The organism is Okibacterium sp. HSC-33S16, assembly GCF_024171565.1.
Lineage (GTDB): Bacteria > Actinomycetota > Actinomycetes > Actinomycetales > Microbacteriaceae > Mycetocola_A.
This window is the reverse complement of sequence record NZ_JALJZZ010000003.1, coordinates 115344-173014: the sequence shown is the minus strand read 5'-3', so window position 1 is coordinate 173014 and position 57671 is coordinate 115344. Positions and strand designations below refer to the sequence as shown.

The following is a 57671-nucleotide window of genomic DNA, read 5'->3' as shown; positions in this document are numbered from 1 at the left end:
GTCGTGTGATGGCGCTCTACGCCGCAGGTGAACCGGTCAAGAGTGTTGCTTACGAACTCGGGATCTCCGAGGAAACCGCGAAGAGCTACCTCAAGCGGATTCGCGAGAAGTACCGCGCGTCAGGCTTTGACGTCGGAACCAAGGTTGCTCTCCGCAAGCGCGCGATCCTCGACGGCATCATCCTCGACTGACCCGTTTCGCGTGGCGTGCTTCCGCTCGAGGGCGAAGCTCACTGAGGCGATGGCAATTCCTGCCGCGGTGAGTCCTACCCCAATCCAGATCGGCGCGAGGTAACCGGCACCGGTCGCGATGACCGCACCGCCGAGCGCTGCGCCGAGCGCGTTTCCGATGTTGAGCGCCGAATGGTTGAGCGCCGCCGCGATCGACTGGCTGTCTCCCGCCACGTCCATGAGCCTCGTCTGGATCGTCGGCCCGATGCCCTGAGCTGCGAAGCCGACGGCGAAAACGAAGACGAACAGGAGCGGAAGCGATCGCGCACTGACCGCGAGGCACACCAGCAGCACGAGCATTAGGACAAAGAACATCAGCAGCGTGCGCTTCACGCTGAGGTCCGCGAGGTGCCCGGCCACCAGGTTTCCGACGGTCATGCCGACACCGATGGTCACGAGTACCCACGGGACCACCTGGTCGGTTCCGCCACTCACGTCCGTCACGATCGGTGCAATGTAGCTGTAGACGGCGAAGAATCCACCAAAGCCGATCGAACCGATGGCCAGGGCGAACCAGACCTGCGGTGCGCGGAACACGCGCAACTCCCGGCGCAGGGTCTGGCTGGCGTCCCCCCGCTGCTCGGGAACAGCGAGGAGTATCGCGACCGTCGAGAGGGCGAACAGCACAGCAACGATCAGGTAGGCGGCCCGCCAGCCGAACCCCTGCCCGACCCAGGTGGCGAACGGCACCCCGACCACATTGGCGACGGTCAGCCCCGTCATCACGAGTGCCACTCCCCGCGCCCGTTTGCCTGGGCCTAAGAGCCTGGCGCCGACGAGGGCCGCGATGCCGAAGTACGCACCGTGCGGAATGGCCGCGACGAACCGGGAGAGCAACACCAGTTCAAAGCTGGGCAGGATCGCGGTGGCCAGGGTCGCCACGGTGAAGGCCGTTCCCAGCCAGGCCAGGACCGTGCGGCGGTCGAATCGAGCGACCATGCCCGCGATGGTGGGTGCGCCGACGACGACACCGAGCGCGTATGCGGTGATCAGCCACCCGGCCCGCGCGTTGGCCGCTTCGGGTGAGAACGCGAAGAGCTCGGGCAACAGGTCGCTCGCGATGTGAGGCAACAGGCCCATGGCCACGAACTCCGTCGTGCCGATACTGAAGGCGCCGATGGAAAGCGCGAGCAGGGCAAGACGAATACGGGTCGGCGACAGCGGCGTCGACCCGTCAACAGAGGAGGGCATTTTGTGAAGTTTACGTGCCGACTCTGGCCAACCGTGAATCGATGCGGCCTACGCGTCGGCGGATGACTCCGAGATCGCCTTCTCCAAACGCTCCACCTTGCCGGTCAGTTCCCCGGTGTGGCCGGGCCGGATGTCGGCCTTCAAAACGAGTGATACGCGCGGGCCGAACGCGCCGACAGCATCCGTCGCCCGCTTGATGACGTCGAAAACTTCGTCCCATTCGCCTTCGATCGTTGTGAACATCGAGTCGGTCGAGTTCGGCAGGCCGGAGTCCCGCACGATGGTCACGGCGGCCGCGACCGCGTCGTGCACGGACGCGTCGGGGTGTGCTCCCCCTGACGGCGCAACGCTGAAGGCTACAAGCATGATTTACTCCCTGGGTGAGGTCGAGCTCTCTGGCGCCATCGTAACCCTCGACGCGACCGTGCGTTGAGAGAGGGCACGCCGGCGGGGCCGTGACGCGGTGACGACGGCGTGCACCGCCCAGCCCCACAGCACGACGTAACCGATGTTGCGCACGGTGAGCACGGCGACGAGAAGGGGATCAGCGGCCAGCAGCCGAACGTACAGGTAGGGGTAGACGAACTGGGTCAGCGCCGCGAGCACGAGCGCGATGCTGGCCGGAACCGCGTAGCCCCGCCCCCGCCAGACGATGCCGAGCACGATCGGCGCGACGAGCCAGGTCAGAAATTGCGGAGAGCCCACCTTATTCACGAGTTGGAAGGTGACGACGAACGCAAGGGCGAGCGGCGGAAAAAGCCGCACCAGCGGAGCGCCGCTCCGCACGGCTCGGAGCCCGAGCAGGGCAACCGCGGCTCCCGCACACGCCAGCAGCGGGGTCATCAGCGCCGCGACGACCTCGGTGTGCGGACCGGCCACCTGGAATGTCAGGATGTCGGTGCTGTAGACGATCGCACTCGATCCGACACCGGCAACCGCCAGCCACAGGTACGGTGCCGCCACGGGGGCCTCAATCTGAAGCCCCCGCCCGGTCTGTTCGACCACAAAGCCCAGCAGGTGCGCTCCCCCGCCTGCGCCGATCACGATCCCGGCGAGGATCGCACTCGTTACAGCACCAGCCGCCAGTACCGTCCAGCGTCGGGTCGACGCGAGCAACAGGGCGCCGATGAGTGCCGCGGGCCAGACCTTGATCCAGGTTGCCAGGGCCAGGAGAGTTCCCCCGATGCGCGGATGCTGCGCCACCAGCAGCAGGGCGATCACAGCCAGCGGCACGGTCACGGCATCGATGCGGGCCAGGGCGATCGGCCCGAGGGCCGCGGTGAACGCAATCCACCACCACGCGGCCGCCCGTCGGCGCCGGGAGGTTCCTCGACCGAGCAGCAGGGCGAGCGCACCGGCGTTGAGTGCCGTGACCAGCAGAAGCCAGCTGAGGCCGTAGTTCTCGGGCCCGGCAGACAGCGCGGCAATCATCGGCAGGAGCGCGGCGATCGGGTACACCCACGGCTCGTCGATGCCAGGCACACCACTCCCGCCGAGCGCCTGCAGCACCCACGGCCGGTAGACGAGGGTCACATCACCGAGCGGCAGACCGAGAGCGTACTCGCCGATTCCGGTGCCCGGCATGCCCAGGCAAATCCAGCCGAGCAACGCGTGCACGGCAAGAAACCCGACCCACACCCGCATCGTCCTGTTCACCGCACTCATCCTAGGGGTGCGCTTGTTCGGATCCAGCGTGGAAGACGGGGAACGGATGCCGTCGCTCGCGACGACCGCGCGGCATCCGTTCTCACTCTCTCAGTATCCGGAGAAATAATCGGTGTGCACGCGACGCACGCCGAGCGCACGGAGGGCCGGCTTCAGGTCGTCGACGAACGCCGGCGGCCCGGACAGCCAGGCCAATCGCGAGCGCGCGTCCGGCACGAGCTCTGCCAGTCGGTTCCGGTCGAGCCGACCGGGGCCGGCATATCGCGCACCGGGCGGCAGCGACGGTGGCCGATCGGGGGCGAGGACGTGAAGCGCGACTCCCGCGAGGTTCACGCCGTCGAGGAGCGCCAGCTCGGCGGTGTCTGCCAGCGCGAGAACGAGGACAACATCCCGGCGGGGCCCCTCGGCGGCGAGCTGGCTGAGGAACGGCGTGACGCCGATGCCGGCAGCCACGAGGAGCAGAGGACGCGCGGGGTCTGCCGGAAGCACGAACTCGCCCCACACGCCAGTTGCCGACAGTCGTGCTCCGGGCTCGAGTGTTGTCAGCGCCGACTTGAAGCTGCTGTCGCTCGACCGGTAGGCCACGGTAACGACGTCGGAGGTGGGTGCCGAGGCGATGCTGAACAGGCGGCGCTGACCCCGTGCGTCGGGCTTAGGGTGTGGCACCTGCAGCTCGAGGTACTGCCCTGGCGTGAATCGAACGGGAGCGGCCGGCCGGAAGGAAATTTCGACAATCGACGGTGCGACCTGTCGCCGGGACAGCAGCTCAAGACGGATGCCACGGCGCTGGCTGACGAGAAACGCGAGCAGGTTGCCGACGATCAGTGCCAGTTCGGGCGTCGAGTAGACCGGGCCGATCGCGTACGGCACCGCAACCAGCACACCGACGATCGCGGCTTCGGCGAGCTGCTGCCACCGGCGCGGCGGAAGGGTCAGCGGTTCGCTGAGCATGAAGCCGGCCAGGAACAAGATCGGGTACGAGGTGAACGGGGTGGCCAGGGCGGCGCCGAGTGACATGCCGCCGCTCGCCAGGGTGACCACGACCACCCCGGGGCTCACGGCAACGAAGACTCCACCCATCGCGAGGCGACGGGTGCGGTAGAGCACGAGGAACGCGGTGACGAGCACGAACGGCAGCAGGTACTGGCTGCCAACCCACCACCAGGAGACGCCGAGTCCGGTCAGCCCGACCACGACGGCACCGAACGCGGCAGGGTTGAAGACGTGCCGACCACGAATGGCGATGAGGTACTTCGAGAGTGTGGCGACCAGTGCCGCGAGCGCGGTCGCTCCGAGTTCAGCGAGTTCGAGGCTCGGGCGGAAAATGAAAAAGAGCAGGAGCCCGGTGATCAGTGCGGACTCCCCGTGCGGCACCACCCGGAACAGCCGGGCCACCCCGACGTTGGAGGAAACGCTCACGCCCACCGCGACCACGAGGGTGGCCAGCAGCTCGAGCGGCGTGAAGAAGAGCAGCCCGAACGCACTCAGGAGCATGCTCACCGCGGCGAGGAGCACGAGCAGCACGATGACCTGCCGGTACATCGTGATGCGGCCGAGGGTGGTGTCGAATGCTCGCTTCATCGAAAGAGCTCCGCGTCGAAACCGACCGAGCGCTCCGCGGTGCCGTCGGAGAACATGCGCAGCCCGTCGATACCGAGCGTCGAGCTCAATTCGGCGGGCGAGGTAAAGAACAGGGCCGTCGCGGCACCGTCGGCGAGCGCAGCGTCGGGCGCCGTGGCCCACGTCGCCACCACGGTGGAGGTGGGCCGGCCGGTTCGACCGTCGATCACGTGGTGCAGTCCGCTCCCCCAGGCCCGGCGGTTACTCGCCGATGCACACAGCGCGCCGGACCTGAGCGTCGTCACGCCAATGGCGAGGGTCGGGTCGAACGGATGCTCGAGCGCCACCCGGATCGGGTCACCGGCGTGCAGCAGGTCACCCGAGGCGTCCACGGTAAATGACGCGTGTCCGGCGGCGCGCAGCAGCCCAGCCACCCGGTCGACGAGGTAGCCCTTGCCTGCGGCACCCACGTCGATGGTTACCTGGCGAACGGTGGTCAGTATGGTGCCATCGAGTCGACCGACCTCGTCCTCCCGCGGCGCAGGCCCCGCGGTGCCGTGCGGCCGGAAGGAGTAGTCGGCGTCGTAGCCGAGCGCGTCGAGGGCATCACCGACGAACGGCGACACCGCACCACCGGTGACGTCGCCGAGGCGACGATACAGCGAAAACAGCGCGGGAGCATCCGCCCCACAATCGAATCGACCGGCGCTGCGGGCCGCCGCCGTGACGACAGAGTCGCTGCGAAACCGGGACCAGGTACCCTCGAATACCTCGATGAGCTCATCGATCGCCGCCCTGGTGAGCGCCGCTACCGGTTCAGCGGTGTCGATCTGCCAGGCCGTGCCGATCGCCTCGAAGCTCCAGGTGGCGGTGCGGGCGTCAGCTGTCAGGGCGGCTGTACCGGTGCCGGGCTCAGTCGGCATCGGCCCGAATCTGATCGATGGCCGCGTTGAACCCGCCACTGGTGAGCGAGGACCCGGCCACCTTGGACACGCTCAGTGAGTCGAGCGGCTTGCCAACCACCACGGCCGAGATGTTCTCGATGAACTCGCCCTGAAACTTCTTCGCGTTCGGCGAGCCACCGCTGCCGGTGACGTTGAGCGCCGTCACCACATTGTCGGCGAGGGTGAGCGTCACGGTGACCGACTCGGCTCCTCCCGGGGACTGGTAGTCACCGGTCGCCGTGTACTCACCGTCGGTGTAGCTGACGGTCGAATCAGGTGCGGCCCCGCCGGTGTCAGCAGTGGCGGGCGGTGAGGGCTCATCGGCCGGCGCTGAGCAGCCGGCGAGAGCGCCGATCACGGCCAGTCCGGCCAGTGCGGCCGCGGTGTTCTGTCTCTGACGAATCTGCATGGCGGGGCTCCCGTCGATCGCGATTGGTTGAAGCTGAAACCAAACCTAGCGCGCTCGACCTCACCTCCGGCTATCGACCGGCTGGGACCTGCCTGTGAACTCGCGCGCTCAGCGGGAGGGCAGTGAGAGCAACCGACGCACCGCATCGGGCAGCGCTTCGGCGATGTCGAGCGCCACAAGAGGCCCGCCGCGTGAAGCCAGGCTGGCCGCAACGCCATGCAGCACCGAGGCCGACGCCGCGAGTCGGGCAAGCACCCCGTGCTCGAACACCTCGTCGGCGTGGGTGGCGACGAGCGCCCCGAGGACTCCGCCGAGAACGTCGCCCGACCCCGCCGTCGCGGTCCACGGTGGCGCTCCGGTCACGGCCAGTCGAACACCGAGCGGCTCGGCGATGAACGTCGTACTTCCCTTGAGCAGCACGGTCACCCGCAGCAGGTCGGCGGCCCGGCCCGCCCAGACCGAGGGTGCTGTGGCGATGGTCTCGGCCGACACCGCCTCACCGGCGTGGCCAAGCATCCGGGCCAGTTCGCGGTAGTGCGGTGTCACGAGCACTCCGGCGCGCGGGGCGTCTGCAACCATCTCGAGAGCTCCGCCGTCGGCAACTACCGGCTCGTCCGAGGCGAGCGCGTCGGAGAACAGCGTGCCGAGCAGTCCAAGATCGCTCGAGTCGGTGCCCGAGCCGATCAGCCACGCCTGCACGCGGCCCGGCAGCGTCACAACCTCCGGCCGACGTGCGAGCACCAGGTCGGTCGCATCGCCGAGGTAACGGATCATCCCGAGCCCGGTGCGCGCGGCACCCTCCACTCCGAGCACCCCGGCGCCCGGATATTCGGCGGAGCCCGTCACGATGCCGAGCACGCCACGACTGTACTTGTCATCTGTATCGGTGGGAACGGCGACGTACGCTGCTGCTTCCCGCTCGCCCCACGGCATCCATTCACGTCCCATGCACTTCACGATAAGGCCGGTGGGATATCTTGAACAGTCGTGGCATGTGCAACCCGTGCCAGTGTAAGGAGAACAATGCCTGCCCTGTTCGAACCGCTCACCGTCCGCGGCCTGACGCTGCGCAACCGCATCTGGATCGCGCCGATGTGCCAATACTCGGTCGATCAACGCGACGGCGTCCCCACCGACTGGCACCTCGTACACCTCGGCCAGTTCGCGATCGGCGGCGCCGGACTCGTCATCGCCGAGTCCACAGCGATCAGCCCTGAAGGCCGGATCAGCGATCGGGACACCGGCATCTGGACCGACAATCAAGCGGATGCCTGGGCGCGCATTGTTCGCTTCGTCAGGTCACAGGGTGCTGCAGCGGGAATCCAACTCAACCACGCCGGTCGTAAAGCCTCCACGTTCGCACCGTGGGGCAGCGCAGGGCGCCGCGGAACCATTCCGGCCGTCGAGGGCGGGTGGGAAACCGTCGGACCGACCGCTCAGCCATTCGACGGTTACGCCGCGCCACGGGCACTCGACGAGGCGGGCATCGACCGGGTCGTCGCCGACTTCGCCTCAGCCGCCCGTCGCGCCGTTGCTGCCGGCTTCTCGGTCCTCGAGATCCACGCGGCTCACGGCTACCTGCTGCACCAGTTCCTCAGCCCGCTCGTGAACACCCGCACGGACTCCTACGGCGGGTCACTGGAGAACCGGGCGCGCCTGCTGTTGCGCGTCGTCGAGGCGGTGCGCCAGAACGCCGGCGACACGGTGGTGTTCGTGCGGTTCTCGGCCACCGACTGGGCGTCGGGAGGGTGGGACGAGCAACAGACCGCGACCGTCGCCCGCTGGGCCGCCGATGCTGGCGCCGACTTCTTCGACATCTCGACGGGTGGAGCGATCCCCGGTGTCGAGATTCCGCTCGAACCGGGCTACCAGGTGCCGTTCGCCCGATCGGTGAAAACTGCAGCGGGCGTCGGCGTTGCGGCCGTGGGGCTCATCACCGACCCGCAGCACGCCGAAGAAATCGTGGCGTCCGGCTCAGCCGATGCCGTCCTCGTCGGTCGCGAAGCCCTCCGCGACCCGCACTTTGCGGTGCGCGCCGCCGCCGAGCTTGGCGCGAGCATTGACTACCTGCCCGGCCAGTACGAGCGTGCTCCGTACTCCCAGCCAGCGGGAGTTACACGCTAACGCCGCTGCGTGGCATCCTGAACCTCACCGACCAGCTCCTCGATGATGTCTTCGAGGAAGAGCACACCGGTGGTGTCGCCCTCCCTGTTGAAGGCACGGGCGAGGTGGGCGCCGGAGCGCCGCATGATGGCCAGGGCGTCTTCGAGGTCGGTGTCCTCGAAGATCGACACCAGCTGGCGGATGCGCTTGGCGGGCACCGGCCGGTCGGAATCGCCGTCGTCGACACCCGAATCCAGCCGAAGCACGTCCTTGAGGTGCAGGTACCCCGACGGCAACCCGTTCGCATCGACGATCACATAACGGGAGAAGCCGTACTTGGCGACCGAGCGCTCCACGTCGGCCGGAGTGGTGTTCTCCGGCAGGGTGACGAGGGTCTCCAGCGGAAGCGCGACGTCGATGACTTTTTTGTTGGTGAATTCGAACGCGGCCAGCAACGCACCGGTGGAGTCGAGCAGCAAGCCCTCACGCGTCGACTGGTCGACGATATTCGCGACCTCGTCGAGTGTGAAGGTGGATGCTGCCTCGTTCTTCGGTTCGACCCGGAACAACCGGAGTACGGCGTTCGCCGCCGCGTTGAGACCCCAGATCACCGGCTTGAACACGCGACCCACGAAAACGAGCGGAGGCGCGAGCAGCAGAACGGCTCGATCGGGCACCGAGAAGGAGAGGTTCTTCGGCACCATCTCGCCGAACACCACGTGCAGGTACGAGACGAGCAGCAGCGTCACCACGAAGCCGACGGTTCCGACAGCTTCCTCGGGCAAACCGGTCAGGCCGAGGGGCACCTCGAGCAGGTGGTGGATGGCCGGCTCAGACACGTTGAGGATGAGCAGCGAACACACGGTGATGCCGAGCTGGCTGGTCGCGAGCATGAGCGTCGCGTGCTCCATGGCCCACAGCGCCGTGATGGCGCTGCGTTTGCCCTGCTCGGCGAGCGGTTCAATTTGTGAGCGCTTGGCCGAAATGACCGCGAACTCGGCTCCAACGAAGAAGGCGTTGCCGAGGAGCAGGACGACAAGCCAGGCGATTCCGGCCCAGTCACTCATTTTCGGCTTCTTCCTTCACGGGGTTGGGGGTGTAACGGATGCGATCAATCCGGCGGCCGTCGAGGCGTTCGACGCGCAACGTCCCCGAGTCGATCTCGACGGTGTCACCGATCAGGGGCAGCCGTCCCAGTTCGCTCATCACGAAACCAGCGACGGTTTCGTACGGACCGTCTTCGGGAACCGAAATGGCGGTGCGTTCGAGCAGCTCGTCTGGACGAAGGTCACCGGGGAAGGCGATCGAGTCGAGGGTGCGAACCACTCCGGCGCGGGTGCGGTCGTGCTCGTCGGCGACTTCACCGACGAGTTCTTCGACGAGGTCCTCGAGGGTCGCGATGCCGGCCGTTCCACCGTACTCATCGACGACGACGGCCATCTGGAAGCCGCGACCGCGGAGCTCGGAAAGCAGGGCGTCGAGGCGCATGGTCTCCGGCACCCGCACAATCTCCGACTGCAGGGCAGACACCGGAACATCAGCTCGCTTGGCGCGTGGGACCGCGATGGCCTGCTTGATGTGCACGAGGCCAACGACGTCATCGGCGTCCTCGTCGATCACCGGGAAGCGGGAGTATCCGGTGCTTCGGGCCAGTTCGACCACAAGCTGTGCCGAGTCGCCGCGGCGCACCGCTTCAACCCGCGGGCGCGGGGTCATGACGTCGGCCGCCGTGTGACCCGAGAAAAGCAGTGTGCGGTTGAGCAGGGTCGCGGTGTCGCTCTCGAGCGTGCCGGCGCCGGCGCTGCGGCGAACGAGGCTCGACAGCTCCTCGGCCGTCCGGGCTCCGGACAGTTCTTCCTTGGGCTCAATACCGATCGAGCGGAGGATGCCGTTGGCGCTGCCGTTGAGCACAACGACGGCCGGCTTGAACACGGTGGTGAACAGCGTCTGGAACGGCACGACGAGTTTCGCGGTTGCAATGGGCAGCGCCAGCGCAAAGTTCTTGGGCACGAGCTCGCCGATGATCATCGACAGCAGGGTCGCAATGATGATGGCGGTCACCGTGGCCACGGGCTCAACGGTTACCTCGGGGAAACCGATCGCGAGCATCGGCTGCGAGAGCAGGCTCGTGATCGCCGGCTCCATGGTGTAACCGGTGAGCAGGGTGGTGAGCGTGATGCCGAGCTGGGCACTCGAGAGGTGCGTCGATGTGATCCTCAACGCGGCGATGGTCATGCCGAGCCGGGTCTCACCCCGAGCCTGGCGTGCCTCGAGCTCTGAGCGGTCGAGGTTGACGAGCGAGAACTCACTCGCCACGAAGAGGCCGGTGCCCACGGTCAGCAGAAGTCCGACGCCGAGCATGATCCACTCAAACAGCACGAGTCACCTCCCGGGCGGGGAGGACAGGTTGATGAGCGTCGGGCGAATCGGCAGGAGGGGGGTCGTCCATTGTGCAAGCCAGTATACGCAGCCGAGCCTGAATTTCCGCTTGACGCGGTGTGCTCGCTACCAGGACACCGGCAGCGCTTTGCCTTCGTCGTAGCCCGCGGCGGACTGCAGTCCCACCCGAGCGCGTTCCCAAAATTCGGGAAGAGTGGATGCTCCGGCGTAGGTGAACGATGAACGCACGCCTGATGTGATCATGTCGAGCAGGTCCTCCACGCTCGGCCGGCCTGGGTCGAGGTAGATCTTCGACGACGAAATGCCCTCGGCAAACAGCGTTTTGCGTGCCAGCTCATACGGGTCAAGGCGGCCGAACCGCTCCTGAACCGCTTTGGTGGATGCCATGCCCCAGCTTTCCTTGAAAAGCCGCCCCGTGGCATCCGTGTGCAACGATCCTGGAGCTTCGATGGTGCCGGCGAACCAGGAACCGATCATCACGCTCGATGCTCCGGCAGCGAGGGCTAACGCGACGTCACGGGGATACCGGACGCCGCCGTCAGCCCAGACGTGCACGCCCAGGTCGCGGGCGGACTCCGCCGTTTCGAGCACTGCGGAGAACTGGGGACGACCGACAGCCGTCATCATGCGGGTGGTGCACATGGCACCGGGGCCGACGCCGACCTTGAGGATGTCGGCACCGGCAGAGACGAGGTCGGACGCGCCGACCGGGGTGACGATGTTTCCGGCGACGAGCGGGATACCGAGCCGCAGGCTCTTCACGGTGGCAAGGGCTGAGAGCATGCCCTCCTGGTGACCGTGCGCCGTGTCAAGGACGAGCACGTCCACTCCGGCCGCGGCGAGTGCCCGCGCCTTCGCGGCGACGTCACCGTTGATGCCGATGGCCGCCGCCACAATGAGCCGACCCGAAGCGTCAAGCGCCGGCCGATAGAGCGTCGCGCGCAGGGCGCTTGTACGCGAGAGGGTCCCGACGAGCGCCCCGTGCCGAAGCACAGGAGCGAAGTCGAGGTCGGCGGCAACGAGCAGGTCGAACGCGCTGCGCGGGTCGGTGACGTCTTCGGCGTCGATCGAGGTGAGCCGGCCGGAAAGCAGCTCACCGAGTTTCGTGTCTGGCGCGCTGTCACCGAGCAGCGCTGCCGGCACGCAACCGAGGTACTCCCCCGCCGTCGACTTCACGACGATGCCGTGCCCGGCGAGAGCCGGCGTCACGAGCAGCGCATCAGCGACCGTTGCGTCGGGAGCCAGCTCGATCGGGGTGTCGTATTCGACCGGCTGTGACTTGACCCAGCGAATGGCAGCATCAAGTTCCTGCAGCGGCATGTCCTGCGGCAGCACGCCGAGTCCGCCGCGCCTGGCCAGTGTTGCGGCCAGGCGTGGACCGGTCACCGAGTTCATATTCGCCGACACGATTGGGATCTGGGCGGCGGTGCCGTCATTGGGCGCGAGCGACACGTCGAGCCGTGACGCCACGTCCGAACGTGACGGCACGAGGAAGACGTCCGAGTAGGTGAGATCGAAAACTGGTTCCTGACCGTAGAACTCCATAGTGAACACGCTACTCATCCGATCAGCGGGCCGCAGCCTTCCGCTAAAGGAGTTAGGCTTGATAACTGGATCTGGCAGCGCTTCCCACGGATGTCGCTGCTGCTCATATCAACGGAGAGAGTGGTGGTCTGGCGGTGTCAAGCCAGTTGACCGGTGTGGGAACTGACGACGGTTCGTCGGGTGAATTCGGAGCGAACGAGTGGCTCGTCGACGAAATGTATGAGCAGTACATCGCCGATAAGAATTCTGTCGATCAGTCCTGGTGGCCGATTCTCGAGAACTACTCGCCGGTGAAGGGTGACGCGGCGACGAGTCCCGCTCCCCCGGCGCACCCCGTAACGGCGCCGATTCCGGTAATCGGCTCGCAGCCGGCCGCACGAACAACGTCGGTGCAGCCCAAGGCCGCCCCGATTCCCGCCGATGCTCCACGCACGGCGTCGGCCAAGCCGAAAGATTCTGAAGCAACGGATGCTGTCGCGAACGAACCGCAAGACACGGTTCAGCCCCTGCGCGGCATGGCGAAGTCGCTCGCGACCAACATGGACGTGAGCCTCACGGTCCCGACGGCCACGAGCGTTCGCACGATCCCGGCCAAGCTGATGATCGACAACCGCATCGTCATCAACAACCACCTCAAGCGTGCCCGCGGCGGCAAGGTGAGCTTCACCCACCTCATCGGGTGGGCACTCATTCAGGCGCTCAAGGACTTCCCGAGCCAGAACGTCTACTACGACATCGTCGACGGTAAGCCGAGCGTTGTCGCTCCGGCGCACGTCGGACTCGGCATCGCCATCGACATCCCGAAGCCAGACGGCAGCCGTGCGCTGCTCGTCCCCGCGATCAAGAAGGCCGACACCCTCACCTTCAGCGAGTACCTCGCCGCCTACGAAGACCTCGTCTCCCGTGCCCGCAAGAACAAGCTGACCGCTGACGACTTCAAGGGTGCATCGGTCTCATTGACCAACCCGGGTGGTATTGGAACCGAGCACTCGGTTCCTCGCCTGATGAAGGGGCAGGGCTGCATCATCGGTGCCGGCGCCCTCGATTACCCGGCCGAGTTCCAGGGTGCAAGCGAGCACACGCTCGTCGAGCTGGCCATCGGCAAGACCATCACCCTGACCTCCACCTATGACCACCGCGTCATCCAGGGTGCCGGTTCGGGCGAGTTCTTGAAGAAGGTCCACGAGCTGCTCACCGGGCAGAAGTCCTTCTACCACGACATCTTCGCGGCCCTCCGCATCCCGTACGACCCCGTGCACTGGGCACCGGACATCTCCGTTGACCTCAGCGACACGGTCAGCAAGACGGCGCGCGTGCAGGAGCTCATCAACTCGTTCCGGGTTCGCGGTCACCTCATGGCCGACGTCGACCCGCTTGAGTACGTGCAGCGGTCGCACCCCGACCTCGACATCCTCAACCACGGCCTCACCTTCTGGGACCTCGACCGTGAGTTCGTCACGGGCGGCTTCGGCGACAAGCGCCAAGCCAAGCTTCGCGACATTCTCGGCCTGTTGCGTGACTCCTACTGCCGCACCATCGGCCTCGAGTACATGCACATTCAGGACCCGGCGCAGCGTAAGTGGATTCAGGAGAAGGTCGAGCGTCCGTACGCCAAGCCGACCCACGATGAGCAGATGCGCATCCTCGGCAAGCTCAACGAGGCCGAGGCGTTCGAAACCTTCCTGCAGACGAAGTACGTCGGCCAGAAGCGCTTTAGCCTCGAGGGTGGCGAATCCACCATCGCCTTGCTCGACGCCATTCTTCAGGGCGCGGCGGAAGCCGGCCTCGACGGAGCCGCAATCGGCATGGCCCACCGCGGTCGCCTGAACGTTCTCACCAACATCGCGGGCAAGACCTACGGCCAGGTGTTCCAGGAGTTCGAGGGAACCACCAAAAAGGCCTCCGGTTCCGGTGACGTTAAGTACCACCTCGGCACAGAAGGCACCTTCCGCGCCGCTGACGGTACGGAGCTCCCGGTCTACCTGGCCGCGAACCCGTCGCACCTTGAAGCCGTCAACGGCGTGCTCGAGGGCATCGTCCGCGCGAAGCAGGACCGCCAGCCGATCGGATCGTTCACCACCCTGCCGATCCTCGTCCACGGTGACGCGGCGATGGCCGGCCAGGGCGTCGTGCTTGAGACCATGCAGCTCTCACAGCTCCGTGGATACCGCACCGGCGGAACCATCCACGTTGTGGTCAACAACCAGGTCGGCTTCACGACTCCTCCTGGCGAGGGCCGCTCGTCGGTTTATTCCACAGACGTGGCCAAGACGATCCAGGCCCCCATCTGGCACGTGAACGGCGATGACCCCGAGAGCGTTGTTCGGGTGGCCCAGCTTGCGCTGGACTACCGTCAGCAGTTCAAGAAGGACGTCGTCATCGACCTCATCTGCTACCGACGTCGCGGACACAATGAGGGCGACGACCCGTCGATGACGCAGCCGCTGATGTACAACCTCATCGAGCAGAAGCGCAGCGTGCGCAAGCTCTACACCGAAGCTCTCGTCGGTCGTGGCGACATTACCGAAGACGAGTACGAGGCATCGCACCGTGACTTCCAGGACCGCCTCGAGCGCGCCTTCATGGAAACACACGCCGCCCAGACTGCGTCGACGCCCATCATCCTCGATGACACGGACGACGATGGCTACTCGGGTGAGCCGGAGACCACGGGTGTTCCTGAGGCCGTCGTTCACCTCATCGGTGACGCCTTCAACAACAAGCCCGCCGGCTTCACGGTGCACCCGAAACTGCAGCAGCTGCTGCAAAAGCGCCTCGACATGAGCCGAAACGGCAACATCGACTGGGCCTTCGGCGAGCTCCTCGCCCTCGGATCTCTCCTGGTGGAGGGCACCCCGGTGCGGATGAGCGGTCAGGACTCGCGCCGCGGCACCTTCGTGCAGCGTCACGCCGTACTCCACGACCGGGTCAACGGTCAGGAGTGGCTGCCACTCGCGAACCTCGCGGACAACCAGGCCCGGTTCTGGATCTACGACTCGCTGCTTTCGGAGTACGCTGTCCTCGGTTTCGAGTACGGCTACTCGGTCGAGCGCCCCGACGCCCTCGTCCTCTGGGAAGCACAGTTCGGTGACTTCGCCAATGGTGGCCAGACCATCATCGACGAGTTCATCTCCAGTGCCGAGCAGAAGTGGGGCCAGCGGTCGAGCGTGGTTATGCTTCTCCCCCACGGTTACGAAGGCCAGGGCCCCGACCACTCGTCCGCGAGGATCGAGCGTTACCTTCAGCTCTGCGGTGAGAACAACATGACCGTTGCTCGCCCGTCGACCCCGGCGTCGTACTTCCACCTGCTTCGCCGGCAGGCCTACGCACGGCCCCGTCGCCCGCTCGTCGTATTCACGCCGAAGGCCATGCTTCGCCTGCGCGGAGCATCCTCGAGTGTCGAAGACTTCACGAGCGGCAAGTTCGAACCGGTCATCGACGACGCACGGATCACCGACAAGGCAGCGGTCAAGCGCGTGCTGCTGCACTCGGGCAAGATCCACTGGGACCTCGTCTCAGAGCTCGCCAAGCAGCCCAACGATGAGATCGCCCTGGTCCGGGTTGAGCAGTACTACCCGCTGCCCCAGGCCGAACTCGAAGCCGTCATCGCCCAGTACCCTGACGCTGAACTAGTCTGGGTTCAGGACGAGCCGGAGAACCAGGGCGCCTGGCCGTTCATGGCCCTCGAAGCCGCGAAGCACGTGAAGGACCGGACTCTCCGCGTCGTCTCCCGCGCCGCCTCGGCCTCACCGGCCACCGGCTCCGCGAAGCGGCACGCCGCCGAGCAGGCCGACCTCCTGTCACGGGCGCTCACGCTCTAACGCGCACTCACGATCGAGAAGGCGTCGGCTCCTGCCGGCGCCTTTTCTCGTTCCGGAAGAATCCCCCTCGACCACCGGCGTTCTGCCACACTTGGAGGCAACCAAGGGGGCCTATGTCTTCGAGCCCGTTCCGCACGTCCCGTTCGTTGGTGTCCTCTCGCACCGGACCGGTGCTTGTCGGCTCTGCGGCTGCAGCGTTTCTCGTCTCCGCCGTCGTCTCGGCCACACCATGGCCGTCGGCTTTGCTCATCCGCGCGACGTTTGAAGCCGGGGCCCGCGCCACCATCAAGGAGATGCTGCCCTACGTCCCCGCCTCGGCCGTCTCCAACCGGCTCGACCTTCCGGTGACGGTGGCGAGCGGTCGAAGCACTTACGATGTCTTCACGCCCACCGCCACCCCCTCTCAACGACCCACAGTCGTCTGGGTGCACGGCGGCGCGTGGATCTCCGGGCGCAAGGCCAATGTGGCCCCCTACCTCCGCATTCTGGCCTCACACGGATACACCGCCATCGGCGTGAACTACCCCGTCGCCCCGGAGAAGACCTATCCGGCGGCCGTGCGCGACCTCAACGACACCATCGCCCACATCATCGCGAACGCCGACGAACTCGGGGTCGACGCCACCCGCATCGTTTTGGCCGGCGACTCTGCCGGTGCACAACTCGCCAGCCAGCTCGCCGCCCTCACAACCAACCCGGCGTACGCGAACCTGCTCGGCCTCACCCCTTCGCTCGCTCCCGAGCAACTGAGTGCAACCATCTTGCACTGCGGCGTCTACGACCTCGACGCGATGGCTGGCCTCTCGGGCATCACGGCGTGGGGATTCAAGACCGCGTTGTGGGCATACACGGGCACTAAGGACTGGGCGTCCAGCTCAGCTGGCGCCACCATGTCGACGCTCGAATTTGTCACGCCCGACTTCCCGCCCACCTTTCTCAGCGGCGGCAACGGCGACGCCCTGACCTCGATCCAGTCGATACCGATGAGCATCGCTCTCAGAAACCAGGGCGTCGAGGTGACCGAACTGTTTTGGCCGGCATCCCACGAACCCGCGCTCCCGCACGAGTACCAGTTCCACCTCGACCTGGATGAAGCGCACACCGCGCTCGATCGCACGCTGGAGTTTCTCGACCGGCTGACCGGCTGACCGTTCCCCGAGGATGCCGCCTCCGGCGCTCTACTCTGGAGGAATGGAATATGCCCTTCTGGGACTCTTCGGTGTCCTCGCCATCGTCCTGGTCGCGCGGTTCGCTCCCCGATTGGGAGTGGCGAGCCCGCTTCTCCTCGTCGTCGTTGGCATCGCCACGAGCTACATCCCCGGGGTTCCCGACATCGTGGTGCCGCCCGAGCTGATCCTCTCGGTGGTGCTGCCGCCCATCCTGTACTCGGCAGCCGTCAACGTGCCGCTTCTCGACTTCCGTCGCAACCTCAAGGCCATCACCGGCCTCTCCGTGCTCCTCGTGATCGTCTCCGCGCTGATCACAGGCTTCGGGCTCTACCTCATCCTGCCCGACCTGAGCCTCCCGGCGGCAATTGCCCTCGGTGCGGTGATCAGCCCGCCGGATGCTGTCGCTGCGACCTCGATCGGCAAGCGTCTCGGTCTTCCCCCGCGGCTCGTGACCGTTCTGGAGGGCGAGGGGCTGGTGAACGACGCGACCGCGCTTGTCTTGCTGCGCACCGCCATCGCCGCCTCCGCCGGAGCCGTGTCGCTCGGCGAGGTGGCCGGCGACTTCGCCTACGCGGTCGCGGCCGCGATCGTCATCGGAATCGCGGTGGGCTACGCGCTGGTCTGGGTGCGGTCGAAGCTCGACGACCCGGTGCTCAACACCACACTGTCATTCACGGTGCCTTTCCTCGCGTTCATCCCGGCCGAGGAACTCAACGCATCTGGTGTGCTGGCTGTCGTGGTCGCGGGCCTCATCACCGGCCACAACAGCGCCCGCTACTTCAGTTCGCACGACCGCATCGCGGAGCGGCTCAACTGGCGCACGGCGCAGTTCGTCCTCGAGAACGGAGTGTTCCTGCTCATGGGAATCGAACTGCGCACCCTCGTTGAGCAGGTCGAGGCCGATGACCTCAGCGTGCCGGCCGCGATCGGCCTCGGCATCCTGGCGAGCATCATGCTCGTGCTCATCCGCACGCTCTTCGTGATTCCGCTCATCGCCATCCTCCGACACGACCAGCGCCGCGCGCGCAAGCAGCGCCGGTACCTTGACTCAGCGCTTCGGCGACTCGACTCTTCGGATTCGGAGCACCTGCCCACCCCGGAGAAGGCGAAGCGGGTGCGCACCTTCCTCACCCGCAAACGGGCAGACGTGACCTTCCTCACCCAGGAGGGGCTCGGTTGGAGGGGTGGCGCCGTCCTCGCCTGGTCGGGCATGCGCGGTGTGGTGACACTCGCCGCTGCCCAGTCGCTGCCCACCGACATCCCCTACCGGCCGCAGCTCATCCTCATCGCGTTCACGGTCGCCGTGGTGACCCTGCTCGGTAACGGCGGCACCCTGCCCCTGCTGATTCGCAAACTGGGCATTCGCGGCACGGACCCCGTCGCCGACCGGAAGGAACTCGCCGGCCTCATCCGCGAGATCAGCCGGGTGGGGCTCGCCGCCCTCGACAACCCCGATCTCCTCGCCGAGAACGGCGGCGGATTCGACCCGGAGGTCATCGACCGGGCCAGGGCCGACAGCATCATGCGCAGCGAATCTGTGGCCGAACTTCGCACCGGTGAACCCGGACCACACCAGCAGCACCGCACCCTGCGCCTCCGCGTGCTGGAGGCCGAGCGCGCCGCACTTCTCGACGCGCGCGCGACCGGCTCCTACAGTTCCCGCGTCATGGAACGGGCCCAAAACATCCTCGACCTCGAAGAGTCGCGTCTCGCTCAGTTGAACGGCCCGACCGATCGGCACTAGCCGCTGCCTCGTGCGGCAGGTCGGCTGACGAACGGTTCATTCTCACAACGGAATAAAGCGGTGAACGGATGCTTCACGCATCCGTTCACCGCTTTTTCTGGTGTTTCCTCGAACCTAGCCCTCGCGGCTCGCGCCCACCAGATCGTCGCTCCGCACAGGAGCGGGTCGATCGCTCGAGTGAATGCCGCGAGACAGCGTGCTGGGCCACCAGATGGCCCGACCGATGTCGTAGCTCAGCGCCGGCACCAAAAGTGTGCGCACAAGGAAAGTGTCGAGCAGCACGCCGAAGGCCACGATGAACGCGATCTGCAGCAGGAACAGGATCGGGATGACGCTGAGCGCCGCGAATGTGGCGGCGAGCACCAGGCCCGCGGAGGTGATCACACCACCGGTCACGGCGAGTCCGCGGAGGATGCCCTGTTTGGTGCCGTGTTTGCCCGACTCCTCGCGCACCCTCGTCATGAGGAAGATGTTGTAATCCACCCCGAGTGCGACCAGGAAGACGAAGCCGAACAGCGGAACCGAGGGGTCAGCGCCCGGGAAGTCGAAGATGCCGTTGAACACCCACGCCGAGACGCCGAGCGCTGCCGCGAACGAGAGCACAACACTCGCGATGAGCAGGAGCGGCGCGACGATCGAGCGCAGCAGGAGCATGAGGATCAAGGTGATCGCCGCGAGGATCAGCGGAATCAGCAGGTTCCTGTCGTGAATCGCGGTGGTGTTGGAGTCGAGGGCGATGGCGGTCGTTCCACCGACGAGCACCGGGGCCGATTCGGTCGAGATGTCGGCGAGTTGCTCACGAAGGTCAACAACGACGTTCTCGGCGTCAATAGAGTCGCCCGCGTCGGTGAGCGTCGCCGAGAGCAGGACGTTGCCGTCGACAACCGTCACATCGGGCACCGGGGTCCCGGGAGGGCCGAGCGGCTGGACACCCTCATCGGTGACGGGGAGCGATCCGGAGGGTGAGTCCTCCGCGAGGACGGTAAGCGAATCGACACCGTCGGTGCCGAGCACGACCTCGGAGACCGCATCCAGCTCGTCTTCCGGGGCAATGATGACGGTCGGTGACCCCGAGCCGGCCGGGAAGTGGTCGGCGAGTACCGCCTGGCCGTCGCGCGCCTGTGACTCACCGAGCACGAACTCGCTCTGTGCGACTCCGTCCGCCTTGAGCTGCAGCACGCCAAGCGAAAGCACGCCGAGCAGCACGACGCTGGAGATCCAGATCACCCGGGGACGCCTGGCAATGAGTCGCGCGAGGCCCGGCCAGAGCCCCTTCTTGTCGTCGGCGATCGGGTTGGCTTCGGCTTCCTCGAGCTTGGGCTTGATCGGCCAGAAGGCGACCCTCCCTGCCCAGTAGAGCAGCGCGGGCAGCAGCGTGAGCGATGACAGCAGGGCGAACACGATGCCGATGGACGCCACCGGGCCGAGCGACTTGTTCGAGTTGAGGTCAGAGAACAGCAGCAGCAGGAGCGCGGCGATGACCGTTCCGCCTGAGGCCAGGATGGGTTCCCACGCTCCCTTGAGCGCCGTCCAGGTGGCCGTCCACTTCGTCGGCTGGCTGGCCAGCGCCTCGCGGAACCGGGCGATGTACAGCAGCGAGTAGTCGGTCGCAGCGCCGATCACGAGAATGAAGAGTATGCCCTGGGTTTGACCGCTCAGCAGGAGGATGTCGGCGCGGGCGAGCTGCACCACGACGAGGATGGCCGCGCACAGCGCCGAAAGGCTCGAGAAGAGCACGAGCACCGGAAGCAGCGGTGAGCGGTACACGACCACGAGGATGATGAAGACCGCGCCGAGCGCAACGAGGAGCAGCAGCCCGTCGATGCCGGCGAACGCGTTGGTGAGGTCGGCGGCGAGTCCGCCCGGGCCGGTGATGGCCGCGGTGACTCCGTCGATGGAGTTGTCGTCGAGGACTCCCCGAAGCGCCTCAACGGTGTCAGCGGTCTTGATGTCGGTGTCGAGCACCATGACGACCTGGACGGCGTCACCGTCTTCGGATGGGATCGCCGGCGAGCTTTCGTCCGGCAGGACACCGTCAACGTCGCCAAACTCAGCAACAATCTCGTCGATCGCCGTCAGGTCGCCGTCGGTGAGACCACCGTCGCGCTCAAACACCACGATCGCCGGAATCACATCGTCGTCACGGAACTCGGCCTGCAGCTCCTGCACCTGGGTGGCCTCAGCACTGGCGGGCAACTGCTGGGACTGGTCGTTGGTGCTGACGGCACTGATCTGACCGAAACTTGCTCCACCCGCTCCGAAGAGACCGAACCAAACGAGGATGAGTGCAGCGGGAATGAGAACGCGCAGCCAGAGGGGCACACGCGACCCTTGAGCGGAGGCAGGAGTCTTGATCACACAGCCACGCTACGTGGCTGCGAGTCGGTCGCGCGTCGTCCGAAAGTTGGAAACCGACGGCTAGTGTGCCGCCTGGACCGCCCGGAGCTTCGCCAGAACCTGCAGCTTCAGGTCCTCTGGAGCCGTTTCCTTGCACGCGCGCTGCACGGCATCCGTCAGCGTTCGAGCGAGGAGCGCTTCTTCCTGGCACGAGGTGCAGTGCTCCAGGTGCTCCCGAATATCCGAAGCGTTTGTCGAACAGACCTCATTGCGGAGGTACTCCTCGAGGTCGCGCTTTGCTTGGTCACATCCACAATCGGTCATTTTCGTGCTCCTGCCGGGCGGGTGTCGATTCCACGCTCGGTTGCATAGTCAGCCAACAGGTCCCTCAGCATTCGCCTGCCACGGTGCAGGCGACTCATGACGGTTCCAATCGGGGTTTTCATGATGTCGGCGATTTCCTGGTAGGCAAAGCCTTCGACGTCTGCCAGGTACACCGCGAGTCGGAAGTCCTCCGGGATTGCCTGGAGGGCGTCCTTCACAGCGCTGTCGGGCATGTGGTCAATCGCTTCGGCCTCGGCGGAGCGTGACGACGAAGCCGTTGTCGACTCCGCACCACCCATCTGCCAGTCTTCGAGGTCGTCGATCGTGCCCTGATACGGCTCGCGCTGCTTCTTGCGATAAATGTTGATGTACGTGTTGGTGAGGATGCGGTACAACCACGCCTTGAGATTCGTTCCCTGCGTGAACTGCCCGAAGGCCGCGTACGCCTTCACAAACGTCTCCTGCACGAGGTCCTGCGCGTCAGACGGGTTCTTCGTCATGCGCATGGCCGCGCCATACAACTGGTCGATGAAGGGCAGCGCCTGTTCTTCGAACAGCGCACGCGGGTCTTCGACCGGTTCAGGGGTTGGGGTATCGTCCACGGTGGTCATCACAGGCAAGTCTACGGCTGGCTTCGCCAGACGGCGCTCGAGGTCTCGAAGAACATTCCCGGTAGCCGGAACGTCGACGGGTCTCTCAAGCACGTAACTTGTCATTATCGAAATGCTCCCTGCACACAAATGGCCGATACATTAGAGAAACAATGCTTGAGTCTCAATATTCCGCACCGGAGTTCGACATTTACGGCGACCGTCACCAGCCCGCCGGAAATGAGCCGTGGCCAGCGCCCCTGGCGCCAGGCCCGATTGCGGCTGTCGTGTCACTTCCGGGCTCGAAATCGCTGACCAACCGCGAACTGGTCCTCGCTGCGCTTGCCGACTCCCCCTCCCTTCTTCGCGCCCCATTGCACTCGCGCGACAGCCAGAACATGGTCGAGGCGTTGCGGGCACTCGGAACAACCATCACCGATGCGGATGCCACGGGCGAATTCGGTGCGGACGTCCTCGTCTCCCCCGGAGAACTGACCGGATCGACCACGGTTGACTGCGGCCTCGCTGGCACCGTGATGCGTTTCGTTCCGCCCGTCGCGGCCCTGGCCCTGGGCCCGACCACCTTCGACGCTGACGACTCTGCACGCGGACGACCGATGAAAACGCTCATCTCCTCACTCCGTGACCTCGGCGTTGACATCAACGACGACGGTCGCGGATCGCTCCCATTCACGGTGCACGGCACCGGCCGGGTCGCCGGAGGCGCGCTCACCATCGACGCCTCCAGCTCGAGCCAGTTCGTCTCTGCGCTGCTGCTCGCGGCCGCTCGGTTCGAAAACGGGCTCACCCTTACCCACGCCGGTGAGCGGTTGCCGAGCCTGCCACACATCGAGATGACCATCGCAGCCCTCGCGGCCCGCGGTGTCACGGTCAGCTCCCCCGCCGTTGGCACCTGGCGCGTCGAACCGGGTCCCATTGCCGGACTCGATATCGACATCGAACCCGACCTCTCCAACGCAGCGCCGTTCCTCGTGGCCGCGGTCGTCACCGGCGGAAGCGTCACCATCCCGCGCTGGCCCGCCGAAACCACCCAGGTCGGAGCCGAGCTACTCGATCTCCTCCCCCAGTTCGGTGCGACCGTCTCGGTCAACGGCGACCGGGTCACCGTCTCGGGCACCGGGCGTATCTCCGGCGTGGAGCTCGACCTCACAACGGCAGGCGAGCTGGCCCCGCCGCTCGTCGCCCTCGCCGCCCTCGCCGATTCCCCATCCACCATCACCGGAATCGGGCACATTCGCCACCACGAGACCGACCGGCTCGCCGCGCTGGCCACCGAGATTAACAAGCTGGGCGGCGACGTTACCGAACTCGAGGACGGCCTTCGCGTCGTTCCGAAGCCGCTGACCGGCGGCGTCTGGTCGAGCTACCACGACCACCGCATGGCAACGGCCGGCGCGATCATCGGGCTCGTCACGGAAGGCGTCGCGATCGAGAACATCGCGACCACCGCGAAGACGCTCCCTGAGTTTCCGGAACTCTGGACGACCATGCTGGCCGGAGCGACCCTCCGATGAGCTGGTGGGACACCGGAGACGATGACGACGAACCGCAGTACGACGAGTCGAGTGTCCGTGTCCGCCCCAACCGCAAGGGCAACCGGCCGAGGACCAAAACCCGGCCCGAGCACAATGATGCCCAGACCGCACGAGTCCTCGCGGTCGACCGGGGCCGGTACACCGTGCTCCTCGACGAGGGCACGAAGAAGGAGCACCGCATCACGGCGTCCCGCGCCTCCGAGCTGCGCAAACACGCGGTGGTCAACGGTGATCGCGTCGACGTCGTGGGCGACCTGTCCGGCGACGCCGGCACGCTGGCCCGCATCGTCCGCATCGTCCCGCGCACCACTCTTCTTCGCCGCAGTGCCGACGACTCCGACGAGGTTGAGCGCGTCATCGTTGCCAACGCCGACCAGATGCTCGTCGTTGTGGCTGCCGCGGATCCGGAGCCGCGCGAGCGCCTCGTCGATCGTTACCTGATCGCGGCACTTGACGCAGGCATCCGCCCGATTCTGTGCATCACGAAAACGGACCTCGCCGATCCCTCCGATTTTCTCCGCAATTTCGCGGGTCTCGATCTGCTGGTGTTCACCAGTGCAAGCGACCGGATGCCCCTGGCCGAAATCACGGACGCCCTCGTCGGTCACGACACCGTTTTCGTCGGTCACTCGGGTGTCGGCAAATCGACTCTCGTCAACGCCCTGGTTCCGAGCGCGCAGCGGGCCACCGGTCACGTCAACGTCGTCACGGGCCGAGGCCGCCACACCTCATCGTCGACGGTGTCGTACCGCATCGAGAACGAGAACGGCAGGGGCTGGGTCATCGACACTCCTGGGGTGCGGTCGTTCGGGCTCGGTCACATCGACCCGGCCAATATCCTCCGGGCCTTCACCGACCTCGCCGAGGCCGCCGAGCGGTGCCCGCGCGGGTGCACCCACCTGCCCGACGCACCCGATTGCGCCATCACGGAGGCCGTTGAGGCCGGAGAACTCGGCGAGACTGGGCCGGCGCGACTCGACTCCTTGCAACGGCTGCTGACCACCTTTGCGACCCGCGCGGCCACAAGAGATGCCTAGGCTGGGATCATGACGAACTCATCCTCTCCTGACGCTCCTGCCGCCGACGCCCCGGTTCGGCTCTCTCCCGGCGACTCCGCTCCGGCGTTCACGCTCACCGACTCCGAGGGCGCCTCGGTGTCGCTTGCCGACTTCGCCGGGTCGAAGGTCATCATCTACTTCTACCCCGCCGCCATGACGCCCGGCTGCACCACGCAGGCGTGCGACTTCCGTGACAGCCTTGGCTCACTGCAGGGCGCCGGATACACGGTGCTTGGCATCTCGAAGGACTCCCCCTCGAAGCTTCGGGAGTTCGCTGAGCGCGACGCCCTGACCTTCCCGCTGCTGAGTGACGAGAACCTCGCCGTGCATCAGGCCTATGGGGCATACGGCGAGAAGAACTCCTACGGACGGATGATCACGGGTGTGCTCCGCTCAACCTTCGTGATCGACGAGAACGGCACCATCGAACTCGCGTTGTACAACGTCAAGGCGACCGGGCACGTGGCGTCGCTGCGGAAGAAGCTCAAGATCGCGTAAGGCGTCCTCGAAGACCGAGCCGGTGGCATCCGCTCATGGGCTGGTGCGGGCACCGACTGCGTCAGCTGTGTGACCGAGGCGCCAGAAGTTCTTGCCGCACTCCGACAAACCTGGCGCAGTCGGCGGCACGAACAAGTTCTACTCCATGTCAGGGCGTCGAAGCGTCGCCATCACGCTCTTCGTGAAAAGCAGGATCAGCGCCACCAACGTCGGCAGCAGGATCGCCCAGCCCCACCCCGGTTGAGCTGTCGCGCCCGAAAACGCACCGACCGCGATGGCTAGCTGCACCAGCTGCCACACCACGGCAGCTCCGCGAGTCCACGGCGAGTGTCGCGCCATGCCAACGGCGACCGCTGAAACAAAAATCGCGGCGATCAGCACGAGCACCGTCAGCGCGATGGCGCTGGCAATCGACGCCGCCGGTTGAGTGACGATGTCGAAAACCAGAACGAGAACGACAGCAACCAGCGCGAGGGCCTCCAGGAATAAAATCCCGGTGAGCAGGAGAATCGCGAGGGATCCTCGGGTATCGGACGAAAAAGAAGAAATTGTAGACCCCTCGTGTGTCGGATTGATGTCGGGAAGGTTATTCACAGGTAGATCGGCCACAAATCTATTGATTTGGCTCGACCGTTATGCGAACATAATGAAGGCTCAAGCTGCGGTTCACAAAGAGGTGAGCAGATCCCATCGCGAGATCTCCCTCTCAGTTCTCGGGCCCGTTTCCCATTTTCGACCATATCGGTCGCTTACCCGCAATTCTAAGGAGCATCCCCATGGACTGGCGCGACAAAGCCGCTTGCCTCACTGCAGACCCGGAACTTTTCTTTCCGGTAGGAAACACGGGGCCGGCCGTCGACCAGATCGACAAGGCGAAAGCCGTGTGCGGTCGGTGCACCGTCACTGAGATCTGCTTGCAGTACGCCCTCGAGACCGGCCAGGATTCGGGCGTCTGGGGTGGACTTTCCGAAGACGAGCGCCGCGCCCTCAAGCGTCGCGCTGCTCGTGCGCGTCGCGCGTCCTAACCCGAGACACAGCACCCGATCGTTGCCCGCCCTCCCGTGGAGGCGGGCAACGATCTTTTGTGTGCCCGGTTGGCCCTGACGAGCCCAGAATCTCTCCCTGAACTCATCAGGCGAGCGGATGCTATGTCCGCGAAATCCAACGAAGCGGCACCTCGATTGTCACTTCCGTTCCCGACCCAACCACGGTGTGCCAGTCGATCGTGCCGCTCAACTCGCCCTGGATGAGCGTGCGGACGATCTGGGTGCCGAGCCCGGCACCGACCTTGCCCTCCTGCAGCCCGACGCCGTTGTCTCGGACGAGAACAGTGAGCTGGTCGCCGGAGCGATCGGCCACGATCTCGACTTCGCCGTCGCGCCCGGCCAGTCCGTGCTCGACCGCGTTGGTGACCAGCTCGGTGAGCGCGAGCGCGAGCGGAGTGGCGTATGCACTCGGCAGGACGCCGAACTCGCCGGTCTTGTGCGGGTGAACCGTGGTGTTGTGGCTCGACGCCACCTCCGCGATGAGCATGAGCACACGCTCGAAGACCTCGTCGAAGTTGACGTCCTGGGTGAGCCCCTCCGAGAGCGTGTCGTGCACGACCGCGATCGCCGCGACACGGCGCATGGCCTGGGAGAGTGCCTCGCGAGCTTCGTCGTTGTGCGCACGGCGAGCCTGGATGCGCAAGAGCGACGCCACCGTCTGCAGGTTGTTCTTCACCCGGTGGTGAATCTCCCGGATGGTCGCGTCCTTGGTGATGAGCTCGCGCTCCTGGTGACGCAGTTCCGACACGTCGCGACAGAGCACAATCGCTCCGGCGCGTTCCCCGCGGTGGCGCAGCGGAATGGCGCGAAGCGACACGGTGACCCCGCGGGCCTCGATGTCGGTGCGCCACGGCGCGCGGCCGGTAACGACGAGTGGAAGCGACTCGTCAATGACCTGCTTGCCGGGGAGGATCTGGGTGGTGACCTCGGCGAGCATCTCACCCTCGAGCTCGTCGGCAAATCCCATGCGGTTGAACGCGGAGAGGGCGTTTGGGCTCGCGAACGTCGTGACGCCGTCGACGTCGAGCCGGATGAGCCCGTCGGAGGCGCGGGGTGCGCCGCGGCGCGGGCCGGTGGGAGCGGAAACGTCAGGGAAGTCACCGGTCGCGACCATCTCGAAGAGGTCATCTGCGCACTCGTTGAAGGTGAGTTCCTGGCGGCTCGGCGTGCGGGCCTCGCCAAGGTTCGTGTGCCGGGTGAGGACGGCGATGGGCATCGGCGTGTTCTCGGGTGAGGTGGAGCCCAGGCGGCGCAGCACCGGAACCGCACGCACCCGGGTCGGGGTCTCTTCGTACCAGTCCGGTGCGGTGGAATCGGCGATGCGCGCGTTCTCGAAGGCGTCGCTCACCTGTGCTCGCCACTGGGCCTTGATCGGCTGGCCGACGAAGTCGCGGTAAAACAGTGTTGCCGCGCTCGAGGGGCGGTGGTGTGACACCGAAATGAATCCGCCGTCCTTCGCCGGAACCCACAGCACGATGTCGGCAAAAGCGAGGTCGGCGAGCAGCTGGGCGTCGCCGACGAGCATGTGCAGCCAGTCGACATCGGCTTCACTGGAGCGCCCCTGGGCGAGAACGAGGTCACTGAGCGTTGACATTTGTCCAGTCTAAGCGGGCCGCTGAGGCGCTCCCGCCGGTGTGACGATCGTGTATAAGGGACCCGGATTCCCTGTCTCACACCGCGGTGGCGCGGGCGAGTGCCGTGGCCCGCCGCCGCGACCGGCGAGAGGCCGGTCGCTCAGGCGGCGGCAGGATGTGGTCACGCGCCAACCGATGCACCGCGATGAGCAGCGGCGATTTCGGGCTGACGTCTCGGATGGATTTGCCCGCGAGCAGCGCGGCATCCGTTCCCTTCTCATCGTACGGAAGAAGGACGGGCTCGCCGATGCCGCCGAACCGCTGCAGTGTTGCCTTGACCTGCCCCGACGGATTGAGCCCGATTGCTCCGGGGCGCACCTTGTTGATGACCGTGGTGACCGGCACACCGCCAGCGCGCTCGAGGAGATCGGCATGCGCCCGCAGGTACCGCGCGAGACTGATGGGATCGGCGGCGCCGACCGCGAAGATCTCGTCTGCCGCGTCGAGGCAGGCTAATGTCGCGGCGTTGCGCCGGGGTGCGAACAGATCGCTGGAAATTTCCTCGTCATTCTCGAGACTGAAGCCGGTGTCGACGACGACGTAATCGGCCCAAACGCGGCAGGCGTCGAGGGTACGTCGAACCCGTTCTCCGCTCAGCTCGGGCCAGCGATAGGACCGGGAGATGCCGGTGAGGACGTGGAGCGCGCCCCCGCGTACCGGGTACGGCTGGCTCACTCGCTCCAGCTCCGCCGTGCTGAGGCCGTCCTGCCCTGCGAGTCGGCAGGCCGCAGCGAACCCGGGTGACTCGTCGAGCATGCCCAGCGCTGGAGCGATCGATGCCGCGTAGGTGTCGGCGTCGAGGAGCGCAACCACCCGGCCCGACGCGGCCAATTCGGTAGCGAGGGTGATGGCCAGCGTTGTGCGCCCTGGAGCGCCCGCCGGACCCCACACCGAGATGATGCGCCCGGGACCGGAGCGCACCGGATCCGGCTCCGGCAGGCCGCCGCGAAGGAGAGACTCGATGTCATCAATCGAAGCGTCGTCAGGGAGCACTTCGCGCAGGTGCAGCGCCTGCCCGTTCCGGACGGCCGCTTCGGTTGCAGCGAACGCAACCACCCGAATGCCGTGATCGTCGCACCAGGACAAGAGCGCGTGCGTGAGCCGATCGGGTTCGGCCGAGACCAGAAGGGCGGTGGCTGCGGCGTCCGTGAGAACGGCAATCGGGTCGGCGTGGTCGCCGATGCGGACGGCAACAGTGTGCCCACGCTCGATGAGCGCCGGGAGCACCCGGTCTTCGGTGTTCCCGTCGATGGCCAGAGCGAGTGCGACCATCCCGCTCACCGACCCGACGCGGGGACAACCGAGATGGCGTCACCGGCGGCCAGCGCAGCGAGCACCGACGCGACTTTCCCTTTCGGCACGAGCACCTCGACGTCCTGTCCCCCTGCGGCGACGAGACCCTGCTGCTCGATGACTCTCACGACCGAGGCACCCGCGACGAGAACAACGGGTGGAGCGAAGGTGCCGTCCTCCTGGACCTGTGCCGACCAGACATCAATGAGGGAACCGGCCTCAACCGATTCGGGCAGGGTTGAGGTCGAACCCAGCACTAAGGGACTCACATTGACCGTGGCATCCGTCGCGACAGCCGACTGGGGCACGAGTTCGCCCTTCAATACCGTGCGGGTGACCACGAGCCCGTCGTCGGGAATGCCGCCGTCGGTGACGTACCGCGTGTCGACTTCGCCGAGTCGAACGTGAGCAAGCGTGAGGTCGCCGCCTCGCACGACGTCGCCAACACTGAGGGTCGTGCGGGCAAGGTAGACCGGTGTCGATCGGTCGGCGGCCTGGACGACGAGCCACACGCCCACGATGGACACGAGTATGAGGGCGACGCCCACGGCGAAGCGCGGATCGAACCGCGGTCGCACTCGCGGGCCGGCTGAAGCGGGTGACGGGTCCATGGCTCCTCCGGACGAGCAGACAAAGACGCGGGGTTCGCGTCGGATCCCATCGTGCCAATTTTCGCGACGACACGAAAAAGTTATCCACAGGATCGTTTGTTCCCGGAACAGACCCTCATAATCGACGTATGGACACGGTCTCTTCAGACTCCGTCGGACGATTCCTGACCGTCGCCGACGCCGCGGACATCCTCAACATCTCGCCTGTAGAGGTGACCGAGTTGATCCGCACTGCAGAGCTTCCCGCGATTAGTGTCGGAGCTCCCGGTCGGTGGCGCATCGAACGCGCCCAGCTCGAGGCGTACATTGCCGGGAAGTACGAAGAGGCGCGACGAATGAGCCTGTGGCAGGAGTCTGACATCGCCAGTCTTCCCGAGATCGCGCGCGGGACGATCATTCGACCGCAGCGGGATTGATGCTCAGAGCCGGAGATACGCCAGTTGGCTGAACGGCACCAGCCGCTCGTGCGCCACGTTGCGCTCGCGGCGGGCGACCCCCGCTTCATGCACGGCGAGATCGAAATGGTCGCGCCCCACGCGGTCGATAGTGCCGGAATGCACGGCAGATACCGCGGAAACACAATGAACGGAGACAAATGCGCGCCGGCGGCACAGGTCGCGGAGAGCAAAGGCGATTCCGATTCGATCGGTCAGCCGGGGTTCATTGTCTGCCACCTCGGGCACCTCGAGACTGCGGGTGACCATGGGCTTGGGAACGAGGACCGCCGCGACGGCGTCCATGAGCACCAGCACGGCGCCGGCTTGCTCTCCCGCTGTCACGAGATCAGCTGACAACCAGTCACGCCCGAAGGTTTGCGGGACGACCACAATGGTTTCACCCGTGACGAGTTCGAGGGCGACCCGCTCCCGCTTGTTGCGTTCCTGGCTGCTAAAAGTCGCGATGCGCTCCCGCAGACTCAACCGACCGAGGCGGTGCCGGTACTCTTCGGCGCGCAGGTCGTTTTCATCGGAATGCAGCTCATGCTCAAGCTGACTTTCGAGGTCGTCGAAGAGGCTGTCCCAGCGCATCCTCGAATGGTACACAGTTCTACACAGCTAAAGATGAGTTATCCACAGATTTCGAATCGAGGGTTTACAGCCCATTCGACCACTGCGAGAGTAACGACTCACAACTTCATTTTTATCGATTCCCTCTGACGGGAATCCGCTGACACAGATCTCGCGTGAACCCGAAACACACGTCCTGTCACCGCTGGCGTTCTTGCCCCGTGGGCGCCACTCACCGGCAACCACCGGTATTCGTGCCTGGTCAACAGTGCACAGACAGTTCAATCCAACGGAGCCACCGCATGAGTATTCCGTTCTCGGGCGAGCCAGCTACGACGCCACGGAAACCAGCAGTCCCCAGTCCTCCCGATCCCGCGCAACACCCAGCGCCAGCGGCAGGAGAGCCACACCGGGCGGGCGAGGGACCCTTCGATGCCGACGGGTTCTTCGGTCGACAATCGACGCCAACCGAAATGCTTCCGCCGCCGGAGCCGTTGTTGGAGAATTTGACCCGCTGCGTCATGGAGGTGCTCCGTGGAGCCCGGGACATCGACCAGCTGGGCCGATGGATCAGCGAGGACGTTTACAAACACCTGTTGAAACGCCAGCTCATCTCCGCCAGGGCCCGACAGATTAAGGGCATTCCTGCGACCCGTCCCGTGTTAGTGATCGGCCGGATCACGACGAGCTCACCCAGGGACGGCGTGATCGAAGCTGTCGTGATGGTCTACGAGAAGCCGCGAGCCCGTGCTGTTGCCATCCGACTGGAAGGAGTCGACCGTCGCTGGCGTGCCACGTCCATCGGTGTGCTCTAACGAGAACAGCCCCGAACCGAGGGGGTCCGAGGCTGTTCGTCAACTGGTTCTACTTCTTCTTGGTCTGTGCACGGCGGTCGGCGCGGTTGCCTCCGACGGGCGGGACCGTTGCACCCTTCTGTCCGAATGCCCCACGCTCGGCTGGAGCATCGGGAGCCTCGGGTGCGGACGGAGCATTGCGAGCTGCTGAGGCCTGCTTGGCGCGGGCAGTTGCGGCCTTCTCGATCTGCCCCTTTTGGTTGCGAACCTCGACATCGCCAGATTCGGTCGCTGCGGAGTAGCTGAGCTTCTCCTCTTCGCCATCGGGCCGGGTGAGTCCCTTCGCTTCAACGGAAGTAACTTCCTCGCTCGCGCCCTTCTTCACCTCGACCTCAAGGTTGAACAGGTAGCCGACGGACTCCTCGCGGATCTGCCCCATCATCTGCTGGAACATGCTGTAGCCCTCGCGCTGGTACTCGACGAGCGGGTCACGCTGCGCCATCGCGCGGAGACCAATGCCGTCCTTGAGGTAGTCCATCTCGTAGAGGTGGTCACGCCAGCGGCGGTCGATAACCTGCAGCACAACCCGGCGTTCGAGTTCACGCATGGCAGGTGAACCGAGCTGCTCTTCACGACGCGCATAGGCGAGCTTGGCATCGGAGAGGATTTCGCGACGCATAAAGTCCCGGTTTATTTTGCCCTTCTGACCGGCTTCAGCAACGACCTCATCAATCGTCAAGCTGATCGGGTAGAGCGTCTTCAGGTCGACCCAGAGCGCGTCGAAGTCCCAGTCGTCACCGTTACCTTCGCCGACGTGCACGTCGAGCACCTCGTCGATAACGTCTTCCAGGAATTTCTGCGTACGCTCGTGCAAGTCGTCGCCCTCAAGAATGTGGCGGCGGTCGGCATAGATCGCCTCACGCTGACGGTTGAGCACGTCGTCATACTTGAGCACGTTCTTGCGAATCTCCGCGTTTCGCGACTCTACCTGCGACTGAGCGCTGCGGATTGCACGGCTGACGACCTTCGATTCGATAGCCATGTCGTCCGGTACTCCGCCGCGGCCCATCAAAGCTTCAGCGGCTCCGGAGTTGAAGAGGCGCATGAGGTCGTCCGTCAGCGACAAGTAGAAGCGGCTCTCGCCCGGGTCGCCCTGGCGTCCGGAGCGTCCACGCAGCTGATTGTCGATGCGACGGGATTCGTGGCGTTCGGTGCCAAGGACGTAGAGCCCGCCCGCGTCGATAACCTTGTCGGCTTCCTCCTGGACCTTTTCCTTCACGGCAGCGAAGACGTCGTCCCACGCGGTCTCGTATTCCTCGGGCGTCTCACTGGGGTTCAGACCCTTGGCGCTCATCTCCTGCACGGCGAGGAACTCGGCGTTCCCGCCGAGCATGATGTCCGTTCCACGGCCGGCCATGTTTGTGGCAACGGTGACGGAGCCCAAGCGACCGGCCTGCGCAACAATCGCAGCTTCGCGAGCGTGGTTCTTCGCGTTCAGGACTTCGTGCCGAACGCCCTTCTTCGCCAGGAGGCGTGAGAGGTATTCGCTCTTCTCGACGCTCGTCGTTCCGACGAGGACCGGCTGGCCCTTCTCGTGACGCTCAGCGATGTCCTCCACGACCTGCGCGAATTTCGTCTCCTCGTTCTTGTACACGAGGTCGGACTGGTCGATGCGGCGCATTGGCTTGTTCGGTGGGATCGGCACAACACCCAGCTTGTAGGTCGACACGAACTCAGCGGCCTCGGTTTCGGCCGTACCGGTCATGCCGGACAGCTTCGAGTACAGGCGGAAGTAGTTCTGCAGGGTCACCGTGGCGAGGGTCTGGTTCTCGGCCTTGACCTGAACGCCTTCCTTCGCTTCGATCGCCTGGTGAATGCCCTCGTTGTAGCGGCGGCCCATGAGGATACGACCGGTGTGCTCGTCGACGATCATGACCTCACCGTTCATGACGACGTAGTCCTTGTCCTTCTTGAACAGAGCGTTCGCCTTGAGCGAGTTGTTCAAAAACGAGATCAGCGGCGTGTTGGCTGATTCGTACAGGTTGTCGATACCGAGGTAGTCCTCGACCTTTTCGATACCTGGTTCGAGCACACCGACGGTGCGCTTCTTCTCGTCAACCTCGTAGTCCTCACCTTCGACGAGGATCTTGGCCAGTCGCGCAAATTCGTTGAACCAGCGGTTCGCTTCTCCTGACGACGGACCGGAAATGATGAGCGGGGTCCGCGCTTCGTCGATGAGGATGGAGTCGACCTCGTCAACGATCGCGAAGAAGTGTCCGCGCTGCACGAGGTCCTTCGACTGCCAGGCCATGTTGTCGCGCAGGTAGTCGAATCCGAACTCGTTGTTCGTGCCGTAGGTGATATCGCAGTTGTACTGCTCGCGTCGCTGCTCGGGAGTCTGTCCCGCAATGATCACCCCGGTGGTCATGCCGAGCGCACGGAAAACGCGACCCATGAGCTCGGACTGGTAGCTCGCCAGGTAGTCGTTAACCGTGACAATGTGCACACCCTTGCCGGCGATGGCATTGAGGTATGCGGGAAGCGTGGCGACAAGGGTCTTACCCTCACCGGTCTTCATCTCGGCAATGTTCCCGAGGTGCAGGGCCGCGCCGCCCATGATCTGTACGTCGAAGTGACGCAAACCGATGGTGCGCTTGGAGGCTTCACGAACGGCAGCAAAAGCTTCGGGAAGCAGTTCGTCGAGGGTTTCGCCCTTCTCGAATCGAGCCCGGAGTTCCGCCGTCTCGTCGCGCAATTCCTCGTCGGTGAGTTCTGCGAAGTTCGGCTCGAGCGAGTTGACGGCTTTTGTCAGGTTCTCGAGCTTCTTGAGGATCCGGCCCTCGCCAACGCGAAGAACCCTCTCTAGTACTGAGGCCACGAATTGCACTCCACTTTTGTCTCTAGGGCACGCGAGTTTCGCGCCGCCGCGCCGTGTGCGCGGGTGATGATCTTTCGATCAGTCGATAACGCTATCCATGTTAGCGTCCAGTCCGGTGAGAGCGCCCTGATAGCCCACCACAAAGACCCCCAAAACGATTCACGCGGGTGCCGGAAATTTCCGGCACCCGCGTGAACTTTACGAACGGACGTGTGGCGCGGGTGCTATGCCCGCTTCTTCGACTCCGCCGCGTCTTCGTCAAGGCCGATGACTCCGTAGTCCCAACCCTTCCGGCGGTACACCACGCTGGGACGATCGTTCTTGGCATCCACGAACAGGAAGAACGGGTGCCCGACGAGTTCCATCCGGTCGACCGCTTCATCGACCGTCATGAATTCGGCCGGGAATACCTTCTCTCGGATAACGACGGGAGAGTACTCGTCTTCCTTCTCCTCGTCGTTCTCGTCAATCGTTGCCAGGGCACCGGTCGCCACGCGCTCAATGGTTTCACGGTCGGCCGGCTGCACATCAATGCCGCTGAAACCATCAGCGGAGGCCGTCGACAACGACGTTCGACGCTTACCCCTCAGGACCTTTCTGCGATCCTTCGCTCGACGCACCTGCTCGAGCAGCTTTCCAATTGCCGAATCAAAGGCAACGTACTTGTCTGACCCTGCCGCTTCCGCTCGAACCAGCGGGCCGGGACCGACGAGCATCAGCTCGACCCGGTCGTCTCCCGCTCGACCGCTCTTGTCATGGTGGCGGCTGACCTTGACCTCAAATGCGAGGGCACGATCCGATAGGTGGGCTACTTTTTCTGATTTTTCCTCGACGTAATCGCGAAAGCGATCGGTGAGTCCCAGGCCTTGTCCGACAATGTTAATTTCCACGTCAACCTCCCAGATCAGGCGGGCCGCCTCATGATCATGGGCGGTCCTTTCGCGCCTTTAGCCCCAACGCTAGTCCGCCCCGGAAGATAAGTCACTCAGCAAACTCTGTGGTTACGTGCTCGCTATGATGCGCCGTGGCGTGGCGGCTATCACAACCGCTCCGACCACCTCGGCCCCTCCTTCCGCGAGTGCGCGTCGGGCTTCGAGCAGGGTCGCGCCGGTGGTCACAACATCGTCAACCAGGAGGAATGTACGGCCTCTGGCCCAGTTCCGCGCGCGAAGTGAGCCGACGAGATTGCCCTGCCGAGCGGTGAGTCCCAACCCGATCTGGTCATCAGGTTGTCGAATTAAGGCGAGCGGATGCTGCGCTTTCAGCCCCGCTTTCACCACCACTCGATCGACGGGGCGGTATCCGCGCCGTCGGTACGCCGATCGGCTCGACGGGATGGTGGCAAGCTGCAAATCGGCGATCGTTCCGCTTCGCATCGGCAGGTCGGCGAGCGCCCGCTCGAACGCCGCGTGGAGTAGCGGTGCGAGCGCCGGAGCCACATCGGTCCGCTGCTCGTTCTTCAGCGCCAGCAGAGCACGGCGAACGACCCCGTCGTAGCTCGAGCCGGCCCAGACCGGGAACCCATTGCCGAGGGTACGAACAGCGGGAGCGTCAGGAACGCTCGCGCTGCAGTCCTCACAGAGCGAAGCATCCGTTTCTCCGCACCCCACGCAGTCCACCGGAAGCAGCACGCCGATCGCCTCACGGATGGCACGGCTGACGGCCTGCGGAAAGGTCGATCTGCTGTCGGAAAGCGCCATGAGGCGAGCGTGCCCGAACCGGCCTGCCAGCGCGTCCCTGAGTCGGAACCAGGGAAGGTCGGTCGGTCAGGCCTTGCTGTGGAGGATTATCCCGGGCTGCCGAGTTGGGTGGCCAGGAAGGACACGTTCGTGGCTGTGGTCTGCCAGACCGAGGTGCGCAGGACGCGGACGCTGCCGTCGGAGGCCAGGGCGCGCAGTTGCTTGACGGTGTTGCCGCCCACGATCTGCACCGCGTCGTCGAGGGTGGCCAGCCGGTCGGACTCGCCACCGATCACCTGGGTGACGACCTCGCCCCTGCCGTCCGAGGCTCCGGTCAGCGAAGCGACGGTGATCTCGTCAATCCAGGTGGCGGAGAGTCCGGCGCCGTCACCGACCGCGAGCACGAGCGGGTCGCCGAGGCTCACCGGGGCGTTGTTGTCGCCGCTGCGCGTGATGCCGGCGACGAGGAGCCGAGGCTCGCCGGCCGTGCGGACGAGGGCCAGCAGCCGGGTGCCGTCCCGGGAGACCTGAATGGACTGGATGCTCGACGCGTCGGGCCAGCTCGACGTGATCGGGGACTGGGAACCGTCGGCGCGCAGCGCCAGGAGGGAGCCGGGTTCGTTCTCGGGAACGCTCCAGATGAAACCGAACCGGTCGAGCGACGGAGCGATGAGCCCCACGCGCGCGTCGACCCGTAGCCCGGAGGTCTGCGACTGGCGCACGGCATACACCCCGTCTGCCGTGAGCACAGCTGCCAGCGAGTGGCTCGAGTTGACGACGGCCGAGGAAGCCGCCAGCGCCTCAATCTGCGGGCTCAGCCCAGGCAGCTTCTCGACCGAGCCGCCACTGAGGAATCCGAACCCGTCGTCGGTGAGCGCAAGCGGGCGCGGGTCGACCCGGGTCCCCGGCACCGATAGCGCCGGGATGTCCTGCACGTTGCCGCTCACAGCGATGCTCACCGAGTTGATCGTCGAGACCCCGGTGAGGCTCGCCGACAGTTGGGCCTGCATCCGTTGCAGGGTGACATCGTCTGCTTCGAACGCCTCACTGTTGAGGTCGACCTGCGCGACGTCGCTGACAACGGGCACCGCATTGCGGCTGAGCTGGGTCCCCTCGGGGAATGCGGACGTGACGGCGCCGACGAGCCACTCGCTGGGCCCATTGAGCAGCGCGGTGACAATCTGGGTGCCGGTCGACGCGCGCGACGGGAACCAGCGCAGATCAGGAACCAGGTGGGTCCACGACGGGTCGAAAAACGTCAACGCGTACGGGTTGAAGACCTCACTGAACTTCTGCTCGTCGAGCACAACGCCGTCGGGGGCCGCGCTGATGCGCCACTGCCCATCGACCTGCACGAGCGAAAACCCGCGGGTGGTCGCTTGCAGGTCGGTGAACTCGGAGTACTCCCCCGACCCGTCGACCGACGCCACCGGCACCAGGCTGACCTGCATGGTCAGGGCGTCGACGGCCGTGACCGTGCGCTGGTTGGCCTGGTCGATGAGTGCGCTCGCGTCGGGTTCCCAGCTCGACCGGATCGCCGGTGAGAGGTACTCCCGCGCCGTCGCGTAGTCGTCCCGCGGGCTGGACGCTGCATCGATGAACCCGCGGAGAATCTGCTCCTGGGTGGCGTCCTTCTCGGGCCCCTGGGCCAGGAACTCGATTTCAGGATCCTCGTCAGCCGGAACGACCTGCCCGATCTGCGGGGCACCCGATTGCGGGATCCCCGCGCACCCGGTGACCAGGGCAGCAACGGCGAGAGCGAGGCCAGCGCCGAGAGCGCGACGATACCGCCTACGGGTCATGAGTGTTCCTTCCTCACTGGCGGGACGGCATCCGTTCGCTCAATCGCCGGATGCGCGCCATCGGCGTCTGCGGGCGGCAGGTCAATCGGCGACACCGAGAATTCTCCGCCCAGCGTGCGGGGCAGGGTCAGCCGGAAGCAGGTGCCGCCGCCGACGCGGGTCCACAGGTCGAGCGTTCCTCCGTGCAGCTGCGCGTCTTCGAGGGCAATGGCAAGCCCGAGCCCGGTGCCGCCGATCGTGCGCTTGCGCGACGGGTCTGCGCGCCAGAACCTGTCGAACACCCGCTCGGAGTCAGCCTCGGTCATGCCGAGCCCGTAGTCGCGAACGGTCAGGGCGACGGCGCGCTCGTTGCTGTCGACAGTGACGACAATGGGCCGACCCTCGCCGTGCTCGATGGCGTTCCCGAGAAGGTTGCGCACCACCCGTCGAATCCGTCGGGGGTCGACCTCGACCGGCGAGTATCCGCCAGGGGCGACCAGCCGAATTTCGGAGCCCTTCTGCTCGGCGAGCGCCGCTACCCCCTCGATCGAGTCTTCGGCCAGGTGCACCAGGCTCGTCGGTTCGATCTCGAGCTGCACCGACCCCGCGTCGTAACGCGAGATTTCGAGCAGGTCGGCGAGCAGTATTTCGAACCGCTGGGTCTGCGTGTGCAGCAGCTCGGTGGTGCGCGCCATGGCCGGTGGGTAGCTGTCGCGCTGGTCATAGAGCACGTCGCCGGCCAGCCGGATCGTGGTCAGCGGGGTGCGCAGCTCGTGCGAGACGTCAGACACAAAGCGCTGCTGCACCTGCGACAGGTCGGCCAGTTCCTTGATCTGCTTCTGCATGCTGTCGGCCATACCGTTGAACGATTGCGCGAGCGTGGCCAGTTCGTCTTCTCCTTTTTCAGGAATTCGAACTTCAAGGTCGCCGGATGCCAGCCGCTGGCTGGTTTCAGCGGCCACGCGAATCGGGTTGGCGACGAGTCGCACAACCACCCACGCGACACTCGCCAGCAAAATCAGCAGCGTCAATCCGCCAATTACGAGCGTGCGCTGAACGAAGAGCAGCGTTTCTTCGGTGTCGCTCAGGTTGTAGCCGATGTAAATTTCGTAGCGACTGCCTTCCGGCAGGGTGATCTCCGTGCCGACGATGATGCCGGGGTTCGTTCCGCCGTTGGATGCGGGCAGCGCAACAGACTGCCACCACTGCTCGTCGGGGTTCTTCTGCACACTGGCGCGCAGACCATCACTGATGACCCCGTTGAGCAGCGGGCTCTCAAAGTCCTGGGGAGCAACGGCGCTGGGCTGCTGACCGGGCGACCGGTAGCCGGCGATGAGCGTGGAGCTGGAGGCGCGGGCGATCTCGGTACGCGCGGCGCTCATCAGTTCCTGGATACCGGCGCGGTCCTGGTCGCTCGACGAGTCGAGGATGTTCTGCGCTGACGAGGTGGCGCGGAACGAGTCCTGCTGCACCTGTTCCACACGGGACGTGAAGAGGTCGTTACCGATCGAGAGCGCCATGTATACGCTCGAAATCAACACGGCGGCGAGCGACAACCCGAGCGTCACGGTGACCGTACGGAACTGGAGCGACCTCCGCCAGGACCGTGCAGCGCGGGCCGGCCAGGTCCGCCAGTTGGCGAGACGGGCACCGGAGATTCCCGCGCTGGCGCCGGAGCCGCTCGGGCTCGACGCGTTCGACTCCCGGCTGAACACCATGACGTACTTCTAGGCGGCGACGCCGGTGCCGGCGCGATAGCCGACACCGCGAACCGTCATGACAATGCGCGGGTTGTCTGGATCGAACTCAACCTTGGCACGGAGCCGCTGGACGTGCACGTTCACGAGGCGGGTGTCTGCCTTGTAGTGATAACCCCACACCTGCTCAAGCAGCATTTCGCGGGTGAACACCTGGGCCGGCTTCGAGGCCAGGGTGAGCAGAAGGTCAAACTCAAGCGGCGTGAGGTTGATCGGAGTGTCGCCACGCCGCACCTCGTGGCCGGCGACATCGAGAACGAGGTCACCGATCTGCAGGACGTCCTGGGCCTGCTGCGGCGCCGGTCGCAGCCGGGTGCGGATCCGTGCGACGAGTTCCTTGGGGTTGAACGGCTTGACCATGTAGTCGTCGGCGCCGGACTCGAGACCCTTGACAACGTCGGCGGTGTCGGTCTTCGCGGTCAGCATGATGATAGGAACGCCCGACTCTGAGCGAATGCGGGTGCACACCTCGATGCCGTCGATACCGGGAAGCATGAGGTCAAGCAGGACGAGGTCGGGTTTGACCTCGTGGAACGCGTCGACGGCCCCGGACCCGTCGGCGCAGAAGTGCGGCTCGAAGCCTTCGGTTCGCAACACGATGCCGATCATTTCGGCCAGTGCTGTGTCGTCGTCGACCACCAGGATCCGTGCGTTCATACGCCTCGTTCTCGTTTCTTCGACCAGTGGGTAATGTCCGGTCGCTCGGTACTCTCGAACAGATTACTGGCTCCAGCCGGGGACTTTCTGATTGGCGCCCCTTTTCCACACCCGTTGCGCCCGATCTGAGGTGCGCGCGAGCTAGATATGCCACGATGATCGGAGGCACATTTTCGCTACGAGGGGGCCGTTGAGTGACTCACGACCAGAACTGGCAGGCACCGGGGCAGGCTGAGGAGCCACCCCGCTATGGCGAGCGCGTGTCACCCCCGCCAACGCCGCCCACACAACCGCCGTATGGCCAGCAACCGCCTGCCTCCCAGCCGCCCCAATATGCCCAGGGTGCCCCCGCGCCGACCGGCAACCCGTACGGCCAGAATCCGTACGGCCAGAATCCGTATGGCCAGGTTCCCGGCCAACAGGCACCGTACGGTCAGAACCCGTGGGGCCAGCAGCCCTACGGTGCGCCACAGTTCAGCCAGCCCGGATGGACGCCTCCCCCCAAACCGGGGCTCGTCCCCCTTCGCCCGCTGGGATTCGGCACGCTGCTCGGTGCGCCTTTCCTCGCCCTGAAGCGCAATCCGAAGGCGACCTTCGGCAGCGCTCTCCTCGTTCAGGCAATCACCGTGGTGATCAGCCTGCTGATCATCGGAGCCATCACCTTCTTCTTCGTGGCCCGAATCGATGCGGCCTCACCCGAAGACCAGGAAGCGATCGAAGCCGGCGGAATCGCGGGCATTCTCATCGGCGCACTCGTCCCGGTCCTCATTACTCTCGTCGGCACGGTCTTCCTACAGGGTGTCATTGTCACCGAGGTCGCCCGGGCAACGCTCGGCGAGAAGCTGACACTGAAGACGGTCTGGAAAGTCACCTGGCCGCGGCTCGGCCAGCTGCTGCTCTGGGTGCTCGTCGCGTCGCTCGCCTTCCTCATCGTGCTCGGCGCCGTTGTCGGCATCGTCTGGCTGCTCGTTGTACTCGGCGGCGGGTTCGTCGCGGCCGGGATCATTCTCGCCATCGTGGCCGCGATCGCCCTCGTGGTTGTCGGGGTCTGGCTGAGCATCAAGCTGTCGATCGTTCCGAGCATCATCGTTCTGGAACGTGCGTCGATGGGCGTCGCGATTCGGCGCTCGTGGCGACTCACCGATGGCTACTTCTGGCGCACGCTCGGTGTGCAGTACCTCATCGCCTTCATCGTCGGAACGGTGTCGCAAATCGTGCTCACCCCGATCAGCATCTTCTACGCCATGGCCGTCTCCGCCATCGACCCGACCGGCACGACCGCGGAGAGCTGGGTGGGACCGATCGTGCTCTACGTGGTCATGATCGTCCTGTCACTCCTCGTCGGCTCGATCACGTCCGTCGTGTCGTCCGCCGCCATCGCCCTGATCTACGTCGACTTGCGCATGCGCAAGGAAGGGCTTGACCTCGAGCTCATTCGGTTCGTCGAGGCCAGGCAATCGGGCAGCCCGTCGGTCGAAGATCCCTACCTCATTCCGGCGGCGTCTCGGTCCGCCGCACCGACAGTGCCCGGTGTGCAGCCGGGTTCCGGTTCGCCGTGGGCCTAGCCGGAAGAGGAGTTTCGCTGCTGGATGGCGGAGCGTCGTTCGATGTGCCGGTGGACCCGACGGCGCCCGACGCCCGCGACTGGCTGATCGACGAGCTGTCGAAACCCGAGTATGCGGCCGCTCAGCCGAGCCTCTTCGACCGGCTCAGCCAGGCCTTCTTCGACTGGCTCGGGCGACTGTTCCAGCCCGGCGAGTCGGTGCCAACCGACTGGGTTCCGATTGCGATTGTTCTCGCGATCGTGCTCGCGCTCGTCGTGGCGCTCGTGGTCTGGGGCGTGCCACGGCTCAACCGCCGCAGCCGCGCGGCGACCGGCCTGTTCGGCGAGACGGACACTCGCACCGCCGATGAACTGCGTCGCGCGTCCGAACGGTTCGCCGCGAACGGTGACTGGACGAACGCAACCCTCGACCGGTTCCGCGCGATTGCCCGCACCCTGACCGAACGCACCATCGTCTTCGTCTCCCCCGGCACAACGGCACACGACTTCGCCGGCCGCGCGGCAGACGCGTTCCCCGAGTTCCGTGACCGGCTCAGCGCAGCCGCTCGCACGTTTGACGAGCTGCGCTACCTCGGCGCCGACGGCACCGCTGCCGACTACGAGGCACTGCGCGCCGTGGATGCCGATCTCTCGGGCCGCACACCCGCGCAATTCGAGCCGGTCGAAACGGAACCGGTGTCATGACCGCGACGAAGCTGCCGACGCGCGCCGACGCATACGCTTTCGTGAACGCTGGCGAGAATGACGTCACAACGCCGCGTGCGCGAACCGTTGCGCGTCGGGCGGTGTTCTGGCTGGGAGTCGCCGTCGTGGCGGTGATCGTCGTTGTGGCCACGCTGCTGCTCACGCGCGGCGGATCGACCGACGGCGCTGAGCTTGACCCCGCCAACCCGGCACCGACCGGCGCGAAGGCGACGGCCGAGGTGTTACGCGCGCAGGGCGTCGACGTCATTCTGCCCGACGGCTATGACGACGCGCTGGCCGAGGCGCGCCGGTCTGGCACAACGCTCGCGCTCTACGACCCGGCCGGGTATCTCACCGATGAAAGGCTCACCGAGCTCGTCGACGCGGCCGGATCGACGGTGCTCTTCGGTCCGACCTTCGGCCAGCTGCAGTCCGTCGCGAGCGGAGTGTTCGCGGCCGGAGCGTCCGACAACGACGACGCCCTCTCGGCCGAGTGTGATCTTCCTGCCGCCGAACGTGCAGAAACACTGAGCCCCGGTCCGACGTTCCGATTCGATCCCACAACGGATGCCACGGGCTGCTTTCCCGCGGACTCCGATCGTTTTGCCGTCGTTCAGCTGTCAACCGGCGACGGCGACCTGACCCTGGTTGGGCCCGCCGACGTGGTGAGCAATGACTCGGTCATCCGGCACGGAAACGCGGCGTTCGCGCTGGGCGTGCTCGGTGAGACCGATCGCCTCCTCTGGTACCTGCCGACCCTCGCCGACGTGGAGTCGACGGGCCCGCCCGATATTGCCCAGCTCACCCCGATCTGGCTCGTGCCCACGACGTCGCTGCTCGGGATCACCGTGCTCGTCGCGATGTTCTGGCGCGGTCGTCGCTTCGGTCCGCTCGTCGCCGAAGACCTGCCGGTCACCGTGCCCGCCGGTGAGACCCTCGAGGGTCGCGCCCGGCTCTACCAGCGCATCTCCGCACGTACACGTGCCGTCGACGCCCTGCGCATCGGCGCGCTCGGCCGGTTGGGCCGCACGCTGGGACTCCCGAGAACCGCGACGGTCTATGAGGTGACGGATGCCTGCGCAGCCGCCCTTGGACGTCCGCGGGAAGACATTCGCGGCATCCTGGTCGACACCATTCCCGAGTCAGAACGCGACGTCGTATCGCTCTCCGACGCCCTGGCCGAACTCGAACGCGACACGGCGGCTGCCGTTGACCCGCGCCCGCCGAGCCGGCCGTCGTAACGTGGAATCGATAGTCGCGCCGACCCATCCCGCCCACCGAACCGGAAGCAGAACCCGATGACATCACCGCAGCAGCCGTCCGACGGACACCGCGAGGCTCCGCAGCAGAGCCCGGTGCCGCCGAACCCGTATGCTCTCGTCGGCGACGCGCCGCAGCAGGAGCCGATGCGTCGCGCACGGCCGGCCCAGCAGGCCCAGGCCCAGCAGCAACATCAGCAGGCTCCCCAGCACCAAGCTCAGCCGACCGAGTCGGCCCGGGTCCAGGAGCTCCGGGAGAAGCTGTCGCAGGTGCGCCGCGAGGTGGCGAAGAGTGTTGTCGGGCAGGAGCCGGCGGTCACTGGGCTCATCATTGCCCTGCTTGCGAAGGGCCACGTGCTGCTTGAGGGTGTTCCCGGAGTGGCCAAGACCCTCCTCGTCCGCACCCTGAGCTCGGCGCTCGACCTCGATACCAAGCGCGTGCAGTTCACACCGGACCTCATGCCCGGTGACGTGACGGGTTCGCTGATCTACGACGCGAAGTCCGGCGAGTTCGAGTTCCGCCGTGGGCCGGTGTTCACCAACATCCTCCTGGCCGACGAGATCAACCGCACCCCACCGAAGACGCAGTCGTCGCTGCTCGAGTCGATGGAAGAACGACAGGTCAGCGTCGATGGCGTCACCCAGCCCCTGCCGACGCCGTTCATGGTCGCCGCAACCATGAACCCGATCGAATACGAGGGCACATACACGCTGCCCGAGGCTCAACTGGACCGGTTCCTGCTCAAGCTCGTTCTCGACGTTCCCGAACGCGAACTCGAGGTGGAGGTGCTTCGCCGCCACGCCGCCGGGTTCAATCCGCGTGACCTCGCCGGAGCCGGCGTTACCGCTGTGCTCGGCGCCGACGACCTCGCCGATGCCCAGCGCGCGGCCGCAACGACGGGCGTCTCCACCGATGTGCTCAGCTACATCGTCGACCTGGCCCGCGCGACCCGGCACAGCCCGAGCGTCCGGATGGGCGTGAGCCCCCGCGGAACCACCGCACTTCTCGCCGCAGCAAAGGCCTGGGCCTGGCTCAGCGGTTATCCCTCCGTCACCCCCGACCACGTTCAGGCCATGGTTCTCCCGGTCTGGCGGCACCGGCTGCAGCTGCGTCCGGAGGCCGAGCTCGAGGGCATCGCCTCCGACGCCATCCTCCGGTCTATTCTCAGCTCGGTGCAGGTGCCGATCTAGATGACCGTCTCGGGGAGATTCGTCGCGCTCGTCGCCTTCGGTGTCGTCCCGGTCATCGTGCTCGGCTCGATCACCGGCGAACCGGGCGTTGTGCTGGGCCTGTGGCTGGTCTTTTGCGTGCTCCTCGGGGTGCTCGACCTCTCCCTCGCGGCATCACCCCGGCAACTCGGCACCGCGCGCTCGATCCCTGCCCGTACCCGTCTCGGCGAGACCGTCACGAGCGAGTTGTACCTGACGAACCGCGGATCGCGCACCCTTCGAGGTGTGGTTCGGGATGCCTGGCAGCCGTCAGCAGGACCAGCTACGAACCGCAGCAGGGTCACCATTCCCGCCCGCGAACGGCGCGTCGTCCCCGTTGAGCTCACGCCGTTCCGCCGCGGCGAACGACGGGTCGAGCACGTCACCGTCCGCTCGAGCGGGCCGCTCGGGCTCTGCTCACGCCAGGCCACCCTGCGCTCCCCCGGCCAGCTCCGCGTGCTTCCGCCGTTTCACGCCCGCAAGCACTTGCCGTCGCGCCTTGCCCGGTTGCGTGAGCTCGACGGCGCAACGAGCGTCATGGTGCGCGGGCAGGGAACGGAGTTCGACTCGCTACGCGAATACGTGCGCGGTGATGACGTGCGCTCGATTGACTGGCGTGCCACCGCACGCCGTCGCGACGTCGTTGTGCGCACCTGGCGGCCGGAACGCGACCGCCGGGTGGTCATCGTTCTCGACACGGGCCGCACCTCGGCCGCTCGCGTCGCCGACGAGCCGCGCATCGACACAGCGTTTGAGGCGTCGCTTCTGCTCGCCGCCCTGGCCACCCGCGCTGGCGACCGGGTCGACTTTGTCGCATACGACCGGCGGGTCCGCGGCCGTGTGCAGGGTGCGACCGGTGCCGATCTGCTGGCGAAGCTCGTCGATTCGATGGCTGGCATTGATCCGGAGCTGATTGAAATGGACTGGGCCGCTGTGCCCGGCCAGGTGCGTAACATCACCACCCAGCACTCGCTGGTTGTGCTGCTCACCTCGATCGACGCACCGGGAGCGTCCACCGGCCTGCTGTCTGTCCTGCCGCAATTGACGTCCCGCCACACGGTAGTCGTGGCATCCGTCACCGATCCATTCGCGCTTGAGGCCAGTCGCACACGCGGCAACCGCGAGGAGGTCTACCTGGCGGCCGCCGCGGAACGCGCGCTGCTCGACCAGGCCCGGGTGTCAGCAGCCGTGCGACAGCTCGGCGCCGAGGTGGTCACCGGGTCTCCCGAAGAGCTGCCGCCCGCACTGGCCGACAGCTACATCGCCCTCAAGGCGGCCGGGCGGTTGTAACCCGCACACGAGACAGGCCCGGCCCCGCGAGTGCGGAACCGGGCCTGGGACTGTCAGCGGTGGTTAGACCGCGACAGCGGTTGCAGCGAGTGCGGCGCCGAGCTTCGAGCCGAGCTCGATGTCGACGTTGGACCAGTACGCGATAGCCCGCGCCCGGATCTCAGCGTTCTGCACAGCACCAACGTGCCCGGTGATCTGCGCGAGCAGGCGTGCCTTGGCCGCGTCGTCCATGACGTCGCGGTAGAGCGTGCCGGCCTGACCAAAGTCGTCATCCTCGGGGTGCAGGGTGGCTGAGGTGTGCAGCAGCTCACCGTCGTTCTGCCAACCGGTCGACTCAGCAGCGCGTGCCGGGTCAGCGTGCGGTCCACCGAAGGAGTTCGGGGCGTACACCGGGCGGTCAGCCGGCCGGAAGTCGAAGCGCGCAGCGCCGTCCTTCGAGTAGGTGTTGACCTGGGTCTTCGCGGCGTTGACCGGCAGCTGGGCGTGGTTCACACCGACGCGGTAACGCTGGGCGTCTGCGTAGGAGAAAATCCGAGCCTGAAGCATGCGGTCGGGGCTTGCCGCGATTCCGGGAACGAAGTTCGCCGGCGAGAACGTGGCCTGCTCGATCTGGGCAAAGTAGTTCTCGGCGTTCTTGTTGAGCGTCATGGTGCCGACCTTGATCAGCGGGTAGTCGGCGTGCGGCCAGACCTTGGTGACGTCGAACGGGTTGAACCGGTAGGTCTTGGCGTCCTCGTACGGCATGACCTGGACCGACAGGGTCCAGGTGGGGAAGTTGCCTTCGGCGATGTTCGTGTACAGGTCGTGCTGGTGGTAGTCAGCATCCTGGCCGGCGATCTCAGTGGCCTGGTCTGCGCTCAGCACGGCGATGCCCTGGTTGGTCTTGAAGTGGTACTTGACCCAGAAGCGCTCACCAGCAGCGTTGATCCACTGGTAGGTGTGTGAACCGAAGCCGTCCATGTGACGCCACGACGCCGGAAGTCCGCGGTCGCCCATCAGCCAGGTGACCTGGTGTGCGCTCTCCGGAGACTGGCTCCAGAAGTCCCACTGCATGTCGTTGTTGCGCAGGTTCGAGCCCGGAAGGCGCTTTTGCGAGTGGATAAAGTCGGGGAACTTGATCCCGTCACGGATGAAGAAAACCGGGGTGTTGTTTCCGACGAGGTCGTAGTTGCCCTCTGACGTGTAGAACTTCAGCGCGAAACCGCGGGGGTCGCGCCAGGTGTCTGGAGAACCCTGCTCACCGGCAACCGTCGAGAAGCGAGCGAGCATCTCGGTGGTCGTGCCCTGCTGGAAGAGAGCGGCACGGGTGTACTGCGACACGTCCTCGGTGGTCTCGAAGACACCAAATGCTCCACCGCCCTTGGCGTGGACAACCCGCTCCGGCACACGCTCACGGTTGAAGTGAGCAAGCTTTTCGGTGAGGTAACTGTCGATCAGGGGAATGGCGCCATCGGCACCGACGGTGAGCGACTGGGAGTCAGCTGCGACCGGTGTGCCGGTGTTTGTGGTGGTGTACGAGGTGTCGGACATGTATCTCCTTGGTGTTTCCGAGCGGGGCAGGGGGCAGCTGGCGGCCACACGTGTGGTCGCAAGCGAAAGAATGGAGGGCTAGGTGAGCGGGGCTGCGGCGCAGTCCGGGCACAACCCCCAGTAGGTCACTTCGGCCGTTGTGAGTGTGAATCCGGATGTTGTCGATGGCGTCAGGCACGGAGCGTGACCAACCGCACAATCCACGTCACCAATCGCTCCGCACTTCGAGCAGACGATGTGGTGGTGGTTATCACCGACCCGCAATTCATACCGCGCGGGAGAGCCGGCCGGTTCGATGCGACGCACCAAGCCGGTATCGGTTAACGCACTCAGCACGCCATAGATCGCCTGAAGCGAGGTGTCCGGCAGCACGGACGACACCGCGTCGAACACTTCCTGGGCATCCGCGTGCGGGTGCGTCTCGAGAGCGCGCAGCGTCTCGATCCGCGGGTCCGTCGCACGGAGACCCGCAGAGCGCAGTAGATCGCGCTCAGGGCTGGTCTCGGTGTGTGGCATAACTCCAGCCTAGCGCTTATTTTGATTCATTCAAAACTGAGGCGAGTACACGTTCGGCCATCTCCCGGCGGCAGCCGGATGCCTTCTCCTTCACGAACCGCTGACCACGCCCTGATCGGATGTACCCTCTGCTGCATCGGCGTGGCCGGCGAACACCGGTCATCGCGCCAGCATGCCTTCGCGAAGGCACACGAACGTCAGCTTTGAGCGAGCGGATGCCCCCACGCACGCATCGACGCGCCTTACTGCGCGTAGATGCGGCGCGCGCCCGCTTCGAAGGCTGCCAGATCGCCGGTTTCCCCGGCTCGGTACGCACGGCGTCCAACAAACAGCATGTAGAAGAGGAAAACGCCGAGCGCCGCAGCACCGAGCCCGATCTTCACGGGCCATGGCCAGGGCTGCGGAGTGACAAAGCCCTCGAGAATGCCCGATACGAGGAGGACAAATACCAGCCCGATCGCCACGGTGAAAAGTGCCCGCCCGTCCTCGGCGAGTGCCTGCCCACGGGTGCGCTTGCCCGGCGCCACCCACGCCCAGAAGATGCGCAACCCGCCGGCCGCGGCCACGAAAATCGCCGTGAGCTCGAGCATGCCGTGAGGCGCAATGTAGAGGAAGAAGGTGTCGCCCTCTCCGAAGCTGAACAGCACAGCGGCGTTGAGCCCGAGGTTCTGCGCGTTCTGCAGCACGACATAGGGCACCCAGACCCCGGTGATCCCGAAGGCGATGCACTGGGCGGCAATCCACGCATTGTTGGTCCAGACCTGGCCGGCGAACGACGCCGCCGGATTCTCGGAGTAGTAGTTGGCGAAGTCTTCCTCGGCCACCTGGCGAAGCTCTTCCGAACTGCCGAGGTTCGCGAGCACCTGCGGATCGTTGAGCACCCACGCCGCCCACATTGCCGCGACGCCGACCGTCACGAGCGCAACCGCAAGGGTCAACCAGCGCAACCGATACAACGCCGCAGGCAGCTGCAACACAAAGAACCGGGGCAGCTGGCTCAGCACGTTTGTGCTCGCCGAGGTGAACCGCAGCCGAGCCTTGGAGAGGGTGACGCTCAGCCGATCACCCTGCCGGGTTGAGCCAGCGGTGGTCTTGATCGCCGAAAGCTGGGTCGCCCCGGCCTGATACCGGTCAATCAGCTCGTCGGCTTCCGCGCCCGACAATGACCGCTTCGACGCGAGCGCATCGAGGCGGTCCCATTCATTACGGTGCGCGGCACTGTAGGCGTCGAGATCCATCTGCTTAGATACTATTCATGACTGACTCCCCCGGCGTGCACATGTCGGAGAGCCTCGATTCTTCGCAACTGATCACCGGCGAAGCCGTCGCACTCGACGTCCAGTCATCGAGCTTCATTCTCCGGGCCGCCGGCGCCATCATCGACTTCCTGGTGTCGGTTCTCGTGGCGGCCGGACTGCTCTGGCTCCTCGTCGTCCTCGCCTCGCAGGGCGTCATCGATTCCTCCGCCACAACGGCATTCTCCACGGCGATCATCGCGTTCAGCACGGTGGTGTTGCCCACCGCTGTGGAAACCATCGGACGCGGCCGTTCGCTCGGCAAGCTGGCCATCGGCGCCCGCATCGTTCGCGACGATGGTGGAGCGACCGGGTTCCGGCACGCTTTCATCCGTGCCCTTGTCGGGTTCTTCGAGATCTACATGACACTCGGCGGCGTCGCTGCCCTCACCGGCCTGCTCTCCACCCGTGCGAAACGACTCGGCGACCTCCTCGCGGGCACCTATGCCCAGCAGGAGCGCGTTCCACGCGCCGAGCCGTCGGTATTCGGCGTTCCCCCGATGCTCCAGCCCTGGGCAATCGTTGCTGATGTGGGACGGATGCCTGATCGCCTGACCCGCAGGATCGCCCAATTTCTCGCGCAGGCACCGAAACTGACCCCGCCGACGCGCGCGCGGCTGGCGCGCGATCTGGCCGCCGAGGCATCCGTTTTCGTGTCTCCGGTTCCGAATGTGGACCCGGAACTGTTTCTTTACGCGGTCTCTGCGGTGCGGCGGGATCGGGAATATGCGGCGCACGTGCTGGAGCAAAAGCGGCTCGCGGCGCTTGAGCCGGTGCTGACCGGGCGGCCGCACAACTTTCCGGAGCGGTAGAGCGGGGGCGGCGCGGGCACGGCGGCACGGCGGCACGCCAACCCGGGTTCCTCGGTCACAAGCGGCGGCACGCCCGGGTTGCTCGGCCACAAACGGCGGCAACGCCCACCGCGCGCCGCGGTGCGCGGTGGTTCCGCTCACTCGATGATTCTGCTCGTTCCGTCCGGCGACCACGAGACGGCGAAGACGACGAACTCGGCAGGCCGCAGCGGGGCGACCCGCACCTGGCAGATGACATCACCGGCGGCCAGCACGAGGGGCGGATGGGTGCTTTCGTCGCATCGGACGAAGAAGGCCGCGCGGGGCGTACTTCCGACAAGGGCACCGTTGCGCCACTCCGCGAGGAGGAAGTTGTTCACATCTTCGCGGATCCCAGCCCAGAGCGCAGGACCTGTCGGCTCGGTGTGGGCATAGCTCGCGCCACGCAGAATAGACGCCTCGAGGAAACTGACCAGGCGGCGCACGCTGACGTAGTGCCACTCCGGGTTCGTCGAGAGCGTGCTGGAGCCCCACACCTGGATGCCGCGAGCGGCAAAGGAGCGGATGGCGTTCACGTCGAGGTCTCGGAGGGTGTCGTGGTCGCGCGACGTCAGCCGTCCGGCGAGCGCGAGGGCCCCATGGAGCACACCGGTCGGCGCAATGTTCACCCCACGTTCGGCATCGACTCGTGCCCACAACCCGGCCACATGCCCCGACGGTGGGACCAGTCGCGGCTGACCAGAGGCTGGATCGGCTACGTTGATCCAGGGGTAGTACACCACCGCGTGGCTGGAGTCGAAAGCAGTGCGGGTGCGCCACTCGGACATCCCGGCAACGGAGAGGCCGGATGGCGGATCGAGCACGACCATGCAATTGCCCCGCGCTTCGGCGAACGCGAGTGCCCTGTGTTGCACGGCGATGATGGCCTCGAACTCGCCGTCGGCCAGCACGAGGTCGGGAAGGCACAGGATCGTGACATCGTCGACATCGTCGAGGCTGCCCAGCGCGGCGTCGTATCGCGCCTCAACCATCGCGGCCGCCGGCGCTGAGTCATCGACACGCACCACGTGGCACCGGGTGCCGCCATTAAGAAAGTATCCCTGCACGGCTGCCGCGAGGTTCGAGTTCGCCTCGACCGGCCCGAACGCCGTGGCGAACTCCGTCCAGCTGGTCAGCACCGTTGGTGTGTTCACCGGTCCCGCCAGCGTCCAGCCCAGGAACGCAGCAACGGCCGTCGGCAGCCGGACGATCGGACCACGAGGGTCGTCTGCATTCATCCGAAGCTCCTCCGAACGGCGTGCGAAGAATGGATCGCGCCACGTCGCCAACACCGACAATCATCGTCGTGGTGGCAGGGTCTTCACCGTACTCCGCTCGGTGGGAGCGCGAAAAGGGCCACTGGCATCCGCTGGGCATAAAAGTCAGGAATGGGCAGCGGTGCTCCCACGCGAAACGGCGCCGCCCGGCCGAAGCCGAACGACGCCGTCGAAAGCGCGACTCTTAGTAGCGGTAGTGGTCGACCTTGTATGGTCCGTCGACGGTGACACCGATGTAGGCGGCCTGCTCCTCGGAGAGCGTGGTCAGCTCAACACCGAGGGCGTCGAGGTGCAGGCGGGCGACCTTCTCGTCGAGGTGCTTGGGCAGGACGTAAACGCCGACCGGGTAGTTCTCCTGGTGGGCGTAGAGCTCGATCTGCGCGAGCACCTGGTTCGTGAACGAGTTGCTCATCACGAACGACGGGTGCCCGGTGGCGTTGCCGAGGTTCATCAGGCGTCCCTCACTGAGGACGAGGATCGACCGACCGTTCGGCAGGCGCCACTCGTGCACCTGCGGCTTGATCTCGACCCGCTCGGCGCCCTCAATCTTCTCGAGTCCGGCCATGTCGATCTCGTTGTCGAAGTGACCGACGTTGGCGACGATCGCGAGGTGCTTCATGTTCAGCATGTGCTCGGTCGTGATGACGTTGAGGTTTCCCGTGCCGGAGACGAAGATGTCGACCTGGTCGACGACGCTCTCGATTTTGGCGACCTGGTAGCCGTCCATCGCCGCCTGCAGTGCGCAAATCGGGTCGACTTCGGAGACGATGACGCGGGCGCCCTGGCCGCGGAGGGCCTCAGCTGCACCCTTGCCGACGTCGCCGTAGCCGACAACGAACGCGACCTTTCCGCCGATGAGAACATCGGTGGCACGGTTGAGGCCGTCGGGCAGCGAGTGGCGGATGCCGTACTTGTTGTCGAACTTGCTCTTGGTGACCGAGTCGTTGACGTTGATCGCCGGGAACAGCAGCTCGTCGTTCTTGAACAGCTCGTACAGGCGGTGAACACCGGTGGTGGTCTCCTCGGTGACGCCCTGAATCTCGGCGGCGGCCTTGGTCCAGCGGTCGGTCGAGCTGGCGAGTGAGCGACGCAGCAACTCGAGGACAACCCGGCCCTCGTGGCTCTCGTCCTCGGCGGCCTCGGGAACGGCTCCGGCAAGTTCGTACGCCCGGCCGTTGTGCACGAGCAGCGTGGCGTCTCCACCGTCGTCGAGGATCATGTTCGGGCCGGTCCAGTCGGCACCGGCAGCGGCCGCTTCGGCCGACCAGTCGAAGATCCGCTCGGCGCAGTCCCAGTACTCCTCGAGCGTCTCGCCCTTCCAGGCGAAGATCGGGGCGCCGGCCGGGGCGTCGACGGTTCCGGTCGGGCCAACCGCGATGGCGGCAGCGGCCTCGTCCTGGGTGGAGAAGATGTTGCAGCTGGCCCAGCGCACCTGTGCGCCGAGCGCGACGAGGGTCTCGATGAGAACGGCGGTCTGCACCGTCATGTGAAGCGAGCCGGCGATGCGTGCGCCCTTGAGCGGCTGTGATTCGCCGAACTCGGCGCGAAGAGCCATGAGGCCAGGCATCTCGTTTTCGGCCAGGCGAATCTGGTGGCGGCCGGCCTCGGCAAGCGAAAGGTCACGGACCTTGAAAGGAAGTGCAGTAGCGGATGCTGCGGGTGAAGAAAGCGTCATTCCCCTATTCTCGCAGACCGCGGTTGGGCAATTCCGGTGAGAGCACCGGCTCTTACGTGTTGAGCACCTGGTGCCGGATAACCTGCCAGCCCTGCGGAACGCTCAGGCGTTCGGCGTGAATGGCGCAGAGGTCGTAGGTGTGGGGCTCCTTGGTCAGTCCGAGCGGCCCGAGGACAGCCATCGAATCCGCATAGTCATAGGTGAGCGTCGAGACCGCTTCGCGCGAGCATCCGACTTTCGTACATGGCCTGTCCAACATTCCTCTCACGATACAACCGACCGGTGTTTCGGCCAGACGCCTCGCCACCCGAATCGGCGAATAGGATGGCCTCATGGCACGACGCGGAACGAGAAGCAGCACCTATGTGCGGCGAGCGGTTCGGCACGACCGGCACGGCCGGTCGCAGCGCAGTGCCGCGACGGGGCCCCACCTGCCCCCGCTCAAGAACCGCATCGACACGTTCGATATGACCGTTGCGGCCGCAGCCGATTTCCTGCGCGCCACCTGGCCGGATGAGCTCAGGAACGTCCGATTCGAAGTGGGCAACATGCCCGTTGGGGAGCAGAACGGCGAGGGCGTTGCGCGCTGGTGGACAAGTTCAACCGAGCGCCGTGTGGTCATCTACCGGCTGCCCATCCAACGGCTCAGCAAGCTTCACCGAGACGACGAGTTGCACCAGCGGATGATGATCGAGAGCTGCGTCTTCCGGGCGACCGCCGAACTCATCGGCAAAGACCCGTGGGATCTCGGCCCTGACCGGTTCAATTTCTAACCTGCGGGCCTCCGCTACCGCGGGTAGACAGTCACCGGCGTCGCCGACGGGTTCGCGGGCTGCACGGCAAATGCGGCCATGCCGGCCGGAGTGACGATGCTCAGTTGTGCGATCGCGCCTTCGACGCCTGAGGTCGAGTACGACACTCCCCCGCTCACCGGAACGGCGACCGTTGACCGGGCGGGCACTTCTGCGGTGAGCGGGTCGCCGGTCGAGGCGTCCAGCCTCACGGTGAGTGCACGGCTCCCTGGGTTGGCGAGGTGCAGCACCGGGGTGTCGCCGGCCGGAACCGCGATCATCACGTCGTCGGGCAGCGCGGTCGAGCTCTGGAACCAGGCCAGGTCGCTGGCGTCGCCGACGGCAATCGAGGTACGGGCGCCGACGACGATCGGCTGGTCTGCGGATACCTCGACCGTGTAGCTCCCTGCTGGAAGCGTGCGCAGGCTGATCTCGGTGGCCATTCCCGCCTCGAGCTGGTAGGCCAGCGGTTCGGGCGCGGCCCCTCCGCCCTCCGGTGTGAAGGTCACGGACACCTGTGCGATCTCGGTGCCTGGCGCCATCATCCGAAGAACCGGGCTGTTGTCGTCATAGTCCTCATCGGAGACGGCGGGCGCGTTCGGCGCAATGACGAGGCCGGCGAGGGTCTGGTCGTTCGCGGCCGGCGACGTCGGGGTGACGTACTCGACCCCGTGTGGGGTGAGGCCGCGAATGACGCTGTGCTGGATGCCGGCGGCCACCTGTCCGCCACGGCTCGTGATGTGCACGATTGGAGTGATGAGGTTCGGCGCGAAGGCGGCAAGCGACAGCAGTTTCTGTTCGCCGGCCTTCACGATCACCCCCTGGGAGCCTGGCGCGTCAACGGCGCCGCCCTCCCCGAAGATTTCAATATCGACGATGGCATCTGATCGGGTCGGGTTCGTCACCGCCAGTACGCTCGTGCGACCAACGTCGGTGGATCCTCCGACGAGCCAGCTCTCCGAACTGGCTTCGATGCACGGGCTGGCCGCGAAACCGCGAAGGTCATCGATAGCTGCGGACTGCGACTGCGCAGCGGCGAGAAGGGCCGCTGTTGTTGCGCCGTTCGCCGTGGGCTCGCTGACGACGAGCGGCGAGCCGAAGGCGCTCCCAGCGAGGTCGTTGGGGGCGGAGAGCGGCGTCTGGGTCGGCTCGGACTCGGAGCCGACGGTGAGCTCGGGGGCGACGAATGACGACGCGTTCGATGATCCGTCACCCGCCAGCTGAGTGAGCGGACCCGCGCAGACGCGCGCCTGATCGGCGGCGGTCGGCGTGATTACGGCGCTGGGCACCGCCGCGGTGACGCGGGGAAGGTCGAAGGTTCCGACGGCGAAAACGGAGGCGCCCGCGAGCGCCACGCCGAGAATTCCGGCGATCATCCGGCCGCTCGTGCGGGCGACGCGTCGTTTATCGGCCATTGCTGTACTCGCTTTCGGTCGTCGGCGCGGTGCGGCCGACGATCGGGTTGCTTCCGGTGGGAACGTCGGCGGCGGATGCCACGGGGCTGGCGTCGGTCACGCTCACGGGTTCATCCGCAGCGTCGGCGGTCCACTCCGGGGACTGGATGCCCGGCGACGGCGCGCCCGGCGTTGCGGCGACGGCCTCGTGTCGTTCTTCGATCTCGGCGTCACGAGCGATACCGGCTGCGAGGCTAGCCTCCGCCTCGGCGTCCGCCTTGCGCTCGGCGCGCTCGGCCCGGGTCAGCCGGGGAGCATAGGCGTCGCGTCGGCCGAGGGTGCGTGGCGACTCTTCAGCCGCACGGCGCGACGCTGCGGTTGGCACGGAGAGCAACAGGGCAAATCCGAAGATGATCGCCCAGCCGATCAACACCGGCGTCGAGAGAGGCGAGGCGGGACCGTTCGCGGCCGTGGCATCCGTTTCACCATCGAATCTCCACAGGGTTCCGCGATCGGTGGGGCCAATGTGGGCGAGGACCGGGCTACTGTCGAGCGCGGCAGAGGCGCGGCTGGAGGTGGTCGTCGCTTCAGGACTCTGTTGGGTTCCCGGCTCGACGACGGCGGGAGAAAGCAGCACGTACTGCACACCGAGTTCGCTGAGCGCCGGTGCGGGATCGAAGCCGCCCTGGGAGACGAGGTTCCCGGCGAGCAGTGTGACCTGCTCGTCGTTGCTCGTGATGTTTTGGGCCGTGGTGAGGATGGTCGATTGGTTGTCGAGCGTGTCGCCGACGCCGCGGACGACGCGTGCGGCCACGCCACCATCGGGCTGTGGGGTGACGATGAGCGTGGCCAGTGCCGGGTTGGCGGTCGCTGCCGCCGCGACGTAGGCCGGGAGGGTACGGCCGTCGCTCGCCACGATGGAGCCGTGGCCCAGCGGAAGGGCAGCCGCCATCGGTACGGCCACAACGACGGCCAGCAGGGAGACGACGAGTGCCGGTACGGCGGCGGTGCGGCGCATGCTGTCGCAGGCGACAACTGCGGCGCCGACGAGGCCGAGCCAGTAGAGGCTGAGGCTGGAGCCCGCCCACACCGTGACAACGGTTGAGCCGGTCAGCGAGATCGCCAGCACCGTCGAGCCCAGCGCGGTGGCGAGGCCGAGCAGCCCAACAAAGAGCAGAACGGCGGCGCGGGCGCTGCCCGGCAGGAAGAGCGCGAGAAGTGCCAGCACAGCGATGGGAGCGAGGAGCACAGGCACCACGAGGTGGGCAGGCAGACCGGTAATACCCAGCGTGCTGGTGATTGAGTCCCAGGCCGGATTGCCACCCGGAAGCCCGAGGGCGAGTTGCCAACCGGTGGTCGGCGCCGCCGACACGACGGCCCCCGGGTCGGCGAGCAGCTGCAGCCAGTGTCCGCGCACGATCCCCTGCTGCCAGATCAGTGGGGCGAAGAGCGCGGCGGTGGGAATGATGAGCCAGACCACGCGGGCGATGTGCCGGCCGGCCATTACGAGTGCGAGCACCCAAACAACAAGGAACGCCGGGCCGAGTGACGGCGCCGATGCCACTGTGAGCGCGAGGAGCATCGACGCAACGGCTGAGGCCGCCCACGATCGTGTCGCGACGGAGCCCGCGTAAAACAGCCACGGCAACAGCAGGTGCACGAGGATTGCGGCCGGTCGGCCGTCGACCAGCGCGGTCACGAACGGTGGCGCCACGGTCCACAACACCGCACCGACGATGCGGTAGCCACTCGATTCGGTCAGTCGGGTTGCCGCGAACCAGCCGCCGAGGGTCGCCAGCGGAAGCGCCAGCAGGGTGAGGAGCACGAGTGAGTAGGAAGGCTGCCAGAACGTCACAGTACCGAGCAGCGCCATCACTACGGAGAACGGGTCCGCCGCGCCGGTGAATCCGATGCTGATGTCCCGCCAGCCGAATCCGATGTTCTGCCAGAGGTCAGCGACGGATGCGGATAGCGGCAGCATCCCGCCACCTTCCACAGCGGATGCCGCCAGCAGGGTGAAGAAGAGGCCGACGCTGACGAGGGCAGATGCGATCACAACCCAGCCACCGCCACCGG

At 65.9% G+C, this 57671-nt stretch carries 50 protein-coding genes (2 of these 50 cut by a window edge); 18 read left to right on the top strand and 32 right to left on the bottom strand.

Annotated elements, in window-relative coordinates; genetic code table 11:
• Nucleotides 1-191, top strand: the 3' end of a protein-coding gene (locus tag L1277_RS09150; protein ID WP_253376071.1) for a response regulator transcription factor. 457 nt of this gene lie to the left of the window's left edge; only the last 191 of its 648 coding nucleotides appear in the window; its start codon lies off the left edge, out of view; the stop codon is at nt 189-191.
• Here the strand turns inward: L1277_RS09150 and L1277_RS09145 are convergent.
• The 7 genes from L1277_RS09145 to L1277_RS09115 form a co-directional block, all read right to left on the bottom strand.
• Nucleotides 120-1421, bottom strand: coding sequence for an MFS transporter (locus L1277_RS09145; protein WP_253376070.1), 1302 nt, complete (start codon nt 1419-1421; stop codon nt 120-122). The two genes, L1277_RS09150 and L1277_RS09145, sit on opposite strands and share 72 nt — an antisense overlap.
• A 48-nt stretch (nt 1422-1469) precedes the next feature.
• Nucleotides 1470-1787 (bottom strand): thiamine-binding protein, encoded by a 318-nt coding sequence (locus tag L1277_RS09140; RefSeq protein ID WP_253376069.1) that lies wholly within the window; start codon nt 1785-1787, stop codon nt 1470-1472.
• 3 nt (nt 1788-1790) lie between these two features.
• The gene (locus L1277_RS09135) at nt 1791-3077 is read right to left on the bottom strand and encodes a glycosyltransferase 87 family protein (protein ID WP_253376068.1); all 1287 of its coding nucleotides are present in this window, start codon (nt 3075-3077) and stop codon (nt 1791-1793) included.
• 99 nt (nt 3078-3176) lie between these two features.
• On the bottom strand, nt 3177-4667 hold the full coding sequence (locus L1277_RS09130) for a ferredoxin--NADP reductase (RefSeq protein WP_253376067.1): 1491 nt from the start codon (nt 4665-4667) through the stop codon (nt 3177-3179).
• Nucleotides 4664-5569 (bottom strand): FAD:protein FMN transferase, encoded by a 906-nt coding sequence (locus tag L1277_RS09125; protein WP_253376066.1) that lies wholly within the window; start codon nt 5567-5569, stop codon nt 4664-4666. Before L1277_RS09125 ends, L1277_RS09130 begins: the two co-directional genes overlap by 4 nt.
• A complete protein-coding gene (locus L1277_RS09120; RefSeq protein ID WP_253376065.1) occupies nt 5559-5999 on the bottom strand; it encodes an FMN-binding protein in 441 nt (146 codons plus the stop codon). Before L1277_RS09120 ends, L1277_RS09125 begins: the two co-directional genes overlap by 11 nt.
• Nucleotides 6000-6107: 108 nt before the next feature.
• Nucleotides 6108-6947, bottom strand: coding sequence for an ADP/ATP-dependent (S)-NAD(P)H-hydrate dehydratase (locus L1277_RS09115; RefSeq protein ID WP_253376064.1), 840 nt, complete (start codon nt 6945-6947; stop codon nt 6108-6110).
• A 75-nt stretch (nt 6948-7022) separates the two neighbouring features.
• Between L1277_RS09115 and L1277_RS09110 the strand changes: the two genes are divergently transcribed.
• Nucleotides 7023-8123 carry an NADH:flavin oxidoreductase/NADH oxidase gene (locus L1277_RS09110; protein ID WP_253376063.1) on the top strand — a complete coding sequence of 367 codons (1101 nt, stop codon included), beginning with the start codon at nt 7023-7025 and terminating at the stop codon, nt 8121-8123.
• Here the strand turns inward: L1277_RS09110 and L1277_RS09105 are convergent.
• The 3 genes from L1277_RS09105 to L1277_RS09095 all read right to left on the bottom strand — a co-directional run bounded on the left by L1277_RS09105 (nt 8120) and on the right by L1277_RS09095 (nt 12047).
• Nucleotides 8120-9169, bottom strand: a complete 1050-nt coding sequence (locus tag L1277_RS09105) for a hemolysin family protein (protein ID WP_253376062.1) — start codon at nt 9167-9169, stop codon at nt 8120-8122. The genes L1277_RS09110 and L1277_RS09105 overlap by 4 nt on opposite strands.
• Complete coding sequence (locus L1277_RS09100) at nt 9162-10463, bottom strand: hemolysin family protein (protein WP_253376299.1); 1302 nt, start codon at nt 10461-10463, stop codon at nt 9162-9164. The genes L1277_RS09105 and L1277_RS09100 overlap by 8 nt, the downstream gene beginning before the upstream one ends.
• A gap of 144 nt (nt 10464-10607) precedes the next feature.
• A complete protein-coding gene (locus L1277_RS09095; protein WP_253376061.1) occupies nt 10608-12047 on the bottom strand; it encodes a GuaB1 family IMP dehydrogenase-related protein in 1440 nt (479 codons plus the stop codon).
• A 134-nt stretch (nt 12048-12181) separates the two neighbouring features.
• Between L1277_RS09095 and L1277_RS09090 the strand changes: the two genes are divergently transcribed.
• From L1277_RS09090 to L1277_RS09080, 3 genes are all read left to right on the top strand, one after another.
• Nucleotides 12182-15868 (top strand): multifunctional oxoglutarate decarboxylase/oxoglutarate dehydrogenase thiamine pyrophosphate-binding subunit/dihydrolipoyllysine-residue succinyltransferase subunit, encoded by a 3687-nt coding sequence (locus L1277_RS09090; protein WP_253376060.1) that lies wholly within the window; start codon nt 12182-12184, stop codon nt 15866-15868.
• Between the two features lie 113 nt (nt 15869-15981).
• Entirely contained in the window at nt 15982-17016 is a 1035-nt protein-coding gene (locus L1277_RS09085; protein ID WP_253376059.1) for an alpha/beta hydrolase, read from the top strand.
• Nucleotides 17017-17059: 43 nt separating this feature from the next.
• Nucleotides 17060-18781: a sodium:proton antiporter gene (locus L1277_RS09080; protein ID WP_253376058.1), complete on the top strand. Its 1722-nt coding sequence runs from the start codon at nt 17060-17062 to the stop codon at nt 18779-18781.
• Between the two features lie 114 nt (nt 18782-18895).
• Here the strand turns inward: L1277_RS09080 and L1277_RS09075 are convergent, their stop codons facing one another.
• From L1277_RS09075 to L1277_RS09065, 3 genes are read right to left on the bottom strand one after another with little or no spacing between them, the layout of a single operon-like run.
• Nucleotides 18896-21139 (bottom strand): MMPL family transporter, encoded by a 2244-nt coding sequence (locus tag L1277_RS09075; RefSeq protein ID WP_253376057.1) that lies wholly within the window; start codon nt 21137-21139, stop codon nt 18896-18898.
• Between the two features lie 60 nt (nt 21140-21199).
• Complete coding sequence (locus L1277_RS09070) at nt 21200-21442, bottom strand: zf-HC2 domain-containing protein (RefSeq protein WP_253376056.1); 243 nt, start codon at nt 21440-21442, stop codon at nt 21200-21202.
• A complete protein-coding gene (locus tag L1277_RS09065) occupies nt 21439-22053 on the bottom strand; it encodes a sigma-70 family RNA polymerase sigma factor (RefSeq protein ID WP_253376055.1) in 615 nt (204 codons plus the stop codon). Before L1277_RS09065 ends, L1277_RS09070 begins: the two co-directional genes overlap by 4 nt.
• 152 nt (nt 22054-22205) lie before the next feature.
• Between L1277_RS09065 and aroA the strand changes: the two genes are divergently transcribed.
• The 3 genes from aroA to bcp are packed head-to-tail and all read left to right on the top strand — an operon-like array spanning nt 22206 to nt 25144.
• Nucleotides 22206-23567, top strand: coding sequence for a 3-phosphoshikimate 1-carboxyvinyltransferase (gene aroA / locus L1277_RS09060; RefSeq protein ID WP_253376054.1), 1362 nt, complete (start codon nt 22206-22208; stop codon nt 23565-23567).
• Nucleotides 23564-24625: a ribosome small subunit-dependent GTPase A gene (rsgA, locus tag L1277_RS09055; protein WP_253376053.1), complete on the top strand. Its 1062-nt coding sequence runs from the start codon at nt 23564-23566 to the stop codon at nt 24623-24625. The genes aroA and rsgA overlap by 4 nt, the downstream gene beginning before the upstream one ends.
• A gap of 9 nt (nt 24626-24634) precedes the next feature.
• Entirely contained in the window at nt 24635-25144 is a 510-nt protein-coding gene (gene bcp, locus L1277_RS09050; RefSeq protein ID WP_253376052.1) for a thioredoxin-dependent thiol peroxidase, read from the top strand.
• Nucleotides 25145-25282: 138 nt separating this feature from the next.
• Here bcp and L1277_RS09045 read toward each other — a convergent pair whose 3' ends face one another.
• Nucleotides 25283-25753 carry a hypothetical protein gene (locus L1277_RS09045; RefSeq protein WP_253376051.1) on the bottom strand — a complete coding sequence of 157 codons (471 nt, stop codon included), beginning with the start codon at nt 25751-25753 and terminating at the stop codon, nt 25283-25285.
• A gap of 167 nt (nt 25754-25920) precedes the next feature.
• Here L1277_RS09045 and L1277_RS09040 point away from each other — a divergent pair, with 167 nt between their 5' ends.
• Complete coding sequence (locus L1277_RS09040) at nt 25921-26169, top strand: WhiB family transcriptional regulator (RefSeq protein ID WP_090711166.1); 249 nt, start codon at nt 25921-25923, stop codon at nt 26167-26169.
• A gap of 121 nt (nt 26170-26290) precedes the next feature.
• Here the strand turns inward: L1277_RS09040 and L1277_RS09035 are convergent, their stop codons facing one another.
• From L1277_RS09035 to L1277_RS09025, 3 genes are all read right to left on the bottom strand, one after another.
• Nucleotides 26291-27784, bottom strand: a complete 1494-nt coding sequence (locus tag L1277_RS09035) for a sensor histidine kinase (RefSeq protein WP_253376050.1) — start codon at nt 27782-27784, stop codon at nt 26291-26293.
• A gap of 76 nt (nt 27785-27860) precedes the next feature.
• Nucleotides 27861-29096 (bottom strand): regulator, encoded by a 1236-nt coding sequence (locus L1277_RS09030; RefSeq protein WP_253376049.1) that lies wholly within the window; start codon nt 29094-29096, stop codon nt 27861-27863.
• A gap of 5 nt (nt 29097-29101) precedes the next feature.
• Nucleotides 29102-29728 carry a hypothetical protein gene (locus L1277_RS09025; protein WP_253376048.1) on the bottom strand — a complete coding sequence of 209 codons (627 nt, stop codon included), beginning with the start codon at nt 29726-29728 and terminating at the stop codon, nt 29102-29104.
• A 128-nt stretch (nt 29729-29856) separates the two neighbouring features.
• Between L1277_RS09025 and L1277_RS09020 the strand changes: the two genes are divergently transcribed.
• Nucleotides 29857-30144: a helix-turn-helix domain-containing protein gene (locus L1277_RS09020; RefSeq protein WP_253376047.1), complete on the top strand. Its 288-nt coding sequence runs from the start codon at nt 29857-29859 to the stop codon at nt 30142-30144.
• A 3-nt stretch (nt 30145-30147) separates the two neighbouring features.
• On the opposite strand, the gene L1277_RS09015 is transcribed toward L1277_RS09020, so the two are convergent.
• Nucleotides 30148-30756, bottom strand: a complete 609-nt coding sequence (locus L1277_RS09015; RefSeq protein ID WP_253376046.1) for a hypothetical protein — start codon at nt 30754-30756, stop codon at nt 30148-30150.
• 281 nt (nt 30757-31037) lie between these two features.
• Here L1277_RS09015 and L1277_RS09010 point away from each other — a divergent pair, with 281 nt between their 5' ends.
• Nucleotides 31038-31550 (top strand): Rv3235 family protein, encoded by a 513-nt coding sequence (locus tag L1277_RS09010; protein ID WP_253376045.1) that lies wholly within the window; start codon nt 31038-31040, stop codon nt 31548-31550.
• Between the two features lie 49 nt (nt 31551-31599).
• On the opposite strand, the gene secA is transcribed toward L1277_RS09010, so the two are convergent.
• The 6 genes from secA to mtrA form a co-directional block, all read right to left on the bottom strand.
• Nucleotides 31600-34407: a preprotein translocase subunit SecA gene (gene secA, locus L1277_RS09005; protein WP_253376044.1), complete on the bottom strand. Its 2808-nt coding sequence runs from the start codon at nt 34405-34407 to the stop codon at nt 31600-31602.
• Between the two features lie 224 nt (nt 34408-34631).
• A complete protein-coding gene (gene hpf / locus L1277_RS09000; RefSeq protein ID WP_253376043.1) occupies nt 34632-35297 on the bottom strand; it encodes a ribosome hibernation-promoting factor, HPF/YfiA family in 666 nt (221 codons plus the stop codon).
• Nucleotides 35298-35408: 111 nt separating this feature from the next.
• Nucleotides 35409-36107 carry a ComF family protein gene (locus L1277_RS08995; RefSeq protein WP_253376042.1) on the bottom strand — a complete coding sequence of 233 codons (699 nt, stop codon included), beginning with the start codon at nt 36105-36107 and terminating at the stop codon, nt 35409-35411.
• A gap of 86 nt (nt 36108-36193) precedes the next feature.
• Nucleotides 36194-37888, bottom strand: a complete 1695-nt coding sequence (locus L1277_RS08990; protein ID WP_253376041.1) for a GerMN domain-containing protein — start codon at nt 37886-37888, stop codon at nt 36194-36196.
• Nucleotides 37885-39585 (bottom strand): MtrAB system histidine kinase MtrB, encoded by a 1701-nt coding sequence (mtrB, locus tag L1277_RS08985; protein ID WP_253376040.1) that lies wholly within the window; start codon nt 39583-39585, stop codon nt 37885-37887. Before mtrB ends, L1277_RS08990 begins: the two co-directional genes overlap by 4 nt.
• Before the next feature lie 9 nt (nt 39586-39594).
• Nucleotides 39595-40281 carry an MtrAB system response regulator MtrA gene (mtrA, locus tag L1277_RS08980; RefSeq protein WP_253376039.1) on the bottom strand — a complete coding sequence of 229 codons (687 nt, stop codon included), beginning with the start codon at nt 40279-40281 and terminating at the stop codon, nt 39595-39597.
• Between the two features lie 194 nt (nt 40282-40475).
• Between mtrA and L1277_RS08975 the strand changes: the two genes are divergently transcribed.
• From L1277_RS08975 to L1277_RS08955, 5 genes are read left to right on the top strand one after another with little or no spacing between them, the layout of a single operon-like run.
• A complete protein-coding gene (locus L1277_RS08975; protein ID WP_253376038.1) occupies nt 40476-41846 on the top strand; it encodes a hypothetical protein in 1371 nt (456 codons plus the stop codon).
• A gap of 44 nt (nt 41847-41890) precedes the next feature.
• Nucleotides 41891-42529, top strand: a complete 639-nt coding sequence (locus L1277_RS15790; RefSeq protein ID WP_253376037.1) for a DUF4129 domain-containing protein — start codon at nt 41891-41893, stop codon at nt 42527-42529.
• A complete protein-coding gene (locus L1277_RS08965; RefSeq protein ID WP_253376036.1) occupies nt 42526-43770 on the top strand; it encodes a DUF4350 domain-containing protein in 1245 nt (414 codons plus the stop codon). The genes L1277_RS15790 and L1277_RS08965 overlap by 4 nt, the downstream gene beginning before the upstream one ends.
• A gap of 57 nt (nt 43771-43827) precedes the next feature.
• The gene (locus L1277_RS08960) at nt 43828-44979 is read left to right on the top strand and encodes a MoxR family ATPase (protein WP_253376035.1); all 1152 of its coding nucleotides are present in this window, start codon (nt 43828-43830) and stop codon (nt 44977-44979) included.
• Nucleotides 44980-46287 (top strand): DUF58 domain-containing protein, encoded by a 1308-nt coding sequence (locus L1277_RS08955; RefSeq protein WP_253376034.1) that lies wholly within the window; start codon nt 44980-44982, stop codon nt 46285-46287.
• A gap of 63 nt (nt 46288-46350) precedes the next feature.
• On the opposite strand, the gene L1277_RS08950 is transcribed toward L1277_RS08955, so the two are convergent.
• The 3 genes from L1277_RS08950 to L1277_RS08940 all read right to left on the bottom strand — a co-directional run bounded on the left by L1277_RS08950 (nt 46351) and on the right by L1277_RS08940 (nt 49571).
• Complete coding sequence (locus L1277_RS08950) at nt 46351-47817, bottom strand: catalase (RefSeq protein WP_253376033.1); 1467 nt, start codon at nt 47815-47817, stop codon at nt 46351-46353.
• 78 nt (nt 47818-47895) lie between these two features.
• Nucleotides 47896-48333 (bottom strand): Fur family transcriptional regulator, encoded by a 438-nt coding sequence (locus L1277_RS08945; protein ID WP_253376032.1) that lies wholly within the window; start codon nt 48331-48333, stop codon nt 47896-47898.
• Between the two features lie 242 nt (nt 48334-48575).
• Nucleotides 48576-49571: a stage II sporulation protein M gene (locus L1277_RS08940; RefSeq protein WP_253376031.1), complete on the bottom strand. Its 996-nt coding sequence runs from the start codon at nt 49569-49571 to the stop codon at nt 48576-48578.
• Nucleotides 49572-49588: 17 nt separating this feature from the next.
• On the opposite strand from L1277_RS08940, the gene L1277_RS08935 reads away from it, so the two are divergent.
• Nucleotides 49589-50440: an RDD family protein gene (locus L1277_RS08935; protein WP_253376030.1), complete on the top strand. Its 852-nt coding sequence runs from the start codon at nt 49589-49591 to the stop codon at nt 50438-50440.
• A 137-nt stretch (nt 50441-50577) separates the two neighbouring features.
• Here L1277_RS08935 and L1277_RS08930 read toward each other — a convergent pair whose 3' ends face one another.
• The 3 genes from L1277_RS08930 to L1277_RS08920 all read right to left on the bottom strand — a co-directional run bounded on the left by L1277_RS08930 (nt 50578) and on the right by L1277_RS08920 (nt 53669).
• The gene (locus tag L1277_RS08930) at nt 50578-51696 is read right to left on the bottom strand and encodes a phage tail sheath subtilisin-like domain-containing protein (protein WP_253376029.1); all 1119 of its coding nucleotides are present in this window, start codon (nt 51694-51696) and stop codon (nt 50578-50580) included.
• Nucleotides 51697-51919: 223 nt separating this feature from the next.
• Nucleotides 51920-53410 (bottom strand): adenosylhomocysteinase, encoded by a 1491-nt coding sequence (ahcY, locus tag L1277_RS08925; RefSeq protein WP_253376028.1) that lies wholly within the window; start codon nt 53408-53410, stop codon nt 51920-51922.
• Nucleotides 53411-53462: 52 nt separating this feature from the next.
• A complete protein-coding gene (locus L1277_RS08920; RefSeq protein WP_253376027.1) occupies nt 53463-53669 on the bottom strand; it encodes a DUF3499 family protein in 207 nt (68 codons plus the stop codon).
• A 73-nt stretch (nt 53670-53742) separates the two neighbouring features.
• Between L1277_RS08920 and L1277_RS08915 the strand changes: the two genes are divergently transcribed.
• Nucleotides 53743-54183: a metallopeptidase family protein gene (locus L1277_RS08915; RefSeq protein WP_253376026.1), complete on the top strand. Its 441-nt coding sequence runs from the start codon at nt 53743-53745 to the stop codon at nt 54181-54183.
• 14 nt (nt 54184-54197) lie between these two features.
• On the opposite strand, the gene L1277_RS08910 is transcribed toward L1277_RS08915, so the two are convergent.
• Nucleotides 54198-55616, bottom strand: coding sequence for a DUF5719 family protein (locus L1277_RS08910; RefSeq protein WP_253376025.1), 1419 nt, complete (start codon nt 55614-55616; stop codon nt 54198-54200).
• On the bottom strand, nt 55606-57671 hold the 3' portion of the coding sequence (locus L1277_RS08905; RefSeq protein ID WP_253376024.1) for a glycosyltransferase. 1084 nt of this gene lie beyond the right edge of the window; only the last 2066 of its 3150 coding nucleotides appear in the window; its start codon lies beyond the right edge, outside the window — the gene reads right to left on this strand; it ends in the stop codon at nt 55606-55608. Before L1277_RS08905 ends, L1277_RS08910 begins: the two co-directional genes overlap by 11 nt.

Coding starts and splice junctions, on each gene's coding strand:
- L1277_RS09145 (WP_253376070.1), bottom strand. CDS start 1,421: ATGCCCTCCTCTGTTGACGGGTCGACGCCGCTGTCGCCGACCCGTATT.
- L1277_RS09140 (WP_253376069.1), bottom strand. CDS start 1,787: ATGCTTGTAGCCTTCAGCGTTGCGCCGTCAGGGGGAGCACACCCCGAC.
- L1277_RS09130 (WP_253376067.1), bottom strand. CDS start 4,667: ATGAAGCGAGCATTCGACACCACCCTCGGCCGCATCACGATGTACCGG.
- L1277_RS09125 (WP_253376066.1), bottom strand. CDS start 5,569: ATGCCGACTGAGCCCGGCACCGGTACAGCCGCCCTGACAGCTGACGCC.
- L1277_RS09120 (WP_253376065.1), bottom strand. CDS start 5,999: ATGCAGATTCGTCAGAGACAGAACACCGCGGCCGCACTGGCCGGACTG.
- L1277_RS09115 (WP_253376064.1), bottom strand. CDS start 6,947: ATGGGACGTGAATGGATGCCGTGGGGCGAGCGGGAAGCAGCAGCGTAC.
- L1277_RS09110 (WP_253376063.1), top strand. CDS start 7,023: ATGCCTGCCCTGTTCGAACCGCTCACCGTCCGCGGCCTGACGCTGCGC.
- L1277_RS09105 (WP_253376062.1), bottom strand. CDS start 9,169: ATGAGTGACTGGGCCGGAATCGCCTGGCTTGTCGTCCTGCTCCTCGGC.
- L1277_RS09100 (WP_253376299.1), bottom strand. CDS start 10,463: ATGCTCGGCGTCGGACTTCTGCTGACCGTGGGCACCGGCCTCTTCGTG.
- L1277_RS09095 (WP_253376061.1), bottom strand. CDS start 12,047: ATGGAGTTCTACGGTCAGGAACCAGTTTTCGATCTCACCTACTCGGAC.
- L1277_RS09085 (WP_253376059.1), top strand. CDS start 15,982: ATGTCTTCGAGCCCGTTCCGCACGTCCCGTTCGTTGGTGTCCTCTCGC.
- L1277_RS09080 (WP_253376058.1), top strand. CDS start 17,060: ATGGAATATGCCCTTCTGGGACTCTTCGGTGTCCTCGCCATCGTCCTG.
- L1277_RS09070 (WP_253376056.1), bottom strand. CDS start 21,442: ATGACCGATTGTGGATGTGACCAAGCAAAGCGCGACCTCGAGGAGTAC.
- L1277_RS09065 (WP_253376055.1), bottom strand. CDS start 22,053: ATGACCACCGTGGACGATACCCCAACCCCTGAACCGGTCGAAGACCCG.
- aroA (WP_253376054.1), top strand. CDS start 22,206: ATGCTTGAGTCTCAATATTCCGCACCGGAGTTCGACATTTACGGCGAC.
- rsgA (WP_253376053.1), top strand. CDS start 23,564: ATGAGCTGGTGGGACACCGGAGACGATGACGACGAACCGCAGTACGAC.
- bcp (WP_253376052.1), top strand. CDS start 24,635: ATGACGAACTCATCCTCTCCTGACGCTCCTGCCGCCGACGCCCCGGTT.
- L1277_RS09040 (WP_090711166.1), top strand. CDS start 25,921: ATGGACTGGCGCGACAAAGCCGCTTGCCTCACTGCAGACCCGGAACTT.
- L1277_RS09035 (WP_253376050.1), bottom strand. CDS start 27,784: ATGTCAACGCTCAGTGACCTCGTTCTCGCCCAGGGGCGCTCCAGTGAA.
- L1277_RS09030 (WP_253376049.1), bottom strand. CDS start 29,096: ATGGTCGCACTCGCTCTGGCCATCGACGGGAACACCGAAGACCGGGTG.
- L1277_RS09025 (WP_253376048.1), bottom strand. CDS start 29,728: ATGGACCCGTCACCCGCTTCAGCCGGCCCGCGAGTGCGACCGCGGTTC.
- L1277_RS09020 (WP_253376047.1), top strand. CDS start 29,857: ATGGACACGGTCTCTTCAGACTCCGTCGGACGATTCCTGACCGTCGCC.
- L1277_RS09015 (WP_253376046.1), bottom strand. CDS start 30,756: ATGCGCTGGGACAGCCTCTTCGACGACCTCGAAAGTCAGCTTGAGCAT.
- L1277_RS09010 (WP_253376045.1), top strand. CDS start 31,038: ATGAGTATTCCGTTCTCGGGCGAGCCAGCTACGACGCCACGGAAACCA.
- L1277_RS08995 (WP_253376042.1), bottom strand. CDS start 36,107: ATGGCGCTTTCCGACAGCAGATCGACCTTTCCGCAGGCCGTCAGCCGT.
- L1277_RS08990 (WP_253376041.1), bottom strand. CDS start 37,888: ATGACCCGTAGGCGGTATCGTCGCGCTCTCGGCGCTGGCCTCGCTCTC.
- mtrB (WP_253376040.1), bottom strand. CDS start 39,585: ATGGTGTTCAGCCGGGAGTCGAACGCGTCGAGCCCGAGCGGCTCCGGC.
- mtrA (WP_253376039.1), bottom strand. CDS start 40,281: ATGAACGCACGGATCCTGGTGGTCGACGACGACACAGCACTGGCCGAA.
- L1277_RS08965 (WP_253376036.1), top strand. CDS start 42,526: ATGACCGCGACGAAGCTGCCGACGCGCGCCGACGCATACGCTTTCGTG.
- L1277_RS08960 (WP_253376035.1), top strand. CDS start 43,828: ATGACATCACCGCAGCAGCCGTCCGACGGACACCGCGAGGCTCCGCAG.
- L1277_RS08955 (WP_253376034.1), top strand. CDS start 44,980: ATGACCGTCTCGGGGAGATTCGTCGCGCTCGTCGCCTTCGGTGTCGTC.
- L1277_RS08950 (WP_253376033.1), bottom strand. CDS start 47,817: ATGTCCGACACCTCGTACACCACCACAAACACCGGCACACCGGTCGCA.
- L1277_RS08945 (WP_253376032.1), bottom strand. CDS start 48,333: ATGCCACACACCGAGACCAGCCCTGAGCGCGATCTACTGCGCTCTGCG.
- L1277_RS08940 (WP_253376031.1), bottom strand. CDS start 49,571: ATGGATCTCGACGCCTACAGTGCCGCGCACCGTAATGAATGGGACCGC.
- L1277_RS08935 (WP_253376030.1), top strand. CDS start 49,589: ATGACTGACTCCCCCGGCGTGCACATGTCGGAGAGCCTCGATTCTTCG.
- L1277_RS08930 (WP_253376029.1), bottom strand. CDS start 51,696: ATGAATGCAGACGACCCTCGTGGTCCGATCGTCCGGCTGCCGACGGCC.
- ahcY (WP_253376028.1), bottom strand. CDS start 53,410: ATGACGCTTTCTTCACCCGCAGCATCCGCTACTGCACTTCCTTTCAAG.
- L1277_RS08920 (WP_253376027.1), bottom strand. CDS start 53,669: ATGTTGGACAGGCCATGTACGAAAGTCGGATGCTCGCGCGAAGCGGTC.
- L1277_RS08915 (WP_253376026.1), top strand. CDS start 53,743: ATGGCACGACGCGGAACGAGAAGCAGCACCTATGTGCGGCGAGCGGTT.
- L1277_RS08910 (WP_253376025.1), bottom strand. CDS start 55,616: ATGGCCGATAAACGACGCGTCGCCCGCACGAGCGGCCGGATGATCGCC.